General features: G+C 72.3%; 52 protein-coding genes (1 of these 52 running past the window's edge). 20 read left to right on the top strand and 32 right to left on the bottom strand.

What is annotated here, in order from left to right:
• Nucleotides 1-205 precede the first annotated feature (205 nt).
• The 3 genes from ACH4NX_RS35265 to ACH4NX_RS35275 all read right to left on the bottom strand — a co-directional run bounded on the left by ACH4NX_RS35265 (nt 206) and on the right by ACH4NX_RS35275 (nt 2,742).
• Nucleotides 206-1,222, bottom strand: coding sequence for a hypothetical protein (locus tag ACH4NX_RS35265; protein ID WP_398130068.1), 1,017 nt, complete (start codon nt 1,220-1,222; stop codon nt 206-208).
• Between the two features lie 178 nt (nt 1,223-1,400).
• A complete protein-coding gene (locus ACH4NX_RS35270) occupies nt 1,401-1,802 on the bottom strand; it encodes a hypothetical protein (RefSeq protein WP_398130069.1) in 402 nt (133 codons plus the stop codon).
• Between the two features lie 7 nt (nt 1,803-1,809).
• The gene (locus ACH4NX_RS35275) at nt 1,810-2,742 is read right to left on the bottom strand and encodes a hypothetical protein (RefSeq protein WP_398130070.1); all 933 of its coding nucleotides are present in this window, start codon (nt 2,740-2,742) and stop codon (nt 1,810-1,812) included.
• A gap of 145 nt (nt 2,743-2,887) precedes the next feature.
• On the opposite strand from ACH4NX_RS35275, the gene ACH4NX_RS35280 reads away from it, so the two are divergent.
• The gene (locus ACH4NX_RS35280) at nt 2,888-3,079 is read left to right on the top strand and encodes a hypothetical protein (RefSeq protein ID WP_279563139.1); all 192 of its coding nucleotides are present in this window, start codon (nt 2,888-2,890) and stop codon (nt 3,077-3,079) included.
• A 1,140-nt stretch (nt 3,080-4,219) separates the two neighbouring features.
• On the opposite strand, the gene ACH4NX_RS35285 is transcribed toward ACH4NX_RS35280, so the two are convergent.
• The 8 genes from ACH4NX_RS35285 to ACH4NX_RS35320 all read right to left on the bottom strand — a co-directional run bounded on the left by ACH4NX_RS35285 (nt 4,220) and on the right by ACH4NX_RS35320 (nt 13,681).
• A complete protein-coding gene (locus ACH4NX_RS35285) occupies nt 4,220-5,329 on the bottom strand; it encodes a 3-oxoacyl-[acyl-carrier-protein] synthase III C-terminal domain-containing protein (protein ID WP_351393077.1) in 1,110 nt (369 codons plus the stop codon).
• A 52-nt stretch (nt 5,330-5,381) separates the two neighbouring features.
• Entirely contained in the window at nt 5,382-5,888 is a 507-nt protein-coding gene (locus ACH4NX_RS35290) for a PaaI family thioesterase (RefSeq protein ID WP_351393080.1), read from the bottom strand.
• Nucleotides 5,889-5,931: 43 nt separating this feature from the next.
• Nucleotides 5,932-6,789: a 3-hydroxyacyl-CoA dehydrogenase family protein gene (locus ACH4NX_RS35295; RefSeq protein WP_398130071.1), complete on the bottom strand. Its 858-nt coding sequence runs from the start codon at nt 6,787-6,789 to the stop codon at nt 5,932-5,934.
• A gap of 264 nt (nt 6,790-7,053) precedes the next feature.
• Nucleotides 7,054-8,232, bottom strand: a complete 1,179-nt coding sequence (locus tag ACH4NX_RS35300) for a cytochrome P450 (RefSeq protein WP_398130072.1) — start codon at nt 8,230-8,232, stop codon at nt 7,054-7,056.
• A gap of 303 nt (nt 8,233-8,535) precedes the next feature.
• Nucleotides 8,536-10,437 (bottom strand): SMI1/KNR4 family protein, encoded by a 1,902-nt coding sequence (locus ACH4NX_RS35305; RefSeq protein WP_398130073.1) that lies wholly within the window; start codon nt 10,435-10,437, stop codon nt 8,536-8,538.
• Between the two features lie 196 nt (nt 10,438-10,633).
• Nucleotides 10,634-12,136 carry a tripartite tricarboxylate transporter permease gene (locus ACH4NX_RS35310; protein WP_351393091.1) on the bottom strand — a complete coding sequence of 501 codons (1,503 nt, stop codon included), beginning with the start codon at nt 12,134-12,136 and terminating at the stop codon, nt 10,634-10,636.
• A gap of 1 nt (nt 12,137) precedes the next feature.
• Entirely contained in the window at nt 12,138-12,698 is a 561-nt protein-coding gene (locus ACH4NX_RS35315) for a tripartite tricarboxylate transporter TctB family protein (protein WP_398130074.1), read from the bottom strand.
• The gene (locus ACH4NX_RS35320) at nt 12,695-13,681 is read right to left on the bottom strand and encodes a Bug family tripartite tricarboxylate transporter substrate binding protein (RefSeq protein WP_398130075.1); all 987 of its coding nucleotides are present in this window, start codon (nt 13,679-13,681) and stop codon (nt 12,695-12,697) included. The genes ACH4NX_RS35315 and ACH4NX_RS35320 overlap by 4 nt, the downstream gene beginning before the upstream one ends.
• Nucleotides 13,682-14,021: 340 nt before the next feature.
• Here ACH4NX_RS35320 and ACH4NX_RS35325 point away from each other — a divergent pair, with 340 nt between their 5' ends.
• Together ACH4NX_RS35325 and ACH4NX_RS35330 are read left to right on the top strand one after the other, a co-directional pair.
• Nucleotides 14,022-15,668, top strand: a complete 1,647-nt coding sequence (locus ACH4NX_RS35325) for an ATP-binding protein (RefSeq protein ID WP_351393100.1) — start codon at nt 14,022-14,024, stop codon at nt 15,666-15,668.
• Nucleotides 15,669-15,997: 329 nt separating this feature from the next.
• Nucleotides 15,998-16,711, top strand: a complete 714-nt coding sequence (locus ACH4NX_RS35330) for a response regulator (protein ID WP_351393622.1) — start codon at nt 15,998-16,000, stop codon at nt 16,709-16,711.
• On the opposite strand, the gene ACH4NX_RS35335 is transcribed toward ACH4NX_RS35330, so the two are convergent.
• The gene (locus ACH4NX_RS35335; RefSeq protein WP_351393103.1) at nt 16,674-17,264 is read right to left on the bottom strand and encodes a TetR/AcrR family transcriptional regulator; all 591 of its coding nucleotides are present in this window, start codon (nt 17,262-17,264) and stop codon (nt 16,674-16,676) included. The genes ACH4NX_RS35330 and ACH4NX_RS35335 overlap by 38 nt on opposite strands.
• 209 nt (nt 17,265-17,473) lie before the next feature.
• Here ACH4NX_RS35335 and ACH4NX_RS35340 point away from each other — a divergent pair, with 209 nt between their 5' ends.
• From ACH4NX_RS35340 to ACH4NX_RS35355, 4 genes are read left to right on the top strand one after another with little or no spacing between them, the layout of a single operon-like run.
• A complete protein-coding gene (locus ACH4NX_RS35340; protein ID WP_351393105.1) occupies nt 17,474-18,064 on the top strand; it encodes a 2Fe-2S iron-sulfur cluster-binding protein in 591 nt (196 codons plus the stop codon).
• Nucleotides 18,061-19,071, top strand: a complete 1,011-nt coding sequence (locus ACH4NX_RS35345) for a xanthine dehydrogenase family protein subunit M (RefSeq protein ID WP_351393108.1) — start codon at nt 18,061-18,063, stop codon at nt 19,069-19,071. The genes ACH4NX_RS35340 and ACH4NX_RS35345 overlap by 4 nt, the downstream gene beginning before the upstream one ends.
• A complete protein-coding gene (locus ACH4NX_RS35350) occupies nt 19,068-21,218 on the top strand; it encodes a xanthine dehydrogenase family protein molybdopterin-binding subunit (RefSeq protein ID WP_398130076.1) in 2,151 nt (716 codons plus the stop codon). Before ACH4NX_RS35345 ends, ACH4NX_RS35350 begins: the two co-directional genes overlap by 4 nt.
• A complete protein-coding gene (locus ACH4NX_RS35355) occupies nt 21,211-22,341 on the top strand; it encodes an XdhC family protein (protein ID WP_398130077.1) in 1,131 nt (376 codons plus the stop codon). The genes ACH4NX_RS35350 and ACH4NX_RS35355 overlap by 8 nt, the downstream gene beginning before the upstream one ends.
• A 50-nt stretch (nt 22,342-22,391) precedes the next feature.
• Here the strand turns inward: ACH4NX_RS35355 and ACH4NX_RS35360 are convergent, their stop codons facing one another.
• The 4 genes from ACH4NX_RS35360 to ACH4NX_RS35375 all read right to left on the bottom strand — a co-directional run bounded on the left by ACH4NX_RS35360 (nt 22,392) and on the right by ACH4NX_RS35375 (nt 27,011).
• Nucleotides 22,392-24,167, bottom strand: coding sequence for a glycoside hydrolase family 15 protein (locus tag ACH4NX_RS35360; protein ID WP_351393116.1), 1,776 nt, complete (start codon nt 24,165-24,167; stop codon nt 22,392-22,394).
• A gap of 4 nt (nt 24,168-24,171) precedes the next feature.
• Nucleotides 24,172-25,017, bottom strand: a complete 846-nt coding sequence (locus ACH4NX_RS35365; protein WP_398130078.1) for a polysaccharide deacetylase family protein — start codon at nt 25,015-25,017, stop codon at nt 24,172-24,174.
• 185 nt (nt 25,018-25,202) lie between these two features.
• A complete protein-coding gene (locus tag ACH4NX_RS35370) occupies nt 25,203-26,129 on the bottom strand; it encodes a DMT family transporter (protein ID WP_351393122.1) in 927 nt (308 codons plus the stop codon).
• A 27-nt stretch (nt 26,130-26,156) separates the two neighbouring features.
• Nucleotides 26,157-27,011, bottom strand: a complete 855-nt coding sequence (locus tag ACH4NX_RS35375) for an SDR family NAD(P)-dependent oxidoreductase (protein ID WP_351393125.1) — start codon at nt 27,009-27,011, stop codon at nt 26,157-26,159.
• A 251-nt stretch (nt 27,012-27,262) separates the two neighbouring features.
• Here ACH4NX_RS35375 and ACH4NX_RS35380 point away from each other — a divergent pair, with 251 nt between their 5' ends.
• From ACH4NX_RS35380 to ACH4NX_RS35390, 3 genes are all read left to right on the top strand, one after another.
• A complete protein-coding gene (locus ACH4NX_RS35380) occupies nt 27,263-28,333 on the top strand; it encodes a galactosyldiacylglycerol synthase (protein ID WP_398130101.1) in 1,071 nt (356 codons plus the stop codon).
• A gap of 74 nt (nt 28,334-28,407) precedes the next feature.
• Nucleotides 28,408-28,794 (top strand): DUF2267 domain-containing protein, encoded by a 387-nt coding sequence (locus ACH4NX_RS35385; protein ID WP_351393128.1) that lies wholly within the window; start codon nt 28,408-28,410, stop codon nt 28,792-28,794.
• Nucleotides 28,795-28,879: 85 nt separating this feature from the next.
• On the top strand, nt 28,880-29,398 hold the full coding sequence (locus ACH4NX_RS35390) for a DUF1360 domain-containing protein (protein ID WP_351393131.1): 519 nt from the start codon (nt 28,880-28,882) through the stop codon (nt 29,396-29,398).
• Between the two features lie 8 nt (nt 29,399-29,406).
• On the opposite strand, the gene ACH4NX_RS35395 is transcribed toward ACH4NX_RS35390, so the two are convergent.
• Nucleotides 29,407-29,814 carry a DUF5997 family protein gene (locus ACH4NX_RS35395; RefSeq protein ID WP_351393134.1) on the bottom strand — a complete coding sequence of 136 codons (408 nt, stop codon included), beginning with the start codon at nt 29,812-29,814 and terminating at the stop codon, nt 29,407-29,409.
• A 209-nt stretch (nt 29,815-30,023) separates the two neighbouring features.
• Here ACH4NX_RS35395 and ACH4NX_RS35400 point away from each other — a divergent pair, with 209 nt between their 5' ends.
• A complete protein-coding gene (locus tag ACH4NX_RS35400) occupies nt 30,024-30,857 on the top strand; it encodes a LysR family substrate-binding domain-containing protein (protein WP_398130079.1) in 834 nt (277 codons plus the stop codon).
• 25 nt (nt 30,858-30,882) lie between these two features.
• Here the strand turns inward: ACH4NX_RS35400 and ACH4NX_RS35405 are convergent, their stop codons facing one another.
• The 4 genes from ACH4NX_RS35405 to ACH4NX_RS35420 form a co-directional block, all read right to left on the bottom strand.
• Nucleotides 30,883-31,623 carry a DUF4142 domain-containing protein gene (locus tag ACH4NX_RS35405; protein ID WP_351393140.1) on the bottom strand — a complete coding sequence of 247 codons (741 nt, stop codon included), beginning with the start codon at nt 31,621-31,623 and terminating at the stop codon, nt 30,883-30,885.
• A 155-nt stretch (nt 31,624-31,778) separates the two neighbouring features.
• Nucleotides 31,779-34,610 (bottom strand): beta-L-arabinofuranosidase domain-containing protein, encoded by a 2,832-nt coding sequence (locus ACH4NX_RS35410; protein WP_398130080.1) that lies wholly within the window; start codon nt 34,608-34,610, stop codon nt 31,779-31,781.
• Nucleotides 34,611-34,719: 109 nt separating this feature from the next.
• Nucleotides 34,720-35,415 carry an HAD family phosphatase gene (locus ACH4NX_RS35415; RefSeq protein ID WP_351393144.1) on the bottom strand — a complete coding sequence of 232 codons (696 nt, stop codon included), beginning with the start codon at nt 35,413-35,415 and terminating at the stop codon, nt 34,720-34,722.
• Between the two features lie 28 nt (nt 35,416-35,443).
• Nucleotides 35,444-35,920, bottom strand: coding sequence for an Lrp/AsnC family transcriptional regulator (locus ACH4NX_RS35420; protein ID WP_351393147.1), 477 nt, complete (start codon nt 35,918-35,920; stop codon nt 35,444-35,446).
• A gap of 215 nt (nt 35,921-36,135) precedes the next feature.
• On the opposite strand from ACH4NX_RS35420, the gene ACH4NX_RS35425 reads away from it, so the two are divergent.
• On the top strand, nt 36,136-37,626 hold the full coding sequence (locus ACH4NX_RS35425) for an FUSC family protein (protein WP_351393150.1): 1,491 nt from the start codon (nt 36,136-36,138) through the stop codon (nt 37,624-37,626).
• Between the two features lie 157 nt (nt 37,627-37,783).
• Nucleotides 37,784-38,818 carry a lactonase family protein gene (locus ACH4NX_RS35430; RefSeq protein ID WP_398130081.1) on the top strand — a complete coding sequence of 345 codons (1,035 nt, stop codon included), beginning with the start codon at nt 37,784-37,786 and terminating at the stop codon, nt 38,816-38,818.
• 178 nt (nt 38,819-38,996) lie between these two features.
• Here the strand turns inward: ACH4NX_RS35430 and ACH4NX_RS35435 are convergent, their stop codons facing one another.
• Both ACH4NX_RS35435 and ACH4NX_RS35440 read right to left on the bottom strand, forming a co-directional pair.
• Complete coding sequence (locus ACH4NX_RS35435; protein ID WP_351393157.1) at nt 38,997-39,920, bottom strand: hypothetical protein; 924 nt, start codon at nt 39,918-39,920, stop codon at nt 38,997-38,999.
• A 134-nt stretch (nt 39,921-40,054) separates the two neighbouring features.
• Nucleotides 40,055-41,044 carry a BadF/BadG/BcrA/BcrD ATPase family protein gene (locus ACH4NX_RS35440; protein WP_351393160.1) on the bottom strand — a complete coding sequence of 330 codons (990 nt, stop codon included), beginning with the start codon at nt 41,042-41,044 and terminating at the stop codon, nt 40,055-40,057.
• Nucleotides 41,045-41,340: 296 nt separating this feature from the next.
• Here ACH4NX_RS35440 and ACH4NX_RS35445 point away from each other — a divergent pair, with 296 nt between their 5' ends.
• Nucleotides 41,341-42,018 carry a uracil-DNA glycosylase gene (locus ACH4NX_RS35445; protein ID WP_351393163.1) on the top strand — a complete coding sequence of 226 codons (678 nt, stop codon included), beginning with the start codon at nt 41,341-41,343 and terminating at the stop codon, nt 42,016-42,018.
• Nucleotides 42,019-42,139: 121 nt separating this feature from the next.
• Here ACH4NX_RS35445 and ACH4NX_RS35450 read toward each other — a convergent pair whose 3' ends face one another.
• From ACH4NX_RS35450 to ACH4NX_RS35460, 3 genes are all read right to left on the bottom strand, one after another.
• On the bottom strand, nt 42,140-42,724 hold the full coding sequence (locus ACH4NX_RS35450) for a TerD family protein (RefSeq protein ID WP_351393166.1): 585 nt from the start codon (nt 42,722-42,724) through the stop codon (nt 42,140-42,142).
• Nucleotides 42,725-42,883: 159 nt separating this feature from the next.
• Nucleotides 42,884-43,891, bottom strand: coding sequence for a sporulation protein (locus ACH4NX_RS35455; RefSeq protein ID WP_398130082.1), 1,008 nt, complete (start codon nt 43,889-43,891; stop codon nt 42,884-42,886).
• A gap of 43 nt (nt 43,892-43,934) precedes the next feature.
• A complete protein-coding gene (locus tag ACH4NX_RS35460) occupies nt 43,935-44,153 on the bottom strand; it encodes a hypothetical protein (protein ID WP_351393171.1) in 219 nt (72 codons plus the stop codon).
• 387 nt (nt 44,154-44,540) lie between these two features.
• Here ACH4NX_RS35460 and ACH4NX_RS35465 point away from each other — a divergent pair, with 387 nt between their 5' ends.
• Nucleotides 44,541-45,878 carry a hemolysin family protein gene (locus ACH4NX_RS35465; protein ID WP_351393173.1) on the top strand — a complete coding sequence of 446 codons (1,338 nt, stop codon included), beginning with the start codon at nt 44,541-44,543 and terminating at the stop codon, nt 45,876-45,878.
• Complete coding sequence (locus tag ACH4NX_RS35470) at nt 45,875-46,894, top strand: hemolysin family protein (RefSeq protein ID WP_351393176.1); 1,020 nt, start codon at nt 45,875-45,877, stop codon at nt 46,892-46,894. Before ACH4NX_RS35465 ends, ACH4NX_RS35470 begins: the two co-directional genes overlap by 4 nt.
• A gap of 202 nt (nt 46,895-47,096) precedes the next feature.
• Here the strand turns inward: ACH4NX_RS35470 and ACH4NX_RS35475 are convergent, their stop codons facing one another.
• Together ACH4NX_RS35475 and ACH4NX_RS35480 are read right to left on the bottom strand one after the other, a co-directional pair.
• Nucleotides 47,097-48,251: an exo-alpha-sialidase gene (locus ACH4NX_RS35475; RefSeq protein WP_351393178.1), complete on the bottom strand. Its 1,155-nt coding sequence runs from the start codon at nt 48,249-48,251 to the stop codon at nt 47,097-47,099.
• Between the two features lie 34 nt (nt 48,252-48,285).
• A complete protein-coding gene (locus ACH4NX_RS35480; RefSeq protein ID WP_398130083.1) occupies nt 48,286-48,426 on the bottom strand; it encodes a hypothetical protein in 141 nt (46 codons plus the stop codon).
• A 375-nt stretch (nt 48,427-48,801) separates the two neighbouring features.
• On the opposite strand from ACH4NX_RS35480, the gene ACH4NX_RS35485 reads away from it, so the two are divergent.
• Nucleotides 48,802-50,022, top strand: coding sequence for an RNA-guided endonuclease InsQ/TnpB family protein (locus ACH4NX_RS35485; protein ID WP_398130084.1), 1,221 nt, complete (start codon nt 48,802-48,804; stop codon nt 50,020-50,022).
• 34 nt (nt 50,023-50,056) lie between these two features.
• Here ACH4NX_RS35485 and ACH4NX_RS35490 read toward each other — a convergent pair whose 3' ends face one another.
• A complete protein-coding gene (locus ACH4NX_RS35490; RefSeq protein ID WP_398130085.1) occupies nt 50,057-51,136 on the bottom strand; it encodes an NADH:flavin oxidoreductase/NADH oxidase in 1,080 nt (359 codons plus the stop codon).
• 183 nt (nt 51,137-51,319) lie between these two features.
• On the opposite strand from ACH4NX_RS35490, the gene ACH4NX_RS35495 reads away from it, so the two are divergent.
• Nucleotides 51,320-51,679, top strand: a complete 360-nt coding sequence (locus tag ACH4NX_RS35495) for a helix-turn-helix domain-containing protein (protein WP_398130086.1) — start codon at nt 51,320-51,322, stop codon at nt 51,677-51,679.
• Nucleotides 51,680-51,712: 33 nt separating this feature from the next.
• Here the strand turns inward: ACH4NX_RS35495 and ACH4NX_RS35500 are convergent, their stop codons facing one another.
• Nucleotides 51,713-53,059, bottom strand: a complete 1,347-nt coding sequence (locus tag ACH4NX_RS35500; protein ID WP_398130087.1) for an FAD-dependent oxidoreductase — start codon at nt 53,057-53,059, stop codon at nt 51,713-51,715.
• 318 nt (nt 53,060-53,377) lie between these two features.
• On the opposite strand from ACH4NX_RS35500, the gene ACH4NX_RS35505 reads away from it, so the two are divergent.
• A complete protein-coding gene (locus ACH4NX_RS35505) occupies nt 53,378-53,833 on the top strand; it encodes a DUF6214 family protein (RefSeq protein WP_351393191.1) in 456 nt (151 codons plus the stop codon).
• A gap of 18 nt (nt 53,834-53,851) precedes the next feature.
• Here ACH4NX_RS35505 and ACH4NX_RS35510 read toward each other — a convergent pair whose 3' ends face one another.
• Nucleotides 53,852-54,508, bottom strand: coding sequence for a DUF305 domain-containing protein (locus ACH4NX_RS35510; protein WP_351393194.1), 657 nt, complete (start codon nt 54,506-54,508; stop codon nt 53,852-53,854).
• A 209-nt stretch (nt 54,509-54,717) separates the two neighbouring features.
• Between ACH4NX_RS35510 and ACH4NX_RS35515 the strand changes: the two genes are divergently transcribed.
• Nucleotides 54,718-56,220: an LVIVD repeat-containing protein gene (locus ACH4NX_RS35515; protein WP_398130088.1), complete on the top strand. Its 1,503-nt coding sequence runs from the start codon at nt 54,718-54,720 to the stop codon at nt 56,218-56,220.
• Here the strand turns inward: ACH4NX_RS35515 and ACH4NX_RS35520 are convergent.
• Nucleotides 56,208-56,288: the 3' end of a TetR/AcrR family transcriptional regulator gene (locus ACH4NX_RS35520; RefSeq protein ID WP_398130089.1), read on the bottom strand. It continues 675 nt past the right edge of the window; 81 of the gene's 756 nt are visible here — the last part of the coding sequence; its start codon lies beyond the right edge, outside the window; the stop codon is at nt 56,208-56,210. The genes ACH4NX_RS35515 and ACH4NX_RS35520 overlap by 13 nt on opposite strands.

A 56,288-nucleotide genomic window follows, 5' to 3' on the forward strand; every position in this document is an offset into this window, starting at 1 on the left:
CAACGTCGCCCGAGCACGGTTCACTTCATGTGCGTCCACACCCTCAACATGCCCCCAAACAGGACCACGAGACAGACCTAACGGAGCCCTACTAGCAACTTGGACAACTGCGGAGCATGCCTATAGCTGGAAAGCGGGTCCCTCCTCAGAGGCCGACCCGGGCCCAGGAGGGGGCCGAAATGCCGCTGCGCTGTCCAGTCGTGCGTCAGGGGCAGCCGGGGAATCGGGGTATGGGCAGCGGGTTCGGTAGCGGGTGGCGCGTCCAGCCGGTGTCGTGGGCCCAGTGCAAAACGTGGGTCTCGTCCAGCAGGCAGCCGACCCAGAGGCCGGTGATGCCGGCCGGTACGTTCGGAGACCGCTGGGGCAGCAGGCCTGGGGCGGCGAGACGGTGCCATGCGGAGGAACGCATCCAGGTGAGCCAGAAGAACACCTCTCGGCGCGGTCGGTCGGAAGCCGCGTTGAGCTTCAGGGCCAGGTCCTCGTGCAGCCCGAACTCGACTTCCAGCAAGTCCACCAGATCCGTTCCGCCGTCGGCGTCAGCGATGGGCGGCGGGTTCGCCGGGAGCGCGGTCCGCCAGGTCAGGGATCGTGCGAGGGTGATCCGTTCGCTCACGTCCCGGCGGGCCAGTTCGGCGAGTTCAGCATCGGTGTGGCGACCGGGGAAAAGGGCTCGCGTCGTCTCGGCCGACTTCCGTTCGTCCTCGGTCCGGCGCTTCTCCAGTGAAGCGAGGAAGTCCGGATCGAACGACCACAGCACCGGGCCCATCCGGAGTGGTTCCGGGAGGGGAGAGGGCGGTGGGGGCTTTCCCTGGCGGCGGTTCTTCTCGGCCTTCCCGGCCCAGTGGTCCGGGTTGAAAGCCGGCATCTGGTCGTACCCCGTGAGCAGGCCTGCGCTGATGTAGCCGGTACTCGTCTCGCTGGGCACTGAACAACCGAAGGCCACCCCAGCACTGCCCAGGACGCCGTACGGGCACGCCTCCTCATGGAATGGCCGCTCGATACAGGCCGTGCCGGGGCCGAAGCGGTTCACGCCACGCCGTTCCAGCTCGGCCAGGGCCGGGCTGATGACGGTCAGGGCATCCTTGAAACGAGGGTGCCCCTTGCGGCCCCCGTAGGTTGCCTTCGCCGTGCTCTCGAACACTACGTGCCAGCCTAGATTTAGCTCGGTCACCGCATGCTCCTTGAGGTACGGCTCCCAGGAGCGCCGGTTCTGCTCAGCCACGCTGCTGGTCACCTGTGTGACCTCAACCGCCCGATCACCGCCGCACATGAAGTCGAAGCGCCCGTTGGGGTCCGCGCGCACCTCATGGAAATCACCGCACCGGGGGCAGTGGTCATACGGTTCGACGGTCTCACCCGTGCAGTACCGCAGGACGCCTGCCGCCCTCAGCTCCACCGGATCACTTGCTCGGGGCATGAGCCTCGTCCGTCCCCGCAGGCGCGTCCCAAGGGAGTACCAGCTGTTCCAGCGGCAGACGAGACAAGGTCTTGAACAAGTCGTCCCGGTGGTACCCGAGCCCCGCGGCAAGCAGAATTCGCACGTGCTGATCCAGTTCCTCGATCATGGTCGAGGGCAGGCCGACGGCCTGCGGGATGACCCACGCATCCCGCAGGAGCAGCGCCAGATCGGTATCGCCAACCGGCAGATGGACATGCAGCTCCCACGGAGGGACGGTCCGCAGAGGGCCCCGTACCGCCCGGCTCCGCCGCGCGAGCAAGCGCCGACCGGCCACTTGGAGAGCACGCAGCACCGCCATTTCGGCCATGGCCGCCGCCACGGTCTCACGAGGGCTCTGGATCATGATTCTCCTACTGGATCTCGGAGGCGTGCCGCGGCTGGAGGAACGGGATCAGCGGGGCAGGCAGCACGGCGGGGGATCCGAGCAGCCACTCGCGGGTCGCCCCGCTCACCTCCCAGGCGTCCCGCAGGTCTTCCAGGGTGGCCGTCTCCGCCAGACTGAGCAGGGCGCCGCGGACGTCACCGTCGGGAACGGTGCTCATCCCGCCGTCCGGGAGGAACACCTCCTGGGCGGCATCAGGGACGTCATCGACCGTGTACTCGGCCAGTGACGCCCCCGGGTTGCCCCACCCCGTCGGCTGAGCGGCCCGCAGCACGTCACCGATCCCTTGCGGCGTGACGGCGGCACCTCCACGCAGCGCCGTGGTTACTGCGGCAGCCGTGACCTCCCCGCCGGACAGGCTCGGAGGTTCCGGGTTCGCGTCCAGGTCGGCCAGCTCGGGAGGGGGCCAAACCACCCCCCGGTCACGCATGTACCGGGCGATGCCCTCATCGATCCGACGCACCCGCGCGGGAATGAGCCGCACCCGCTGTCCCGAGGCGAGCACCTCGTCGGCGACGCGCTCCGCCCACTCCTCCTCGTTCTCTCCCTCTTCCGGACCTTCCTCGCCGAGTCCGGCGCCCAGGCCCCGGACCGCCTTGCCGAAGGCGTCCCGCACGGTCTCCTCCGGCACCGGGTGCCCTTCGCCGAACAGCGCCAGCGCCAGATGAGAGGGCCGGGCGCCCCTCCGCGCCAGCCGGGCGAGCGCCACGACCAGACCGAATGCCTCGTCGTCCGGAACCGACGTGCTCCCGCGCCCGCGGCCCAGCGCCCGCTTCGTGTGTGCCGGCAACAGCCCCGCCCGCCGCCACGACGCAAGCTGCTTCGCTGACACCACGAAACCGTGCTGACGCGCGTGCTCGACGAGCTGCTGATCAGCGGAGACCGGACCAGGAGAAGACATGCCGCGAACCTACCTACTTCCGTCGGAAGAGGACGCGCCTTCGGGAATTAGAGACCCACCACCTTTACCCGGGCCGGGCGCACCGGGCCTGGTGACCTGGGGGAACCGCCGCAGCGCACGGCCCGGCGACACATTAGGAGGAACCATGCTCACTGCACTGACCGCCCCACTCCCGACCACCGGGCCCCTGCTCTGGGGCCTGATCACCGTCCTGCACATCTGGATCACCGTGTACGTCGTCATCGTCAGAGTCGCCCTGCTGCACCCCCGCCGCTCCCGCCGGAGGGAAGCCCGTCAGATCCTCGACTGCCACCTCCTCGTCCTCAGGCCCCTGTGACCCTGCCGGAGAAATGACCGCGGGGTTGTGGCAAGGGCCGGCCCCGGCCCTTGCCATCTGGATAGGCTGGTGTTGCCTTAACGGAGTTTGGTGGACACCAACAGGGACAACGCCAACCGTCAGGTGCGGTTGTCGTTCCTCGGGTAGCTCTACGGCGCCCGTCACTGCATGAGTCCGTCGAGGTGCCGTCGACGGCGGACAGGCCGGGGAGAGTGGCCCGCCCGGCTGGGACGGCTGATGGACTGCCCGTGGCGGAGGACATCGTGGTGACGCGGGCAGTGCCGGGTCGGGCACGGCAGGTACGTCGATCTCCGGAGTGCTCTCGGAGCCCTGGAAGTCCTGAGGTGCTTGTGGAGGGCGGCGATCTGCTCCTCGATGAAGCCCTTGGTGCGATGGGCCGTCTTGTACTTGCCGCAGTCCTCCGGCGCCTCCGGTGTGCGCCCACCGCAGGTCGCGCAGGGCCGGGTCGTAGCAGGAGCCTCGGTCGTCTGCCCGTACGTGTCCTCGCCGGCGGAGGCGGCCGCGCGGGCCCGAGCGTGTACCGCTGTCCGTGCGTGTGCTGGTGGAGACCGATGTGCTGGTGGACACCGATGCCCTGCTCACCATGGCGTGTGAGCGGACCGGCCGGCTGCCGCAGTACTGCGCCGAGGACGCCCTCCGGCTTCTCTGCAAGAGGCTGCGCGTCCCAAGACGGCCGAGGTGTCCCGGCGAGCGGTTGCGGGCCGACGACGTCCATCCCGTGACACTTCCGCCCGGCCGGGCCCGGTGCCCGGGCCGACGCGGGCGTCGGCCACGCCGATCCCGCCGGGGGCAGGGCGGCACCTGAACGGCGGAGCGACAGGCGAAGGCTGGGAACCCGTCGCCGTCGACACCCATGAGGACCTGCCCGTTGCCCGCGTTTCCGCTGCCCGGCCCGGGCCGCTCCATCACGTCGACCGCTACGCTGCTGGGCGTCTCGTCAGGCACTCTCCGCGACTACGTTCCGGATCTGAAGGACTTCGGGAGGGCGCCGTACCGCGCCGGCGTGAGGCGCTTGCGAAGTGATCGAGGCGGCGTCGGCCAGATCCGCGGCCGCAGCGGTACATCCGGCGCTCGCGGGCGGAACCGCCCCCCTCGAGACCTCTCAGGGCCCTGCGAACTCTACAGACCCCTGAATCCAATATCGACCGAGGTGATGAAGGCGCCGCGTTCCGGTCCCGATCCGACCACGCTGAAGCATACCGAATCCCCTTTGGAAACAGATCCCTCCACGAGGTCTTCCTGGAGCAGCGCCAGCGTGGAAGGGGAAACCATGTTCCCGAACCGTGCCGCGTTGGACGGGGTCATCCCCTTACGCATGCCCACCGATTCGGCGAACGCTTCAACGAGGTGGGGACTTGCCTGATGCGTGTAGACGCGGGCGACCTGGTCAAGATATCCAGGCTTGCATCTCTCCAGGGTTTGATGGTTTTCCATCATGCCCCGCATGTAGTAGCCGATGATCTCCTTGCTGCTCATTCCGTACGCCATGAGGAGCCTGGAACATTCTTCTCCCGGCGGATTTTGGGCACCTCCACCCGGGTAGTGAATGAGCGGATCAGTAAGCCCCGGACCGCCCGCGAAGGAGCATGCGTCACGACTGTAGAACGAAACGCCGTCACTGTCCGCGGTCCGCGTCAGCACCATAGCGGCCAGGGCGTCGGAAAACAGTGCGGCGGAAGCCCACAACGCTGTACCGAAAGGGTGTGCCTCGTTGTCGATTCCGTACGAGTAAAGGACACCCTGGGAGTCAACGGAGTGGCGACTCGCTACGTTATAGGCGACGACCAGGGCTCGTTCACTGTTCATCTTGCGGGCGAGTTCCGCTGCGCGGGCCAGTCCGCCGCAGCCGGCTCCGAGCTGGAGGGGGGAGACCGCATCCGGCAGGCCGAGGTTGCGCGCCAGGCTGAGCGCGTCTTGGTCGAGCATCACCTGAAACGGCGTGCATGTCACGAGGATGAGGGCATCAACGTCCTCCACCGTAATCGCTGCCGAGTCGAGCGCCGTCCGGGCCACCTGCGTGAGGACGCTCACGTCCGTGAAGCGGTCGGGAGCCCAAGCTTTGCCCGTAACTCCCAGAATGTGTTGCAGAGCCTCCCCGGACAGGATTGAGCCAGGGCTTTTCTTGTCTGGAATTCTGACCTTCTCTGCCCAGGTTGAGATGTCGACCTGATCGCCCAACTCCGCGGCCAATCCTGTGATCTTGTACGGGAAGCTGTTCGGCGCGGACACTGGTGGCCCTCCTAGGTGGCGCCTCGATGAGCATGCGCGTCTCGGCGAGCGGCTACACGGACAGGACGCGTACGGTGGCCGTCGCCTTGGCCAGGACTTTTCCCTCCGGGTCAAGGAGTTCAGCGGTCGCTCGGGAACGCTCCTGCTCGGGCGCGGGGGCTGAGCCCACACAGCGCAGCACCTGCTGCCCTGGGCTTACCGGGCACAGGAAACTGACGCTCAGTTCCGCAGTGACGGCGTACGAACCGGCTGGCAGATGGGTCTGGACGGCATAGCCGCACACAGCGTCCGCGACGGACGCGATCAGTCCACCGTGGACATTCCCGCTGTGGGTCCCGTGCCACTCTCGGGGCTGTACACCGATGGTCACCGATCCCCGGTCGACCTCGACGACCCGGTAGTCCAGGGTGGATTCCAGCGGAGCTGCCGAGAGCGAGCCTTCCCGCAGCCCACGCATCAGCTGCAGCCCGTCCATGTCCAGAAGGGTCGGAATCTGAGTGAACGGGTCGTGGAAGGAGTACGTTCTCTGGTGCGGTGCCGTTCCGTCGCGCGTGCTCATACGGCTCCAAGCCTCCTCGGTACTGGGCCGACGTCCGGCTTGCCTATGTGTTCGGGTATTCATAGAAGCCCTTGCGGGACTTTCGCCCCAGCAGTCCTTCGGAAACCATACGGAACAGGCTTTCCGGCGGTTCGAAGACAGCGTCCCCTGTTCGCTCGTACGCGTACTCAAGACTCGCCAATGCCACATCCAGTCCCACGGCATCGAGCGATTTGAGCGGACCTGTCGTATGCCCGAAACCAAGCTCACAGATGGCGTCGATATCCTCTGCGCTCGCGGCTCCGGATTGGTGCAGGCGAATCGCCTCGACCGCGAGAACACCGAACAGACGGTTCACGATGGGGCCTGTTGCTTCGTCATGGACGATCAAGCAACGTTTCCCCCACTCCGTGAAGCGCGCACGAACGCGGGAAACGGTTTCCTCGCTGGTCTCGGTTCCGGTGAGAACTTCAACCAACGGACGGATCGGAGCCGGATAGATGAAGTGCGTTCCCAGAAATCTTTGCGGCCTCCGGGTCGCCGCCGCGAGCATGTCGATCGGGATGGACGAAGTATTGGTGGACAGGATCGTGTTTTCGTCGCAGATATGGTCGAGTTCCGCAAGGACCGCTTTCTTGATGGAGAGATCCTCGGCCACGCTCTCGATGACCAGGTCGGCCGCCGCCAGCTCACGCATATCAGTCACCGGTTGGATCAGCGAGACAGCCTCGTCCGCAGAACCCCTATCGACCCAGCCCTTTTTGACAGCTCGCCCCAAATCTTTTCTGTAATTATCGAAGCAGGCTTTGAGCGTCGCTTCTCTTCGGCTCCAGACGAGGACGGGAGACCCCGCCAGCGCTGCCGCCAAGGCAATCCCACCGCCCATCGCTCCGGCGCCCGCGACCCCAGTCACACTACCCACTCGCAGCCATCTCCCATATCCACACCGAGTAAGGGCAACATTTTACGACTTCGTGTTTGGTTATCACCGACGATCCGTGTCCGGCCAGTTTGCAGGGAGTGCGTGCCGTAATGCCTACCCGGATTTCCTCAGTCGTTGACCTGGGCAGGGCTGGAATGGCCCGAACGGCGCAGTACTGTATTTTCCGCGGGCACACTTTCCGCTCCTATGTCCCTGGTGGAGGACTCAGGGTTCTTGAGAGGTCTCTAGCCGGGCGGTTCGCGGTTACGCCAGGACAGGGAGCGACGCAAGTCCGCGGACGAGACGAGTGCGCCGCCAGTCCAGTCGATCAACCGGTACGGCCAGACGGACACCGGGGAATCGGGTCAGCAGTGCGCGAAGGGCGATTTCCAGCTCGGCCTTGGCCAGGGGCGCGCCGACGCAGCGGTGGATGCCGTGGCCGAAGGCAAGGTGGGCAGCCGCGTCGCGGTCCAGGTCGAGCTGGTCCGGCACCGGGAACCGCGCTGGGTCTCGGTTGGCTGCCCCGAGGGCGACCAGGACCGGGATGCCGGCTGGGATGTCGGTATCACCGAACGTGACGGCTTCCGTGGTGAACCGGAAGGTGGCCGTACTCACGGGGGAGTCGAAGCGGAGCAGTTCGTCCAGCGCGGCAGGGACCTCATCCGGATTCACTCGCAGACGATCCAGCGCAGCCGGGTGCAGGAGCAGCGCGAGGACGGCGTTTCCCAAGGCGTTGCTGGTGGTCTCGTGTCCGGCCACGAGCAGCAGCACGGCCAGGGAGACCAACTCCTCCTCGCTCAGGCGGTCGTCTCCATCACGAGCCGAGACGAGTCGGTCGAGAAGAGAGCTGCCGGGGTCCAGGCGCTTGGCGGCGAGAAGGTCCGTCATGTAGTCGGCCATCGCGTGCGAGGCCGCGTCGATGGCGTCGGGTGCCCCCGCCGCGAACAGCTCGGCGGACCAGCGCTGGACGTCGGATCGGTCGGCCTGCGGAACTCCGAGCAGCTCGCAGATCACGACGACCGGCAACGGCACCGCCAGGCCGGCCATGAAGTCGAACGGTTCGCCGGCGGGCCAGTGGTCCAGCAGGTCGTCGGTGAGCCGTGCAATGAACGGACGCAGTTCCGCGACGGTCCTGGTGGTGAAAGCCTTGGTCACCAGTTTGCGCAACCGGGTGTGCTGGGGCGGGTCGCCGGCCAGCATGGTGTGGGCGACCGCGGGATGCAGGCGGCGCCGGGACTCCTTGCCCGCGAAGAAGACGGCCGTGTCCTTCGAGAGCCTGACGTCGCCGAGGGCCTCTCTGGCTTCGGCGTAGCCGGTGACCAGATAGCTGGGACGCCCGGCGGAGCCGGTAGGTACGGGCTGTACCGGGCACGTCGACCGCATGGCCGCGTAGGCCGGACAGGGGTCCTGGAGGAAGCGGGGGTCCCGCGTCGGGTCGGTCATGATCTCAGGCTCCAATGGGCTCCGGCCGGCCGTCATCGGCGACACGCCCGACACGCCCGACACGGCCGGCGTAGGCGCGCCACCAAAAGGCGACGTGGACCAGGGCGAAGACGCAGCCCGCCGCCGCCGTCCGAAGACCTGCCCTGCCGCTGCCTCGATGTGCCGAGTGGGACTGACATACGGCTCGCACCTGTCCTGTCCTTCGATGCCCGGCCGTGAGTGGTGAGCGATTTCCGGTCAGGGGCCTGCGGGACGTACAGGGGTGCTCACGCCGGTGGGCGGCGGCGGCCTGCGGCCTTGCCGTCATCTCATCCGGATCTCGACAGTGGAGTAGGCGTACCCCTCGCTCTCGCGTGGCGCGCGGTTCCAGGAGCGGGTGGTCAGTCGCGGCAGCAGGCCCTCCATCAGGGCGAGCCGGGGCAGGGAGAGGCCGAACTCCTTCTGCACGGCAGCCAGCAGGCACCGCTCGTGGTCGTCCTCGGGGACGCCGTCGAGGACCCTTCCCGGATCGAGCGTGCCGGGGACCGGGCCCGAGCGTTCGGTTTCGGTGCCGCGCAAGGTGTACGCGTACAGCTCCTCACCCCGCCGTGCGACCGACAGGTGGAACTCCCTCAGGCCGCCACCGCGCCGGGCCCTGCGTACCCACAGCACCACCGCGCGGCCGTCGCGCGAGGCGGCGGCAGCGGGGGAGACGAAGAAGCTTCCGGCCACCGATGTCCTCGGGGCGGCGTCGAAGCCGAACGCCCACCCCGAGCCCGTGCGGCCCACCGACATGACGGCCCGGTCCTCCCACGGGGCGGCCTCGTTCCGCTGTTGGGCGCCGTACAGTTCCGACCAGTCCGGGCGGCCGGGCGGAGGGGCCGGACTCCCGCCCCCTTCCTCCCCGACCAGGGCGGGCAGCGCCTCGGGCTCCACTCCCTCCGCCCACAGGCACCGGTACGAGTCGTGCGGTGCGTTCCACCGGGGGGAGTCCGTCAGCCAGCACAGTCCCGGCGGGTTCAGGTCCAACACCGGGTCGGGCAGCGTGCCCGGCCGGCCGGCCCGCGGTGTGGCCAGCAGCTCCCGGCCGCGTTCCGGTGTCACCACCGGCCCCAGCACGGTGTCCCCGAGCAGTCCGAGCGGCGCCAGCAGATCCGGTCCCGGCGGTGACCACGACGGCAGCGCGGCGCGTATCGTCCGCCACGCCGAGTCCGTGTCGCCCCACCGTGCCGCCTCTCGCGCCTCGGCCACCGCCGCTCCGAAGACGCCGTCAGGGGCGTAGCGGTGGGAGCCTTCGCGCACCCGGGCGAGGATCGCCTCGGCGGCCGCCGCCACGGCCTCGTCGGTCTCGGCGCCCAGCGTGAACCGAGAATTGACGGGACTGTGGTGCCGCTCCCGTACGTGTGTGAGGGCCATGACCGGCACCAGCTCGTCCGTGTAGCGCGGATCGGCCACGAGGGCGCCGAACCCGTGGCACCCGCCGCGCCGTGACAGCGCCTCGAGCTGCCGCAGCATCCCCCGGGCGGGCGGCCGTCCGTAGCGCGACGCCCCGGCCAGCAGCTCCCGGGCAATCTCCCAACGCCCTGCCAGGGCTTCCTGCCGTGCGCGCTCGACGTCCGCGTCCAGGGCGCGGGTGGTGTCGTTCACGAAGGCGGGGCTGCCCGCCCGGTCCGCGTGGAAGTCCCGGTAGGACTCCTCCAGGTAGGCGCGGAAGGACGGGTACCTGTCCGGCGGTTCACCGCTCCATCCTCGGTACACGTACAGCGCCCACTCGCCGTCGTCGTCGGTGTCGCCCGGGTCCAGCAGGGCGTGCGACATGTCCGAGTCGGTCTCCAGTCGCAGCGCACGCTCCCACATGCCGGCGAGCAGCACCTCCCGCTCGGTCGAACGGTCGGTGAGCGTCCGCCGGCAGAGGGGCGTCATGCGGTACGGGTCCCCGAACCAGTCGATCTCCTGGACCGCGCCCAGCCGGTAGATGGACGCCCTGACGGCCATCTGCCAGCCGTTGCTGGCCTTGAGGAACTCCCGGTAGGACGGAGGGAGCCGGGTGCCCAGGCGTTCCTCGGCCGCGGTGACCTCCGCCTCTGTCGCGGGCGGGGCGGCGAGGGCCAGATCGGAGAGGGTCAGGCCGCCCTCCGCCAGGTCCTCCGCGTCACCCTCGTCCGGGATCCACTCGTCCTGCCAACGGCGGAGGAACTGCTGCCAGTTGAGCCGGTTCTCGATCACCTGACCGATTGTGGCACCGGCCACTGACAACAGGCAGGTGGGCGTTGCCCCTCACCTCCGTGGCGACCGCCGCTCGCGTCGCCGGTGAGCCTCCCCCGCCCAGGCAGTGGTGGCGGGGGGAGGCCGAGGACCGGGCGACCGGGCGACCGGACCCACCCGGGCCCGGCTCCCCGCCCTGGCGCCCGCCCGGGGGTGGTCAGGCCTCGGACCGGCTGCGGCGCAGGTGCACCACCAGCCGCTTCAGCAGCGGCCACGCCAGCAGCAGCACGATCACCGCGTACACCGTCACCGCGAACGGCGTGTTCACCAGGCCCGTGACGCTGCCGTCGCTGATCTGCAGGGCCCGGCGCAGCTGTTGTTCGGCGTTCGGCCCGAGGATGACGCCGATCACGGCGGGCAGGATGGGCAGGCCGTAGCGTCGCATGCCGAAGCCGATCAGACCGATGATCAGGAGGGTCACCAGGTCGACGACCTCGCCGCCGACCGCGTAGGCACCGACCGCAGCGAAGAACATGATGCCCGCGTAGAGGTACGGCCGCGGGATGCGCAGCAGCTTGGCCCACACCGGTGCCAGCGGCAGGTTGAGCGCGAGCAGCAGCACCATGCCGACGAAGAGGGAGGCGATCAGGCCCCAGACCAGCTCGGGTTCGCGCTCGAAGAGCAGCGGGCCGGGCTGGATGCCGTACTGCTGGAAGGCGGCCAGCATGACCGCCGCGACCGCCGTCGTCGGCAGGCCCAGGGTCAGCATGGACACCAGCGTGCCCGCCGCCGAGGCCGAAGCGGCCGACTCCGGGCCGGCCACGCCCTCGATGGCGCCCTTGCCCCACTCGTCCTTGTTCTTGGACAGGCGCTTCTCCGTGACGTACGACAGGAACGTGGGGATCTCCGCGCCGCCCGCCGGGATGGCGCCGAACGGGAAGCCGATGAACGGGCCGCGCAGCCAGGACTTCCAGGTCCGCCTCAGATCACTACGGCCGAGCCAGGGACGGCCCACCGGGATCGGCTCGGCCGCCCCGCGTCGCAGGTGGGCCGCCACCCACAGCGCCTCACCGATCGCGAACAGACCGACCGCGACGATCACCACGTCGACACCGTCCGCGAGTTGCAGCGAACCGAAGGTCAGGCGTTGCTGTCCCGTCATCTGGTCCAGGCCCACCAGGCCGATCGTCAGGCCGATCAGCAGGGAGGCCAGGCCTCTGACCCGCGAGGAGCCGAGCACCGACGTCACGGCGATGAACGCCAGCACCATGATGGCGAAGTAGTCCGGCGCACCGATGTCCACCGCCAGGTCGGCGACCGTCGGCGCCAGCGCCACGAGCAGGATCGTGCCGATCATGCCGCCCGCGAAGTGGCCGATGGCGGCGGCCGCCAGCGCCTGGGCACCGCGACCCGCCTTGGCCATGGGGTTGCCCTCCATGGCCGCCACCACGGCGGCGCTCTCGCCGGGGGTGTTGAGCAGGATGGAGGTGGTCGAACCGCCGAACATCGCACCGTAGTAGATGCCCGCGAACATGATGAACGCGGCGACCGGGTCGAGCCCGTACGTCACCGGCAGCAGCAGCGCCACCGCCATCGCCGGGCCGATGCCGGGCAGGACGCCGATGGCCGTGCCGAGCAGCACGCCGACGGCGGCCCACAGGAGGTTGAGCGGGGACAGGGCCGTCCCGAAGCCGTCCATGAGGGAGTTCAGGGCGTTCATGTCAGAGCACTCCCATCAGCGGACCGCCGGGCAGGGGCACGCCGAGCAACTTGTCGAAGACGACGTAGGCGAACAGGGACAGCACCGCGGCGATCAGCGGGTCGCGGTCCACGCGGCGGCTGCCGAGGGCGAAGGCGGCACCCCAGAACAGCAGCGCCCCGGCGACGGGGAAGCCGGCCGGCTCGATGAGTACGGCCGCGCCGAGGAAGATCCCGGACAGCAGCAGCACGGTGCGCCAGTCGGCCGGCTCGGACAGGTCGATGTCCTCGCCGCCCTCTGCTTCGCCCCGGCCGCCGCGCAGCACGTCGACGGCGAGCAGCGCGGCGATCACCAGCAGCCCGGCGCCGACCACGATCGGCACCGTCTTCGGGCCCACCGGCCCGCGCTGGGTGATGTCGACGTCCATGGTCAGCGCGTCGGTCAGGACGAGCACCCCGAGCGCCAGCAGCAGTACGCACACGCCCAGTTCGGAGTGGTCGCGCAGCCACGAGCGCCGCTCGGCCGCCGGGGCGGGGGGCGGGGGAGGGGTCGGCTCCGGGGAAGGACCGGTCCGTGTCGTCACAGTCCCAGCTCCTTCAGTACCGACACCACACGCTTGTCCTGGGCGTCCAGGAACGCTCCGAACTTCTCACCGGTCAGGAAGGCGTCGTCCCAGCCGTTCTGGTCCATGGACTTCTTCCATTCGGGGGAGTCGTGCAGCTCCTCGGCCAGGCGGGTCAGCTTGTTCCGTTCCGCTTCGGAGAGGCCGGGCGGGGCGACGATGCCGCGCCAGTTGGTGAAGTCCACGTCGTAGCCGGACTCCAGAAGCGTCGGCGCGTCCTTCAGGTCGTCGACCCGCTCCGGGCCGGTCACCGCGAGCACCCTCAGCTCGCCCGCCTTGATCTGGTCCAGGTACTCGCCGACGCCGGAGACCCCGAAGCCGACCTTGTTGCCGAGGATCGAGGCGAGCAGCTCGCCGCCGCCGTCGAAGGGGATGTAGTTGACCGACCGGGGGGAGATCCCGGCGGCCTGCGCCATCAGCATCGGCGCGAGGTGGTCGGGCCCGCCCGGCGACGAACCACCGCCGACGGGGAGCTTGCCCGGGTCCTTCTTCCAGGCGGTGATCAGCTCGTCGATCGTCTTGTACGGCGAGTCCTTGCCGACCACGACGACGTCCTGCTCCTCGGTGAGCCGCGCGATCGGCGTGGTGTCGGCCAGGGTCTTGGGCGCGTGGTTGGAGCGGACGGCGCCCACCACGCCGAGGCCCATGGACATGGCCAGCTTGCCGTTGCCGTGCTCGCTCGCCAGCCGGCTCAGGCCCACGGTGCCGCCCGCGCCGGGCAGGTTGAACACCTCGATGTTGTGTGTGAGCCCGGCGTCCTCGGCGTTCTTCGCGGCCGTGCGGGCGGTGATGTCGTATCCGCCGCCGGGCGTGTTGGGGACCATGAAGCGCAGGCCGGGGATCTGCGTGCCGGTCTCGGCGTCGCTGCCCGTGGAGAGCAACGGCGGTCCCGCGAGCACGAGCACGGCGGCCCCGAGCAGGGCAAGGGGGGTGCGCAGGCGCACGTATGACACCACCTGTCGGTTGGGTAGATCGGGTTGGGGGAAAGCCCTGTGGGGGAGGGTGACGTGGGCCACATGGTGCCCGTGGACCGGCGGCCTGTCTTCCTTGCGGAACCAAGGGAGGTTGTGGTCTTTGCGGTCGCCGGCGGATCGTCCGTGCCGTGCCGGTACATCCCCGATGCGTCCCCGATGCGTCGTCGGTACATCACCGGTACGTCGCCGGCGCATCGCCGGTTCATTGCGAAGACAACACTTCTCTTTCCTTCGCCGCAGGTGGGCGCCATGATGGCGACCCGGCACACCTGCCGCTCCCCCGCCCCCGTCAGCCGAGATCGAGTCCGCCGTGGCCCCCGCCTTCCGCCGTCAGACCCTCGCGGGCGAGATGCTGGTCCTCCAGCTCGCCATCGTCGTGGTGGTCCTGCTCGCGGTCGCCGCCGTCTCGCTGGCGCAGTCCAAGGCCACCTTCAACCGCGTCGAGGGCCGCCGGGTCGCCGCCCTGGCCGAACAGCTGGCCGCCACGCCGCTGCTCCGCAGCCAGCTCCTGAGCCCCCTGCCGCAGGAGGCCCTGGCCCCGCTGGTGAACTCCACGCAGACCCAGTCCGGAGTCACCTCGGTCACGGTGGCCGACGCCGACGGCCGGGTCGTCAGCTCCACCGACCCCACGATGATCGACGGCCGGCTGCCGCGCGGTGAGGGGGCCGCCCGGGGGCGCGGTTGGTCGGGCCCGCTCACGGTGCAGGGCAGTCGGGAGCTCGTCGCCCAGGTACCGGTGCTCGGCGACACCCGGCAGACCCTCGGCCGGCACCTCGGCACGGTGATGGTCGGTGAGGCCGATCCGACGGTGTGGCAGCGCCTCAGTGGTGCCTCCTCCTACCTCCTCGCCTACCTCGGCATCGCCAGCGGGCTGGGCGTGGCCGGCTCCTGGCTGCTCGCCCGGCGTGTCAAACGACAGACCCTCGGCCTGGAGCCGCGCGAGATCGCCGGCCTCGCCGAGCACCGGGAGGCGATGCTGTACGGCATCGCCGAGGGCGTGGTCGCGCTCGATCCGCAGCACCGGCTCACACTGGTCAACGAGATGGGCCGGCGCCTGCTCGACCTGCCCGCCGACTGCGTGGGCCAGAGCCTGGACGGCCTCGGCATCGACGGGAGGCTGCGCGACGTCCTGTCCGGTGCCGCGGCGTACGAGGCCGAGCCGCGTGACGAGGTCGTGGTCCGCCACGGACGGGTCCTGGTCATGAACCGTATGACCGTCACCAAGGACGGCCGCCCGCTCGGCTCGGTCACCACGCTGCGCGACCGCACCGAACTGGCCCGCCTGGAACGGGAGATCGGCTCCTTCCGCAGCACCTCCGAGCTGCTGCGCGCCCAGGCCCACGAGTTCGCCAACCAGCTGCACACCATCTCCGGGCTCATCCAGATCGGCGAGCAGGAAGAGGTGGTGCGTTACATCCGCGCGCTCAACCAGCGCCGCCAGTCCCTGGACGTCACCCTCAGCCGCCGGGTCCGCGACACCGCCGTCGCCGCGCTGCTGACGGCGAAGTCCTCCCTCGCGGCGGAGCGGAGGGTCGCCCTGCGGGTGTCGGACCGCACGGCGCTCGACCGGCTCGCTCCCCAGGACGCGGCGGACGTGGCGACCGTGGTCGGCAACCTCGTCGACAACGCCGTGGACGCCGCCGCGGCGCCCGGCGCGGGCCACGAGGCCTGGGTCGAGGTCGAGCTGCGGCAGGACGCCGCCAGCGTCGAGATCGTGGTCCGCGACTCCGGGCCCGGCGTGGCGCCCGGACTGGCCCGCGAGGTCTTCTCCCACGGCTTCACCACCAAGGCCGCCCGGCAGGGCGAGCGCGGCATCGGCCTGGCGCTGACCCGGCTGGTCTGCGAGCGTCACGGCGGTGAGATCTCGGTGACCAACACCCCCGAGGGGGCCATGTTCACCGCACGCATGACCGTCAGCCACCTCACCGACGCGGTGGCGGAAGGAGCAGCACGATGACGGGTACGAGCGGCACGGCCGACCCGAGCACCTGGGCCGGTGGGACCGACGGGCGCGCCCGGGCCGGTGGGGCCGAAGCAACCGCCCGGGCCGGAACGGACGACGGGACCGCCCGGGCCGGAACGGACGACGAAAGCGCCCGGGCCGCAACGGACGACGGGACCGCCCGGGCCAGGTGGACCGATGTGACCGCCCGGGTCGCTACGGCAGACCAGGCCGGTACGGCCCACGCGGCCACCTCGACGGGTACGGCGCACGCGCGTACCGCGACCGGTTCGGCCCGCGCGGCCGCTCCGGCGGGGTCGGCGCCCCATGCCGTCGGCGCCGGGATCGGTGTGCTCGTGGTCGACGACGACTTCATGGTCGCCCGCGTCCACCGCGCCTTCGTCGAGCGCGTCGAGCCCTTCCGGGTCGTCGGGGTCGCCGGCACCGGGGAGCAGGCGCTCGCCGCCGTCGGGGAACTGCGCCCCGACCTCGTCCTGCTCGACCTGTACCTGCCGGACGTGTTCGGCCTCGACGTCATCCCCCGGCTGCGCGCCGCAGGCCACGACTGTGACGTCATGGTCATCAGCGCGGCCAGGGAGGCGGACGCGGTGCGCGGCGCCGTCCGGCACGGCGTGGTCGACTACCTGCTCAAACCGTTCGAGTTCGAGGACCTCCGGGTCCGGCTGGAGCGCTACGCCGTCCAGCGGGGCCGGCTGCTCGGCACGGTGGTGCACAGTCAGGCCGACGTCGACCGCGTACTCGCGGGAGCGGCGGTGCCGGCCGTCGCGGTGCCGGCACTGCCCAAGGGTATGAGCGTGGAGACCGCCGAGCTGGTCGAACGCACCCTCCGTGAGGCCGACGGCACCCTGTCCGCCAGCGAGTGCGCGGCGCTGACCGGTGTCTCCCGGGTCAGCGCCCGCCGCTACCTGGAGTACTTCCACACCGTCGGCAGCGCGGACGTATCGCTGCGCTACGGCGTGGCGGGCCGCCCCGAACGCCGCTACGGGTTCCGGGGCGCGGTCACCGGCCGGGTGCTCCCGCCCGCAGTCCGTCCATGACGAAGTTCAGGAACCGGGTGGCCCGCGGCTGCCAGTCCTCACCCGGATCGATCAGCCAGAGACCGCCGATGACGAGGAAGAAGTCGTCCGCGGAGATCCCGGGCCGGATGGTGCCGGCCGCCTCGTTGGCGCGGAGCAGCAGCTGGGCCGCGTCCGTGACCGGGGTGGGGCGCGGTTTCTCCGGCCCTCCGGGCGCGCTGGTGACCAGCCGGATCGCGTCCGCCAGGCCGGCCTTGGTCATGGCGAACCCGGCGAGGCGGTCCATCCACTCGCGCAGGGCCTGTTCGGGCTCCCGGGTGGACAGCAGCTGGGGCGCGGCGTCGGCCACCTGCTGCATCTCGTAGCGGTAGACCTCCAGGACCAGTGCCTCGCGGTTCGGGAAGTTGCGGTAGAACGTGCCCTGTCCGACGCCCGCCTTCTTGGCGATGGTGCTCAGCGGGGCGTCCGCGCAGCGCGTCAGCTCCTCCGTGGCCACGTGCAGGATGCGCTCGCGGTTGCGCTGGGCGTCCGAGCGCAGGGGAGTGTCCGGCTTGTCCTTCTTCGGTTGCGGCACTCGTCCTCCTCGCGGGTTCGTGGCTGAATCCCGTTCTTGCTAAGCGGACAACTGTCCGTTACGTTTCCAGTGAGCGGACAGTTGTCCGGTTACCTGCCCACTCTAGCGGCGGATGCGACCGGCGGATGCGACCGGTGGCCTCCGTCCACACACGAACCCACTGCCTACAGCCCGTTTTCTCTGTCACCAGACACCACAGAAGGCTGATCATGGCCCCAGTGACCTCGTCGGCGTCCAGCGCCGTCACCCTGAACATCAACGGTGAGAAGCACCAGCTGACCGTCGACCACCGCACCACCCTGCTCGACGCCCTGCGCGAGCGCCTTGATCTCACCGGCACCAAGAAGGGCTGCGACCAGGGCCAGTGCGGCGCCTGCACCGTCCTGGTCGACGGACGCCGCGCCGTGTCCTGCCTGAGCCTCGCGGTCGCCTCCGACGGGCGCGAGATCACCACCATCGAAGGCATGGCCGAGGGCGACCGTCTGCACCCGGTGCAGCAGGCCTTCCTCGACCTCGACGGCTACCAGTGCGGCTACTGCACGCCCGGCCAGATCTGCTCGGCCGTCGCCGTCATCGAGGAGCACGCGGCAGGCTGGCCCAGCGCCGCCACCGACGACGTACGGCCCGAGGCCGGACCGCCACCCCTGACGCCGGACGAGATCCGCGAACGGATGAGCGGCAACCTGTGCCGTTGCGGCGCCTACGTCTCCATCGTCCAGGCGGTCGCCCGCGCGGCCGAGGCCCATGAGGCGAACCAGGGCGAGGCCCCGGCCGAGACCGCGAAGGGGGCGGCCGCATGAGGGAGTTCGGCTACCAGCGCGCCGACGACGTATCCGGCGCGGTGGCGCTGCTCGCCGCCGACCCGGACGCCCGCTTCCTCGGCGGCGGCACCAATCTCGTCGACCTGATGAAGGCCGGCGTCGAACGTCCCGCCCGGCTCGTCGACGTCCGCGAACTGCCCCTGGACGGCATCGAGCCGACCGCCGACGGCGGCCTGCGCGTCGGCGCGACCGTCACCAACAGCGACCTCGCCGCCCACGCCGAAGTGCGCCGCCGCTATCCGGCGCTGGCCCAGGCGGTGCTGGCCGGCGCCTCCGGGCAGCTGCGCAACATGGCCACCGTCGGCGGCAACCTGCTCCAGCGCACCCGCTGCGGCTACTTCACCGACGTGAGCAAGCCCTGCAACAAGCGCGTCCCCGGCAGCGGTTGCCCCGCGCGCACGGGCGAGCACCGCAACCACGCCATCCTGGGCGCCTCCGACCACTGTGTGGCCGTGCACCCCTCCGACATGGGTGTCGCCCTCGCGGCCTTCGACGCCGTCGTCACCTACGAGGCCCCCGACGGGCCTGGGGGCACCACCTCGGGGGGAGAGTCGCCGCTCGCCGACTTCTACCTCCCCGTCGGCGACACCCCGCACCGGGAGACCGCCCTCCCGCCCGGCGCGCTGATCACCGGCATCGTCCTGCCGCCCGCTCCGGTCGCCGCCCGCTCCCGCTACCGCAAGGTGCGCGAGCGTGCCTCGTACGCCTTCGCGATCGGCTCGGTCGCCGCCGCGCTCGACATCGAGGACGGTGTCGTCCGCGACGCACGGCTCGCCTTCGGCGCGGTCGCCTCCCGGCCCTGGCGGGCCCGCGCGGCCGAGCGCGCGCTGATCGGCGCACCGGCCGGCGGCGACACCTTCGCCGCCGCCGCGGACGCCGAACTCGCGGCCGCGAGGCCGCTGCCCGACAACGGATACAAGGTGACCCTCATGCGCAACCTCGCGGTGGCCGTCCTGACCGAACTCGCCGAGGAGGCCGCCCGATGACCACCGCCACGACCGGCCGTACGACGGTCGAGGGCGCCGTCGGCACCGCGCACACGCGCGTGGAGGGACGCGACAAGGTCACCGGAGCGGCCCGCTACGCCGGCGAGCTCCCCTTCGCCGACCTCGCGCACGGCTGGCTGGTGCTGTCCACCGTCGCCCGCGGCCGCATCCGCTCCGTCGACACCGATCCGGTCCTCGGCATGCCCGGCGTGCTCGCCGTCCTCCACCACGGCAACGCCCCGCGCGTCGACACCGACTACATCGGCATGCTGGGCATCCCGCCGGACCCGACCGCCGCCGTCTTCCAGGACGACCGGGTGCCGCACGCGGGATGGCCGGTCGCCCTCGTCGTCGCCGGGACGCCCGAGCAGGCGAGGGAGGCCGCCGAGGCCCTCGTCGTCGCGTACGACGAGGAACCGCACGACATCACGCTCTCCGCCGACCGCGCCGACGCCTACCCGGTCGACGGACACATGCCCGCGGAGACCGTGAAGGGGGACCTGGCGGCCGGTCTCGCGGCGTCAGCCGCCGTGGTGGACGAGGAGTACACCACCCCCGAAGAGCACCACAGCATGATGGAGCCGCACGCGGCCACCGCCCTGTGGGACGGCGGCCGGCTGGAGGTCGTCGACTCCAACCAGGGCGCCACCTGGGTCCAGGGCGAACTCGCGAAGATGTTCTCCCTCGACGAGTCCGCGGTGCGGGTGCGTTCCGAACACGTCGGCGGCGGCTTCGGCAGCAAGGGCCTGCGCGCCCACCAGGTCTCCGCCGTGATGGCCGCGACCGTGCTGCAACGGCCGGTCCGGGTGGTGATGACGAGGCGTCAGATGTTCTCGCTGGCCGGCTACCGCAGCCCCACCACCCAGCGCGTCCGGCTCGGCGCCGATCCCGACGGCCGGCTGCGCGCCCTGGAGCACCGCTCACTCAACCAGACCTCGACCTTCTACGAGTTCGTCGAGCCCGGTGCCGGTGTCGCCAGGATCATGTACGACGCCGACGCCCACCGCACGGCCAACCACGTCGTACGGCTCGACGTACCGTCCCCGACCTTCATGCGCGCGCCGGGCGAGGCGCCGGGCTCCTTCGCGATCGAGGCGGCGCTGGACGAACTCGCCGAGCGCTGCGGCGTCGACCCGATCGAACTGCGGCTGCGCAACGAGCCGGAGGCCGGCCCGGTCTCCGGACTGCCGTTCAGCAGCCGCAACCTGGCCGCCTGCTTCACCGAGGGAGCCCGCCGCTTCGGCTGGGCGCAGCGCGATCCGCGCCCCGGGGTGCGCCGCGACGGGCGCTGGCTGCTGGGCACCGGCACGGCGGCGGCCTCCTTCCAGGCGGGTGCCGCTCCGTCCACCGCCCTCGTGACCGCGGAGGCCGACGGCACCTTCACCGTGCGGATCGCCGCCGCCGACATCGGCACCGGCGCCCGCACCGCGCTCACCCTGGTCGCCGCCGACGCGCTGGAGGTCACGCCCGAGCGGATCCGGGTCCGCATCGGGGACAGCGACTTCGGACCGGCGATGATCGCGGGCGGCTCGATGGGCACCCGCTCCTGGGCCTGGGCGATCAGCATCGCGGCCGGCGAACTGCGGGAGCGGCTCGCGCCGGGCACGAGCATCCCGCCCGAGGGCATCACCGTACGCTCCGACACCACCGAGGCCCTGGGCGCCCTCGCGCAGAAGGAACGGCACTCCTTCGGGGCGCAGTTCGCCGAGGTCGCCGTGGACACCACCACCGGCGAGGTACGGGTGCGCCGCATGCTCGGCATCTTCGCCGCGGGCCGTATCGTCAACCCGCTCACCGCCCGCAACCAGCTCGTCGGCGGCATGGTCTGGGGCATCTCCATGGCCCTGCACGAGGAGGCGGTCCGGGACCGGGCGAGCGGCGGCCTCTACGGCCCCGACCTCGTCGGCTACCATGTCGCCACGCACGCCGACGTCCCGGACGTCGAGGCGGACTGGGTGGACGACCCGGACCCGGACGACCCCGTCGGTATCAAGGGCGTCGGCGAGATCGGCATCGTGGGCGCCGCGGCGGCCGTCGCCAACGCCGTCTGGCACGCCACCGGCGTACGCCACCGGAACCTGCCGATCCGGCCCGACCGCGTGCTGTCGGCGACGGCACCCACCGCCGGGGGCACGACGGATGCTTGACATCGCCGACGAGCTGGACCGCTGGCTCGATCAGGGCCGGGAGTTCGCCGTCGCCACCGTCGTCTCGGTCGGCGGCAGCGCACCGCGCGGGCCCGGCGCCGCCCTCGCCGTCGACAGCGGGGGCACGGTGATCGGCTCGGTCTCCGGTGGCTGTGTGGAGGGCGCGGTGTACGAGTTGTGCGCCGCGGCCCTCCGGGACGGCGAGACGGTGCGCGAACGGTTCGGCTACAGCGACGAGGACGCCTTCGCGGTCGGGCTGACCTGTGGCGGGGTCATCGACGTGATGGTCACGCCGGTCGGCGCGGCCGCGCCCTCGCGGGAGGTGTTCCGGGCGGCGCTGTCGGCCGCCGCCCGGGGCCGGGCCGCGGCCCTCGCCCGGGTCGTCCAGGGGCCGGCCGGCCTCCTCGGGCGGTCCCTGCTCGTCCACCCCGACGGTTCGTACGAGGGCGGCCTCGGCGGCCATCCGGACCTGGACCGCACGGCGGCGGCCGAGGCCGGGGCGCTGCTGGACGCCGGCCGCACCGGCACGGTCGGCCTCTCGGAGGACGGTTCGCACTGCCCCGGCGGGCTCACGCTGCTGGTCGAGTGCAGTGTGCCGCCGCCCCGCATGATCGTCTTCGGGGCGGTCGACTTCGCGGCGGCGCTGGTGCGGGTCGGCAAGTTCCTCGGCCACCACGTGACGGTCTGCGACGCCCGGTCCGTCTTCGCCACCCCGGCCCGCTTCCCGGAGGCGGACGAGGTCGTCGTCGACTGGCCGCACCGCTATCTGCGGAGTACGCCGACCGACGGACGCACGGTGCTGTGCGTGCTCACCCACGACGCCAGGTTCGACGTGCCGCTGCTGACGGAGGCCCTGCGGATGCCGGTCGCGTTCGTCGGGGCGATGGGCTCGCGCCGCACTCACGAGGACCGCGACCGGCGGTTGCGCGAGGCGGGCCTGACCGACTCCGAGCTGTCCCGGCTCCGTTCGCCGATCGGCCTGGACCTCGGCGCCCGGACGCCCGAGGAGACCGCGCTGTCCATCGCGGCGGAGATCGTCGCCGCCCGGCGCGGCGGCACGGGCCTGCCGTTGACGGGCGGGGCGGAGCCGATACACCGGGACCTGACCCGCGCGGCTGCCTGACGGGCCGGACGGGGGAGCACCCGCGGGGGGCGGTCGTCCGTCGGGTCGGGTCAGGGCAGCGCCGACTCTCCGGCCAGGCGGACGGCGCACTCCAGCATCAGGGCGTGCACGAAGGCCTGCGGGAGGTTGCCGCGCAGCTGCCGCTGGCGCACGTCGTACTCCTCGGCGAACAGCCCGGGCGGTCCGCAGGCCGCCCGGGTGCGCTCGAACCAGCGGAACGCGCCGGCCCGGTCACCGACCCGGTGCGTGGCGAGCGCCATCGTGAACCCGCAGAGCAGGAAGGCCCCCTCGGCGTCACCGAGCGGCTCCCCGGGGTGTTCGAAACGGTAGAGGTACCCGTCCTCGGCGAGGCGGGACTCGATGTACGCGCGGGTGGCGGCACCGTCGTCGTCCCCGAACGCGCAGCCGCGGGCCATCGGCACCAGCAGCGCGGCCTCGGGCCCGTCGTCGTCGGCGGCCCGCCGCCAGCGGCCGTCACAGTCCAGGCACCGGCGCCGGGTCTCCCGCAGCACGGTGCCGGCGAGCTCGGCGCAGCGGCGCCCCGCCCTCCCGGGCAGCGCTTCCCCCATCCGCCGCAGACCGCACACCACGCTCAGCCGGGAGTGGGTCCACCACCGGTCCTCCAGCTCCCACAGCCCGGCGTCGGGCGTGAGCCACCACCGTTCCACGACGTCCACCGCCACGGCGGCGGCCCGTTCCGCATCCTCGGTCAGCCGGTCGTGCGCGGCCGCCGCGGCGAACAGCTGCAACGCCTCGCCGAAGGTGTCCAGCTGGAACTGGGCACCCGCGTCGTTGCCGATGTGGTCCGTGCCGCCGGGATAGCCCGGCAACCGCAGGGAACGTTCCTCGCCGACCGGCCGCCCGTCGACCGTGTAGGCGGGGCGCACCCTGTCGCCGTCCTCCAGGATGCGCTCGGCGACGAAGCGCAGGGCGTCGTCGGCCAGCGGATGGGGGCCGTGTGCGGCGACCGCGAGACCGGCGTAGCACTGGTCGCGCAGCCACGCGAAGCGGTAGTCGTAGTTGCGTCCGCTGTTGGCCCGCTCCGGCAGGGATGTGGTCGCGGCGGCCACCATGCCGCCGGAGACGCTGGTCAGCCCGCGCAGCACGGCGTACGCGTGCCGGGCGTCGCGGGGTGCGACCAGCCGTGAGCAGTCCGGGACGGCCCGCCGCCACTCGCGCTCCGTGGCCCGCCACAGCGCGTCGGCGTCGAGCGGTCCGGTCTCCCGCCCCTCGGCCAGTTCCAGCACCAGGTCGTGTGTCTCGCCCTCACGCAGCCGGAACTCGCCGCACAGCCCGGCGCCGGCCCGCCACACCGCCTCCGGAGCGCCGGCGAGCCGCATCCGCAGCCCTTCCGCCTCGGCCGTCCAGACCCCGCGCTCCTGCCGGGCGCCGCGCATCCGGCCGTCTCCGAAACCGGGCCGCGGGTCCAGGTCCAGGCACAACCGCGCCTCGCCCCGCTCCACGCGCATCCGGCGCAGCAGGACGAGCCGGTCGGCGCGGGCGGGCAGGGCCAGCGCCTCCCGGCATTCGACCACGCAGCCGGCGGTCACCCACCGGCTCACCCGGATCAGCGTGCCCTCCTCGTAGGAGCCGCCCCAGACGCGCCAGGGGTCCGCCGGCTCCACGGCGAAGTGCCCTGTGCCACCGATGAGCGCGGAGAACACCGCGTCGTCGTGCCACCGAGGGGCGCACAGCCACACGATCCGGCCCTGCGGATCCAGGACCGCGCCCCGCTCACCGTCGGCGAGCACGGCGTACTCGCGCAGGACCCAGGGAGGAGACACCGGATCCGGCGCCGCCGCGCACTGATCGTCTCTGTCCGTCATGACGCTACGGCTGTCCCGGCGCCGCCGGCCGAAACGGCGACGCCCACCGAAACGGCGACGCCCATGACAGCGCAGGGGCGCCCGCCGCCGGCCCGGCTCCGGGACGCGGGGCCGTCCCGGCCACCCCGTGCTCCTCCAGCGGCCCGACCGTCAGTCCCGCCTCGCGGCAGTCGCGCACGAGGTCCGGCAGGGCGCCGAGGGTGGCCCGCCAGCTGCCCGGGGCGCAGGCGTGGTCGGTGTCGTGCAGGAGGACCGTGCCGCCCCCGCGCAGATCCGCCGCCACGGTCGCCCGTACCGAGGCGGGCGTGGCGTCCTGCCGCCAGTCCCTGCCCCACGCCGTCCACAGCACCGGCCGCAGACCGGCCCGGTGGGCGGCGGCCCAGCGTCCGGAGGTGAGGATGCCGTAGGGCGGTCGGTACCAGTGTGGGGAGCGTCCGGCGACCTCGGTCACCGCGCGGACGGCACGCCGCAATTCGCGCGCGTCCCGCGCCGGCGACGGCAGCCAGGGGCGGTCGTGCGCCCAGCCGTGGACGGCGAGTTCATGCCCCCGCCGGGCCAGCTCGCGGGCCGGCGCCGGGTGACGTACGACGTTCTCGCCCAGGACGAAGAACGTCGCCCGCACGCCGAGCCCGTCCAGCAGGTCCAGGAAGTGCGGCGTGGACGCCGGATCGGGGCCGTCGTCGAAGGTGAGGGCGATGTGGTCCGGGCGGCCCTGTCCGGCCAGGCCCGGGAACCGGCGCCGGCGCAGTCCGGGCAGCCAGGTCGCGGCCGGACCGATGTGGGCCAGCGCGGCGACGACGACCGGCGCGACGGCGTACACCGCAGCTCCGGCGTGCGACCTCTCACGCATCCGTGTGTCTCCTGTCCTCCGCCGTAGGGCTGTCGCGTCGTTGCGCGGTCGCACGGTCGCGCGGCTGCGCCGTTCCGGCGTTTCGCCGGACCGCCGTTCCGGCTCTGCGCCGTTCCGCCGTGTTCCGCTGTGTTGCTGTTCTCGCTGTCGCCTCCGCGGTGTCGCCGTTTCGCGCGGCGAGGTCGTCATGGCCCCCGCCGCTTCTGTGTCCGGCTGCCCGGCCCGGGGCCGTCCCGTGCCGCCGGCACCGTGTCCCACGCCCCGTGGACCGACGGCGCGCGGGACAGCCCGACGCTGCCGATCCCGATCAGGACCACGCCGATCAGTTCGGGCAGCACCCGCACCCCGAGGGCGATCTGTTCGCCGAACAGGGCCCAGCCCAGGGCTACGCTGGTCAGCGCGTCGCCGAGGGTCAGCGCCGGCTGTGACGCCGCGAGGGTCCCCGCCCGCAGCGCGCTCTGCAGCAGCAGGAAGCTGACCACCCCCACCACCGCCGTGGCGTACGGCGGCCACTGGGTCAGGACGGCGCCCACGCCCTGGGGAAGCCGCCCGGTGACCTCCTTCAGCAGGCCCGCCGTACCGCCGAACGCCACCGCGGACGCCGATCCGAACAGCGCGGCGCGGGGGGCGCCCTGTACCAGGCTGCCCCCCGAGGCGAGGGCCGTCACCACGACGAACAGCGCGAGCCCCGCCCAGCCCCACCGGCCCGGGGACGCGGTGTCATGGCCGGCCGACGGCGCGGCGGCGCCCAGGAACAACGCGAGCCCCACGGCCAGGGCCACGAACGCCAGCCAGGTCCGCGGGTCGGGCCGCCGGTGGAAGACCACGCTGCCGACCATCAGGGTGAACAGCAGCTCACTGGCCATCAGCGGCTGGACGACGGCCAGGCTGCCCACCGCCAGCGCGGCCGCCTGCAGCACCGTCGTCAGCGCCAGCAGCGCCGCGCCGGCCACCCAGTACCGGTCGCGCACCAGCCGAAGCAGCGAGCGCACCACCGTGTGGACGGCGCCCGCCCGGTTCTCGTCCTGCGCCGCGGCCCGGCGCTGCAATACCGACGCCGCCGCGTTGGACAGCGCCGCGAACAGGGCCAGGACGACGGTGAGGACACTCACCGCCGCGCGCTCCCGCTCATCCGGAGCTCATCCGAACCGCGCCGCCAGCCGCCGGTACAGCCCCGGAGCCGCGCCCCGTACCCGGCACGGCAGTCGCAGCCAGCCGGGCACGTAGACCTCGTCACGGCTCCGCGCGACCGCCGTCCGCACCGCGTCCGCCACCCGCTCGGCGGGCACCGGACGCGGCCAGGAACGCAGATAGGGAGCACCGCGGCGTTCGAAGAACGGTGTGTCGACGACACCGGGAACCACATGCGTGACTCCGACGCCGGTGCCCCGCAACTCGTAGCGCAGGGCGTCCGCGAAGGCGCCGACCGCGGCCTTGGCGGCGGAGTACACGGCCTCGTCGCGCACCGCCACACTGCCCGCCAGCGAGCCGACGAGCACCACCCGCCCCGACCCCGCCTCCACCATGCCCGGCAGCACCAGCCGCACCAGCCGCAGCGTGGCCAGCACGTTGATGTCGAGCACCTCGTCGATGGTGTGCGGGGGCATGTCCAGGAACTCCCCGGCCCAGCCGACCCCGGCGCCGGCCACCAGCAGGTCCACCGGCCCGACCGTGGCCCGTGTGAAGTCGGCGAGCTGCCGGTCGGCGCCGGGGAGGCTGAGGTCCGCGGCGAAGGCGGTGGCCGACGCGTTCTCGGCGACCTCGCGCAGCCGGGACGGGTCACGTCCGCTGAGCACCAGCCGCCAGCCGCCCTCGTCGCTCAGCCGGCGGGCGACGGCCGCGCCGATGCCGGAGGACGCCCCCGTCACGAGGGCCGTGCGCGTCCGCGTGCCCCGGACGCCGGCGGGCTCTCGCCGAGGCCTGGCGTGGGCCGCGTCGGGCGCGACGACCCCCGGGCCGGGGGCGGGCCGTGGGCGGGAGAACGCATGGACCATGGGACCACCTTGGCTCGGGGCGGACGCCGGGAAGCGACCGACCAGGCGGTCGGGTCCGGCGTCCGGCCGGACGGGCGGTCACGGAGTATCCCTGGCAAGGCGTCCGAAACACCCGCTTGTGTGGTGGTTTGGAACATGCCGGGCGGGCAACCTGGAGCGCCGTGCATCCTCGCAGCTCATCAGCGCCCCGTCGCCCGGCTGCCCCGCGCGCCCCGTGCGAGGGCAGACGGCTGCTGGTGGTCAGCGCGAGCATGGGCGCGGGGCACGACACGGTCGCCGCCGAACTGGTCCGCCGGGCTCGGGAACGCGGTGACGACGCCCTCGTCGTCGACGTCCTCGCGCTGCTGCCGTACGGCGTGGGCCGTGCGCTGCGGCGCTTCTACCGCGGGTCGGTACGCCACTTCCCCTGGGCGTACGCCGCCCTCTACCGCCTGTTCCTGCGCCCGGGCGCAGGCCGCCGTCCCGGCGGCACGCCGCTGGCCCGGCTCGCCGGCGGCCGGCTGCGCGAGCTGGCCGAGCGCACGGGCGCGGACGTGGTCGTCCCCGTCTTCCACCTCGGCGCCCAGCTGACCGGCCATCTCCGCGCCCGGGGCCGGCTGTCCGTGCCCAGTGTCGTCCTCGTGATCGACTTCGCCGTCCACCGGCAGTGGCTCCACCCGGGCAACGACCACTGCCTGTGTCTCACGGAGGACGTGGCGCGCGAGGTGCGGGAGAGTACCGGCACGCCCGCGTGGACGTGCGGCCCGGTCGTGGCCCCGGAGTTCTTCGCCGACGCCCCCGGAGCGGCCGGGTGGCGAGGGCTGTTCGACCGTCTCGGTCCCGGACGGCCCGCCGTGGTGGTGTCCGCCGGCGCCTGGGGAGTGGGCACGCGCCTGGGCCCCACCGTCCGGCTCCTGACGGACCACGGCATCCTGCCGGTCGTGCTCTGCGGGGACAACGAACGGCTGCGCCGCGAACTGTCCGGCACACCGGGCGTGGTCGCGCTGGGCTGGGTGACGGACATGTCCGGCCTGCTGCACGCCGCCCGCGCCCTGGTCGACAACGCCGCCGGCCAGACCGCCGTACAGGCCCTCGCCGCCGGACTGCCGGTCGTGGGATACCGGCCGATACCCGGCCATGGCGCGGACGGCGTGCGGCGGATGGCCGCGCTGGGCGTGTCGGACGTCGCCGAGGACGAGACCGCGCTGCTCGGCACGCTGCGGCGGCTCACCGCCCCGGGGCCGGCCCGGGCCGGCCGGATCGCCGCCGGACACGCGTTGTTCAGGGACGACGCCATGACCCGGGTGGCGGCCCTCGCCGACGCGGAGCGAGCACGCCGGTGAGACCGCGCCCGTTTCCCCGGCCCGGGTGGAGGGCACCCGGTGCGGAGCGAGAACCGGCGGAAGGAGGCGACGCCGTGCGGCTCGACGAATTCCTGACCCTGGTCCGCGACCGCGGCGAGTACCACAGCAAGGAGGAGGCCGAGCAGGTCAGTACGGCCGTCCTGTGGGTGATCGCTTCCCGCATCGCCCCGGAGGAGGCGGCCGGTCTGGCCTCCGACCTGCCCGCGCCCCTGGACGACGCGCTGCGCCTGGAACGGGGGCGTCCCGAGTCCTTCGGCCGCGACGAGTTCCTGCGGCGTGTGGCGCAGCAGACCGGCGCCCGGCCGCGCACCGCCGAATGGGACGCGGGTGCCGTGCTCTCCACCCTCACCGAAGCGGTGCCCGGCGAACGCGTCCACGACCTTCTGGCCCACCTGCCGGCGGACTGCGCCGACCTCTTCGGCGGGCCGGCACCGTACTGAGAGCGGTCCGCGGGCACGCGTTGGAGAGGGAAGGAAGCGGGCACCCGGTCCCGGCGAAGAGCTGGTCCCCGGACAGGAGGCACTCATGACGGACGGCGAGCAGAGCCACGACGCGTGGCGCTCCGGCGAACGCTACGACGAAGGGGACGACACTCCCCTCGGCGGATACATGGCGCTCGCGACGACCTTCGCGGCGGGGGTCGGAGCCTTCGCCGCGATCGCGTGGCGCCGTGGGCTGCGACTTCCGGACACCGTGCCGGCCTGGGACGTGGCCCTGCTGGGGACCGCGACGTTCAAGGCGTCCCGACTGCTGACCAAGGACAAGGTCACCGGCTTCCTGCGAGCGCCGTTCACCCACCGCGAGCGTGAGAGCAACGCCAACGAGGTGATGGACGCGCCCCGCGGCAGCGGTCTGCGCCGTGCCGTCGGGGACCTGGTGTCCTGCCCGTTCTGCACCTCCACCTGGGTGGCCGGCGGGCTCGTCGGCAGCTACGCCGTCGCACCCCGGGCCGCCCGGCTGCTGTGCGCGGGCCTGAGCGCCGTAGTGCTGTCGGACTGGCTGCAGTACGCGTGGAGCGTGACGGAGCAGAAGGCCGAGGAGTGAGCCGGACGTCAGTCGCGCTCGGCGCCTTCGGCCCGCTGCGCGCGCTCGGCGTGCAGCTCCTTCACACGAGCCGCCTCCTTGCGCACGTCGGCCTGGACGGCCTGCTCCCGCTCCAGCCACTCGGGGCGCTCCTGCTTCAGCGCCTCGATCTGCTCCGTGGTGAGCGGCTCCGCGACCCCGCCCCGGTGCAGACCGGCGATGGAGACACCGAGCTTGGCCGCGACCACCGGCCGCGGGTGCGGACCGTCGCGCCGCAGGTCCCGCAGCCACGCGGGCGGGTCCGTCTGGAGCGCGTTCAGCTCGGCGCGCGTGACGACGCCCTCCCGGAACTCGGCGGGTGTGGCCTCGAGGTACACACCCAGCTTCTTCGCCGCGGTCGCGGGCTTCATGGTCTGGGTGTTCTGGTGCGACGTCATGGTGTCAAGGGTATCGAGCGTCTGCGCGACCGCTGACCACCCCGGGAGCGCGACTCCCGGCCACGTCCGGAAGCGCGACTCCCGGCCACGTCCGGGAGCACGATCGACGGCCACGTCCGGGAGCGCGATCGCCCGGTACGCCCGGTGACCGCGGCTCCGGGCCGTGCCTGGTGACCGGCGCCTCCGGCCACGCCCGGTAACCTGGCCGGGTGACAGGCTCGGAAGAATCCCCCTCGTTCCGGCTCGCGTACGTCCCGGGGGTGACGCCCGACAAATGGGTGCGCATCTGGAACGAGCGGCTGCCCGACGTCCCGCTGTCCCTGACCCAGGCCGCCCCCGCGGACGCGGGCCGCCTGCTGCTGGGCGGCGACGCCGACGCCGGGCTGGTGCGGCTGCCCGTCGACCGGAGCGCCCTCAGCGCGATCCCGCTCTACACCGAGACCACGGTCGTGGTGATCCCCAGGGACCACCTCGTCACCGCGGCCGACGAGGTGACCGTCGAGAACCTGGCCGACGAGATCGTGCTGCACCCCCTGGACGACGTCCTAGGCTGGGAGCGGCTGCCGGGCCGGCCCGCGCTCGAGCGTCCGGCCACCACCCTGGACGCCGTCGAGCTGGTGGCGGCCGGGATCGGCGTGCTCCTCGTGCCCCTCTCGCTGGCGCGGCTGCACCACCGCAAGGACCTCACGTACCGGACGGTCACGGACGCCCCCGAGTCGGGCGTGGCCCTGGCCTGGCCCGAGGACGCGCACACGGACCGGGTGGAGGACTTCATCGGCATCGTCCGGGGCCGCACCGTCAACAGCACCCGGGGCCGACAGCCCGCCCCCGCCCCGGCGAAGGGCGAGCGCGCCGAATCGGCCGCGCGGGGCAGGCCGGGGGCCGGGAAACAGACCGGCGGCCCGCGGCGCGGCACCGGTGGCACCGGCAGGAGCGGCGCCAAGGGCGGAACCAGGAACGTGGCCAAGGGCGGCAGCAGGGGCAACGCCAAGGGCGGCGGCGGCAAGGGCGGCGGCGGGCGAGGCAAGCCCCGCCGCGGTTGACGCGGGCTCCGCCCCCTCGTGTCGGTCAGCGGACCGTGGGACTGGGCGTCGGCGCCGAGGTGTTGACCTCCAGCCCGGGCGGCGCGGTGAGCGAGAGCACCGGCTCACCCGGCTGCGGAGCCGGCGGCGTGAGCTGCGCCTCGGGCAGGTCCGGCGGGGCCGACTGCTGGAAGTTGACCTGGTCGAAGTTGACCAGGCCGGTCTTCTCCAGCACGGTGATGTGGTCCAGAACGGTGTCGTTGGCCTGGTCGGCCAGCTGCCGCACCAGGGAGTTCTTGGTGTTGGCGCGGACCTTGGCGATCACCGGGAAGATCTGGCCGTGCGTGATGCGCATGATGTTGACCGCGGTGGTGTCGAACTGCTTGCCGGTCGTCCCGTCCACGGTCGACACGAACCGCTGCTGCTGGGGAGAGGCCAGGTTGGGCAGGGTGACGCCCAGCTCGGGCGCGATCCTGCGGCAGGTCGCGTCCAGCCGGGCGTGCCCGACGACCAGGTGCTCGCCGGCCTCCTTCATCTCCGGTGTCGAGCCCCGCTCCATGGCCATCAGCCCCAGAGGGTGTTCCCACAGCCCGGCGGCACGGACCTTCACGACGAAGTCCCGGTCCGCCTCGGTGAGCGGCCCGAACACCGTGTTGGTGATGACACGGTCCTGGGTACTGACCGTGTTCCGCACTCCGAGCATGGCCGGGTAGGCGAGCGCGGTGAGGGTGAGTACCAGGGCACCGGCCACGAAGGCGGTCCCTGCCGTGGTGCGCGTGATGCGCATCGTGCCTCCTGGGGCGAGGACAGGCTCGGACACCAGGGGGTACGGATACGAACGGCGAACCGATCACCGCCGCGGGCAAAAACCGCCGCGGGCCAAAACCCCCGCGGATGAAAGCCACCGCGGGCAAACCTCCGCGGGCGGGAGACCTCCTCCCGTCAGTCCGCGTACGACGCCTTCCGCGCGGTTCCCACCACCCGTTCGCCCTCGCCGCCCCCGAGCAGCCCGGCCTCCACCCACGCGTCCACCGTGGAGCGCACGTGCGCCACCAGCGCGCCCTTGTCGCGGAACGGGGCCGCCGCCCAGATCTCGTCGAGCAGGGTGGTGCCGTCGTCCTTCGCGGGGTTGGCGACGCCCGAGTCGGTGCCGCCGAGGACCACCCGGCGTTCCGAGCGGCGGAAGTAGGCGTGCGTCGGGTCCTCGGTCCCCTCGGCGAACGGCGCCCACTCGCTGCCGTCCAGTCTGTAGTGGAGCGGCTTGCCCGGTACGGGCGTGAGCGTGGGCAGCAGGTCGCCGGAGAGACCCGCGTCGCGGTACAGCCCGATCTCCAGGAGGCCGGTGGACGGATCGCGGCCGACCAGGTTGACCGGACCGTAGAAGAGGGCTTGCAACGTCGGGTCGTCGGGTGCCTTCTCCACCCGCAGCCGAAAGGGCACCCGGATTCGCACGGTGTCGCCCCGGCGCCAGGTCCGGGACACGGTGAAGTAGCTGCCCGGCGTCACGGTCCCCGGCACGGCGCGCCCGTTGACGGTGACGCGGAACCCCGCCGTGGCCCACGACGGAACCCGCAGCCGCAGCGCGAAGGAGGCACCGCCGCCGCCGATGGTGAGGGTGCTCCCCTGCTCCCGGGGATAGTCCGTGGTCTGGGTGACGGTGACGCCCCGCTCGGCCCAGGTCAGGGTGGAGCGGCTGTAGAGGTTCACGTACAGGGCGCTGCCGTCGGCGGCGGCGAAGTACACCGAGTCCTGGTACTTGGTGGCGCTCTCCAGGCCGGTGCCCTCGCAGCAGGTCGTGCCCTGCTTGGGCGTGTAGTCGCGCACATGACCGGGCGTCAGCCCGATGAAGTAGGTGACGAGCGGCTTCTCCGTGTCCGGCCGGTCCTGCTTGGAGCCGAGCACCTGGTTGTACAGGGCCCGCTCGTAGTAGTCCATGTACGCCGGGTCCTGGTCGTGGAAGAACAGCGTCCGGCTCAGCTTGAGCAGGTTGTACGCGCAGCAGCTCTCGGCCGTGGTGGCACTGATCGTGCCCGCGACCACGTCCCGCGCCTTCCAGAACTCACCGGTGCTGGTGCCGCCGATGGCGTACATGCGGTGGGGCACGACCATGCCCCAGAAGTTCCTCGCCGCGGAGAGGTAGCGCTCCTCGCCCGTCTCGTCGTACAGCCGCACCAGGCCGGTGAAGACCGGTATGTGCTGGTTGGCGTGCAGGCCGTCGAGGACGTCGGTGTTCCCGGCGCAGGCGTCGATCAGCCGGTCGAGGTCGAACAGCCGGGCCAGCGCGAGGTGGTCCGCCTCGCCGGTGAGCGCGTGCAGGTCGCAGATCGCCTCGACGATGCCGCCGAACTCCCCGCTGGAGAAGAGGCCCCACATCCGCTGCAGCGTGGCCGCGGGCAGGGCGGACAGCCGCGCGTACATCCAGTCGCACATGCCGGACGCGAGGTTCAGCGCCCGGTCGTCGCCGGTGGCGAGGTGGGCGTCGAGCAGACCTCTGAGGATCTTGTGTGCCGTGTAGTACGGCGCCCAGACCTTGGTGTAGTCGCTGCCGGTCATCGACTCCAGCTCGATGAACTGCGTCTCCGGGTACGCCGCGAGGAACCCGGGGTGGCTGGGCCCGCCCCAGGTGCGGCGCAGCGTGGCCGTCAGGCCCCGGCCGGAGGCGTCCGCGAAGGTCGTCCCCCCGTCCGTCGCGTCGAAGGCGTACGAGGCCAGATCGCCCCGGCCGGCCGGTGTCCCGGCGGCGCGATGGTCGCGCAGGGCGCCGATCTCGGCGGCGCTCAGGGCGCGTGACCAGACGTCGAACTCCTCGAAGGCGCCCGCGAAGACGGGGTCGGCGGGGTAGTGCGAGCGGCCGAGCCAGTGGTGGGCGAGGGGGCCGAGGACCGCCGGGGTCAGGGTCATGGCCGTGTTCCGCGCCACCTCGGTGCCGTCGACGTAGAGAGTGCCGGTGCCGTCCGCGAGGGTCACGGCCAGGTGGCTCCACTCGCCCAGGGGCAGCGCGGCCGTGCCGTCGAGGCCCTGCTCGCCCCCGGCGCCGCTGTCGGTGATGGCGAAGCGCGGCACGCCGTCGGCGTTGCGGGCGGCGAGGTAGAGGTAGCGGTTCGTGTCGTCGCCGAAGTCGAGGACGCGGGCCCAGTCGCCGTCGTGGGTGGGCTTCACCCGGGCGGCCAGAGTGATCACCGGGGTGTCGCCGAGGACGCCCGCGGGGAGGTCGACGTACTGGTGTGAGCCGCGCACGTTCTCGGCGGCGGCGCCGAAGCGGCCTCGCGTACTCAGCACGGCCGGGTCGTTGCGCAGGGCCTCGCGCACCTCGGTCAGCGCGCCGACCATGGTGCCGATCCGCTCGGCGAAGACCCGTTCCCGGGTGCCGCGCCAGGCCTGGGAGAGCATGGTCAGGAAGTGGCCGGTGTAGTGACCGCGGAGGTTGCCGTTGGCCTCGCCGTCCAGTCCCTCCCAGCCGCCGGGGGCGACGGCACCGAGGGTGGAGAGACCGGCGTTGGCGCGGAAGACCTGGAGCAGCCGGTTCACGTCGTAGCCGCGGGCGTGGTCCAGCATCAGCCGTCGTCTGTCGGCGAAGACGCCCCGGCCGAGCGTCACGTCCTCCAGCCCGAACGGCCTGACGGACCAGGCGGCCGGTGCCGCGGGGCCCGCGAGCGCGGAGGGGGCCTGTGGCGCGGCGCCGGGCCCGCCGCTCGCCGCGTACGAGACCGCGGGCGTTCCCGCGGCGACCGCCGCGGCCAGCAGGAGGGTCCGCCGGGAGAGGGGCGCTGCCATGTGCTCCTCGTTTCATCCGAAATACCGAACGTTGTTCGGAAGGTCGCCCAGAAGATAGGCAGGAGGCAGGGGAGCGTCAACGCTACCGACGAGTACGGTCGGCGGCGCGTCAGACGGTCCGGACCGCTCGCACGAGCCAGTCGTACGCCGCCCGCGCGGTGAACTCCTCCTGGCCGCCGCGCACCAGCAGGCCGGCGGTGGCGAACTCGGGCGCGTCGGCCTGGGCCGCGACGTACGGGATCGCGATGCAGCGCATCCCGGCCGCGTGCGCGGCGGCCGCCCCCGGGGCGGCGTCCTCCAGGACCACGCAGCGGGCCGGGTCCGCGCCGAGCCGGTGCGCCGCCTCCAGGAAGACGTCGGGTGCGGGCTTGCCCTGCGCGACCTCGTCGGCCGAGACGACCGTGCGCAGCCACGCGTCCAGGCCGGTACGGGACAGGATCGTCTCGATGGCCTCGGGCGACGAACCCGACGCCACCGCCAGCGGCACGCCCTCGGCCGCCAGCAGTTCGACGAACGCGCGCATCTCCGGGTACGCGCGGGCAGAGGTGCGGGCCAGCTCCAGGTAGTGGCGGTTCTTGACGGCGAGCAGTTCCTCCACGGGGGCCCGCAGGCCGTACCGCCGCTTCCAGTCGGCGACCGTCTCCTGGGTGCTGATGCCCACGTATTCCTCGTGGTCCGCCCAGGTGAAGTCCGGTACGCCGTACTCGGCGAGAGTCCGACGGCCCGCCTCGTAGTAGTTCGGCTCGCTGTCCACGAGCGTTCCGTCGAGATCGAAGATGACCGAGATGCCGCCGAGAGTGCTCATGAGGTCCAGGATGCCAAGGAGTCGGGGGTCACTTCCGAGCCGTGCGCCCGATCGACTCCACCAGGGGCAGCAGCCGGTGCGGCACTCGCTCGCGCAGCGCCACCTCGCTCCGTGTGCGGACCACCCCGGGCAGACTGATCAGCTTCTGGACCACGTCCTCCAGGTGCGCGTTGTCGCGTGCCACGACCCGGGTCAGCAGGTCGCCGCCGCCCGTGATCGAGAAGGCCTCCACGATCTCCGGGACGGCCGCCAGCGCATCGCCCACCTCGTCCAGGTGGCCCTGGGTGACCTCGATGTGCACGAAGGCCAGTACCGGGTGGCCCAGCGCGGCGGGGGAGAGGGAAGGCGCGGTGCCGGTGATCACGCCGTCCCGCTCCAGGCGGTCGAGCCGGGCCTGGAGCGTGCCGCGGGCGATCCCGAGGAGGCGCGCGTACTCCCGCACGCTGGTGCGCGGCCGCTCCAGCAGCAGCCGCAGGATGCGGGTGTCGAGTTCGTCGACGGCCATGACGTCCGGGTCCCCTCGTCGGCCATTGGCTCTTCGGTGGCCGTGGAAGTGCCGCCAGAACCATACCAATGGCCCACTCCGGCGCGGGCCTGTTGAGCCACTGGTGGAAGAGATGCTCCTATGGAGGGGTCGATGGCGCTGCGGATCCCGCGGCGCCTTTTTCATGCCAGTGACTTCGGGCCCGTGGGCGCCCGTGTACGAGGGGGCGGTAATCAGTGCTGAAGAAGGTGTTCGTGAGCCCGGACCCGGGACGCTCCCGGCTGCGGTTCGCCGCGCGGGCCGTCCTCGGCATCGGGCTGGCCGTCGTGGTCTGCGGCCTGGCCGGTACCTCTCTGGTGGGCGCCGTCATCGGCGGGCTCGCCGCGCTGCTCGCGCTGTTCACCGTCACCGACGCCACCGTGCGCGGGCAGGCGGTCACCACCGTGCTGCTGCCGGTCGCGGGACTGCCCGTGCTCACCGCCGCGGCCGCCCTGCACGACCACCCCGTGGCCCGGGACCTCACCTTCCTGGCCGTCGTCGGCGCGGGCGTGTACGCCCGGCGCTGGGGCCCGCGCGGACACAGCCTCGGCGTGTTCGCCTTCATGACCTTCTTCATCGCCCAGTTCCTGCACGCGACCATGGACCGGCTGCCCGAGATGTACGCCGCCGTCCTGCTGTCCGTGGCCGCCGCCGCGGCGGTGCGCTTCGGTCTGTGGTGCTACGAGCGCCGCCTGCCCCCGCCCGCCGTCCTCGCGCCGCCCGCCGGCACCGGACTCGCCCGCATCACCACCCGCCAGGCCGTCCAGGCCACCGCGGGCGCCGGCTTCGCCCTGGTCGTGGGCCAACTGGTCTCCGACGAGCGCTGGTACTGGGCCGTCGGCGCCACCTGGTGGGTGTTCGTCAACACCACCTCGCGCGGCGACACCCTGGTCCGCGGCTTCCGCCGGGTCCTCGGCACCGTCGTCGGTATCGGCCTCGGCTTCCTGATCGCCGTCCCGCTCGCCGGATCCGCGGTGCCCACGGCCGTGATCGCCGCCGTCTGCGTCTTCGGCATCTTCTACACCGCCGCGGTCTCCTACACCTGGATGATGCTCTGCGTGACGGTGCTCGCCGAGCTGCTCTACGGCCTCCTGGACTTCCTCAGCCCCGGCCTGCTCGCCCTGCGGCTCGCCGAGACCGGCGTCGGAGCGCTCGGCGCCGCGCTCGCCGTGCTCTTCGTGCTGCCCGTCACCACGCACGCCGTCACCGACGCCTGGATCCAGCGCGCCCTGCGCTGCGTCCACGCCTGCACGGCCGAGGCCGCCGCCCGCCTCGCCGGCGACCGGGGCGCCGACCCCGCGCCGCGCGTGGCCGAACTGGAGCAGCTGCTCGGCCGGGTACGGCTGTCGGTCGCCCCGCTCGTCCACCCGCTGAACCCGATGCACGGCCGCAAACGGCGCGCCCGCCGCGTACTCGCCCTGCTCGACGACTGCGCCCGGGAGATCCGCGGCCTGGTCGCCGTCGCAGCCGACCCGGAGGCCTCGCACGACGCCCGGCTGGCCGCCGCCTGCTGGCGTGTCGAAACCGCGGTCGGGGCACTCACCGGCGGCAGGCCCCTGCCCGCCCGCGACGACGGCCCGCGCGCCGCCGAACCCGCGTTGGCCCACCTCCACGGCCTGGAACGCGCCCTGGCCGAACTCGCCGCCCCCCTGCGGAGCCCCTCCGGCTCACCGCTCGTCGGCGCCTGACCCGTCCGGCCCCGCGTCCCCCATTTGGTCTAGACCGCGCGTGATCGACTGCTACCGTCACCCCGGGGCGGACGATCAGTCGGCACTCGACGAGGCGCGGGACGGCGCAGGACCACCCGGGACGGCGCGGAACGGCGCAGGACGAGAGGGAGCAGCGGTGGCAGACGGCGGCAGGCGGCAGCGGCGGGCGTTCATCGGGTCGTTCACGGCGGCCGGCGGCCCCGGCATCGTGACGGCGGCCGTCGCGCCCGACAGCGGCGCGCTCACGGTCCTCAGCGGCACGGACCGCCTGCCCGACCCCTCCTACCTGGCCCTGACCCCCGGCGGGGACACGCTCTACGCCGTCAGTGAGACGGCCGAGGGCGCGGTGGCCGCCTTCCGCGTGAGCGGGGACAAACCCGAGCCCGCCGGGCGGCCGGTGTCCGTGGCGGGCGACGGGCCGACCCATCTCAGCCTGTACGCCGGGCACGTCCTGACCGCCAACTACGGCTCCGGCAGTGTCACCGCCGTGCCCGTCCGCCCCGACGGCACCCTCGCCCGGTCCGCCTCCGGCGTCCTGCGGCACACCGGCTCCGGCCCGCACGCCCAGCGCCAGCAGGGGCCGCACGCCCACCAGGTGCGGCCCGACCCGAGCGGGCGGTGGGCGGTCAGCGTGGACCTCGGCACCGACTCGGTGCGGATCTGCACCCTGAGGGACGGCGCCCCGGCCGTGCACCGGGAGGTCGCGCTGCGCCCCGGCTCGGGCCCGCGGCACCTGGCCTTCCACCCGGACGGCCTGCGCGCCTACGTGGTCAACGAACTGGCGCCCACCGTCACCGTCTGCCGCTGGCACGCCGCCGACGGCGTGCTGCAGCCCCTCAGCGAGGTTCCGGTGCTGCCCGGGGCCCCGGCCGGCGACGCCTTCCCCTCCGGCATCGTGGTCTCGCCCGACGGCCGTTTCGTGTGGACCGCGACCCGCGGCGAGGACGTCCTGTCCGTGTTCGTCGTGGAGCCGGACGGGCTGCGGCTGTCCGGGACCGTGCCGTGCGGCGGGCACTGGCCGCGGGAGATCGCCGAGTCGGACGGCTTCCTGTACGCGGCCAACGAACGGTCCGGAGACGTCACCTGGTTCGCGCTCGACCCGGAGACCGGCGTGCCCCGGCGCACCGGCTCACTCGCGCTGCCGGCGGCGTCCTGCGTGGTCTTCGGCTGACCGGGACGGCGGCCCGGCCCGCCGCCCACGGGTTGAGGCTCCTCGGCCGTGGGCGTGCCGGGCGGTCGTCCGCCGTCCCCCGGTGGCCGCGAACGCGCCGTACGGCATGACGAAGGGCCCGCTCCGGTATGTGAGCGGGCCCTTTCGGTCGTGCTCGGGGGCGCGGGGCGCCCCTGTGTCAGCGAACCGGCGTGCCCTGCGGCTGCTGCTGGGGCGAGATGCCGAGCGCGGTCGTGTACTTGGCCAGCGCCAGCTTGCCGATCGCCGGGTACGGGCCGAGCGGCTCGGCGGTGGAGCAGCCCACCTCCTTGGCCGCCTCCTCCAGCAGGGAGGCCTCGATCTCCGGGCCGATCAGGTACGGCGCGAGCGCCAGCTGCTGCGAGCCCGAGGAACGCAGCTGCTCGGCCACGGAGGCGATCGACCCCTCGTCGTCCAGGGCCGCCGCCATCACCGGCACCGCGAGGCGCGCGGCGAGCAGCATGCCGGTGATCCCGGCAGCCTGGACGGCCTCGTCACCGCCCACGGAGGCCAGGATGATGCCGTCCGCGGCGGTCGCCACGGTGAACAGGCGGGCGCGGTCGGCGCGGGCCAGGCCGGCCTCGGAGAGCCGCACGTGCAGCGCCTCGGCCAGCAGCGGGTGCGGACCGAGGACGTCGGTCAGCTCGGCCGCGATCCGGCTGTCCATGACGGCCTGCCGGACCCGGCGCAGCAGCGCGCCGTCCGGGCCGGCCAGCAGCGGTACGACGACGGCGACGGGGCCCTCGGGCTCCTTCACGTCCAGGCCGGCGGCGCGCGCCTGCTCGTAGCGGGCGGTGCGCTCCTCGGCGGCACGCACGAGGACGGTCGACAGAGAGAGGAACTCCCCGTCGTCCCCGTCGAGGTGACCGATCCGGGCGTCGAGGCCGGGCAGCTCGGAGCGGGCGATGCTGATGACCTCGTCGGCGAGGCCACGGGTGGCGCTGCTGGGCGTCCCCGGCACCGCGAGGACGAGCGCCGGCGCGCCCTCGGGAGCCACCAGGGGTTCGGGACGGCGGTGCCGTCCTGGCTGGCGGGGGCGCGGCATTCGTACTGGCAGGCCGGCGGGCCCAGTGGGGGAGCTCATGGCGCCGCATGTTACTGGTTTCCGGGGTTTCCCTGTTCGGGGAGGGTGCAGGTGAGCGGTATCCGTCCGGTTTTGTCTGATGAGTGATGTACGGATCGGCTGACATCGGCATGATTCACCTCGCCGCGGACCGGTTATCGGCCGTCCGGCACCGTCGTCACCCACAGCATCCTGTCATCACTCGGAAGGGTGAGTGAGCCGGTCGCCAGGTCGTTGGCGATCCGCACCGAACCGTGCAGGGGATCACCCTCGGCGGCCGTCCGCCGCGCGTGCGGCAGCCGCTTCGCCAGCTCCTCCTCCAGCGGTACGACGAGGGGGTCGCCCATCTTCAGCAGACCGCCGGTGACCGCGACGCGGGGCTCGCCGTCCGGCGGGCAGACCGCGGCGGCCGAGTCGGCCATGTGCCGGGCGGCGGCCCGCAGGACGTCCGCGGCGACGGGGTCGTCGGCCGCGCAGGCGGCCACCTCCGGCGCGAAGGAGGCGAGGACCGCGGGACGGTCCGTACGCGGATACAGCTGACCGGGCAGGTCCGCCACCGGGCCGAACCGCTCCTCGGCGCGGGCGAGCAGCGGGACGGAGCCGCCCCGGCGTCCGTCGTGGGCGCGCAGCGCCGCCTCCAGGCCGGCCCGCCCGATCCAGGCGCCGCCGCCGCAGTCGCCCAGCAGGTGACCCCAGCCGTCCGCCCGGTGCCAGCGGGTCAGGTCGGTGCCGGTCGCGATCAGGCCGGTGCCCGCGGCGACCACGGCTCCGGGCCGGGTGCCGAGGGCGCCGACGTAGGCGGTGACGGCGTCGGCGACCAGGGCGACCGTCCGCGCACCCAGCTCCCGGGCCAGCGCGTCCGGCAGCTCGGCCCGCAGGGCGTCACCCAGGGTGGCCAGTCCGGCGGCCCCGACGACGACGGTGCCGAGCCGGATCACACCGGTCTCGGCGGTCAACGCCCTGGCGATGGGCAGCAGCTGTGCCAGCAGATGCCCGGGATCGATGCCGCGCGCACCGGTGCGGACCGGTTCCCGCGTCGCGCGCCGCCCGAGCCCGTCCGGACCGCGTCCGTCGCCGCCGGCCGTACCGACGACGACGCGCAGTCCCGAACCGCCGGAGTCGACGGCCAGGAAGCCGCCGCTCACGGCAGGCGCCGGTCGGCACGGCCCCGCGGAACGGGGAGCGGCCCCACCGCCTGCGCGGGAGTTCCAAGGGCCGACGCTCGGCGTCGAGAGGCGGGCGGGATGTGCCGGCCACGGCGGAGTGGTGCGACCACTGGATGCAACAGGCTCCCCGCCTTCCCGGCGACCGGCCGCGCGATCGGTCGGACCGGCTCGATGACCTCGACGTGAGGAAGAGTAGCGCTGAGGGCGGCGTCCGCGCGCGAGGGGCTTCAGGGGGCTGTGCGGGGACCGGTCGTGTGCCAGTAGAGTGACGCGCCGTGGCACCACGACCCTTGCACGAACTTGTCGAAGCAGGCTGGGCGAAGGCTCTGGAACCTGCGGCCGGACGTATCGCCGTGATGGGAGACTTCCTGCGGGCGGAGATAGCGGCCGGCCGGACGTATCTGCCGTCCGGGGCGAACGTCCTGCGGGCCTTCCAGCAGCCGTTCGACGACGTCCGTGTCCTGATCGTCGGTCAGGACCCCTATCCCACGCCGGGGATGGCGATCGGACTGAGCTTCGCGGTGGCGCCCGAGGTGCGCTCCCTGCCGGGCAGTCTGGAGAACATCTTCCGGGAACTGCATACGGACCTGGGGCTGTCCCGGCCGTCCAACGGGGACCTGACACCGTGGACGGATCAGGGTGTGCTGCTGCTCAACAGGGCGTTGACGACCGCGCCGCGCAAGCCGGCCGCGCACCGGGGCAAGGGCTGGGAAGAGGTCACCGAGCAGGCGATCCGAGCGCTGGTCGCCCGTGGCAAGCCGCTGGTGTCCATTCTGTGGGGGCGTGACGCGCGTAATCTGCGGCCGCTGCTCGGGGACCTCCCGGCGGTCGAGTCCGCCCACCCGTCGCCGATGTCGGCGGACCGTGGCTTCTTCGGCTCCCGTCCCTTCAGCAAGGCCAATGACCTGCTGGTGCGGCAGGGTGCGCAGCCGGTGGACTGGCGACTGCCGTAGGCCCGCTGTCTTCCCGTGGCGTGCCGGTGGCGCCGACGGCGGCACGGCCGCCACCGGCGTCCTCCCCGGCCGACCGGGGACGACAGACCGACGGCAGACCGGCACGGTGCTGTCCGGTGCGCTACTTGCTCACGGCGAAGCGCATCAGGGCGTGCTCGTCGCCCTGCTTGACCTTCCCCGTCTCGTTGATCACCTCCAGCTTCCAGGTGCCGCCCACCCGGACGGCCTTGGCCACGGCGCAGCCGTTGTCCTGGCTGAGCAGGCTGGGCCAGATGTCGGCGACCTGCTGCGTGCTGCCCCCGGTCGCGTCGTAGACCTTGAAGCTGATGTTGCGGGCCTTCTGGAAGGAGCTGCCCTTCTTGTAGGCGGCCGCGACGAACACGATCGACGTGATGGCGGCCGGGAGCTGGGCGAACTCGACGGTCACCGTCTCGTCGTCCCCGTCACCGTGTCCGGTCTGGTTGTCGCCGCTGTGGAGCAGTGAGCCGTTGCCCATGGGGTCGAGGGAGTCGAGGCCGGCGAGGCGTACCGGGTCCCCGCCCTGCATGGCGACGGCGATCAGGTCGAGGTCGGTGCCGGTCTTGCGGCGCAGTTTGCCGAGCACACCGCCGCTGCTGCCGGCGGTGGGGTCCCAGGAGACTCCGATGGACAGGTGGGTCACTCCGTCCAGGTCCGCCGGTCCGTCTTCCTTGGTGAGCGTGATCATGTGCGGGTCTTTCTCTGTCGACAAAACTACATCAGGCAGAGTGTGCCTGGCGGCTCGGAAGTCCCACCCGCCGGGTCCCCGCCCGGCGTGCGCGCGCCGACCGGCGGGGGACCGCCGCGGACCAGGCGGGTGGCTTCCTCACTCAGCCCTCGCCGTCACTCAGCCCTCGTCCTCCTCGTCGCCCTCGAAGAAGTCCCCGACCTCGTCGACGACCTCCGCGGCGACCATGCCGCCGACGACGCCGACCGCCAGTCCGGCCGCGCCCGCCGCGACGACCGTGCCCATGCCGGGACCGGAACGGTGACGGTCCTCGTGAGCGTGGTCGGGCCCGTGGAACCCGCCGTGTCCGTGGTCGGCGTGCGGGGCGGCGTGGCCGTACGCGGCCTGGTGACCGTACGCCGTCCGGTGCTCGACGAGCTGCCGCACCCAGCCGTCCACTTCGGCCGTCCAGTCGCGCACGTCGTGGTGTCCGACGGCGAACCGGGTGACCGCGTCGTGGCCGGGGGAGAAGAGGCCGCCCCGCTTGTCGGCCTCCAGCACCACTTCGAGCCCGCCCGAGCCGGCCAGGAAGGTCAGCTCGATCTCGTTGACCTGGTGGGCGTACCGGGGGGCGGGAGTGAGCTCGATCTCCTGGTAGAAGGGCAGCTGCTGTCCGGTGCCGCCGATGTGCCCGTACTCGAGATCGGCGGAGCGGAAGCCGAAGCCGAGCTGTCCGAGCGCCTCCAGGATCGCCTCCTGGGCGGGCAGGGCCGAGACGCCGAGCTGGTCGAGGTCGCCCCTGTCCTTGGCGCCGGCGACCGCCAGCTCGGTGCGTACACCGAGCACGATGCCCAGCGGCTGCCCGTACAGCTCGGTGACGGGCGTCTCCCACGGCAGCATGACGCTGAAGGGCACGCTGCGTGGTTCTTCCGCGGCGAGCCGGAATCCGCCGCCGACGGTGAAGCGGTCGAAGACGACGACGCCCTCGCTCTCGCCGTCCTCGTGCTCCGCCTCGACCCGGGCGACGAGCTCGAGTGTGATGTGGTCGATGTCGAAGTCCGCCTGGCCGCCCTTGAGAAGCACCTGCCCGGTGAGTGTGCCGCCGGGCGGTACGGGGGCCGGGTCGAGAACCGTGTCGACCGTGGGGGCGCCCACGCCGAGCGAGCCGAGAAGTCGCTTGAACACCATGGTGGCGTCCACTCCTTTTGCGTGCGTGATGTTCCGTGAGGGGCTACTTGGCCGCTTCGAGAGCGGCGAGTGCCTGTGCCCAGCGGGCGTACTTCAGTTCGGCCAGGTCCGCGACGGTCCTGACCCCGAACGCCTCCTGGAGCAGCTCGCCGTCGCGGTCGGAGACACCCTTCAGTGCCGCCACCGGCGCGGCGAGTATCTCCGGCAGGCTCTTGTCGGCCCACGCCTTGTCCAGCACCGTGTCCAGATCGATCGAAGCCATGTGTCTCTCCAAAGGGGTACGGCCCGGACGGGGGCCGGGCCTGTTTCTACAAGCGAGTAGAAGCATAGAGTTGCGTCGGCGGGCAGGGAGCGCGCTCGGGGCAGGCCCGCCGGGAAAGGCCGAAATACGCTCCTGAGCTGGCCAGAGGAGACTGACGGCATGGACTCCTTCTTCGGCGTCCCGCTGACGGGGATTGGGCGATGTGCCCGTGCCGGTCCGGCGTGGGCGGCGATCGGGAACCTGTTTTCGGCCACAATCGTTTTCGTACCGACACGTCCAGACGAGGAGTCATCGCTTGTCCGCCAGATCGACGGACCCTTCGGGGCACGTCCCCCGGCCATCCCGCCCGGTACTTCCTGAGCACGGCTTTCGGCGGGGTGGTGCCGGATGAGCGCCGTGGAAGCCTGGCTGGGTGTGCTGGCGGTGTTCGTGCTGACCGCGGGCACCGGCTACTTCGTCGCCCAGGAGTTCGCGTACGTCTCCGCGGACCGGCTCGCCCTCGCGCGTGAGGCCGACGCCGGGGACCGGAAGGCCGCCCGTGCCCTGACGGTGCTGGAGCGGTTGTCGTTCATGCTCTCGGGCGCTCAGCTCGGCATCACCGTGACGGGTCTGGTCGTCGGTTTCATCGCCGAGCCGTCCGTCTCCGCGCTGCTGAGACCGGTCCTGTCCGGAATCGGGATCCCCGACGGCGCCGTCACCGGTATCTCCGTCGTGCTCGCCTTCGTCCTGGCCACCATCGTGCAGATGGTGCTGGGCGAGCTGGCCCCGAAGAACCTCGCCATCGCCGTCCCGGAACGGCTGGCGAAGTCACTGGCCGGCTCCACGCTGGCCTACCTGAAGGTCGTCGGCCCGGTGGTCCGGATCTTCGACGGCGCGGCGAACAGGCTGCTGCGCAAGGTCGGCATCGAGCCGGTCGAGGAACTGCACCACGGCGCCACGCTGGAGGAGCTGGGCCACCTGATCGGCGAGTCCCACGAGCAGGGACAGCTGCCGCGCGGCACCGCCGAGCTGATCGACCACGCGCTGGAGTTCTCCGAGCGGACGCTGCACCAGGTGATGGTGCCGCGCGTCGACGCGGTCTTCGTCCGCAAGGAGGCCACCGCGGCCGAGGCCATCGACCTCATCGGCAAGCACGGCCACTCCAACTACCCCGTGCTCGGCGACCATCCGGACGACGTCGCGGGCGTGCTGGGCGTACGGGAGCTGATGGGGCTGCCCGCCGGCCGGCTCACCTCCACCCCGGCCGGTGCGGTGGCCCGGGGGCCGCTGCTGCTGCCGGACACCCTGCCGCTGCCGGACGCCGTGGAGCGGATGCGGGAGCGGGACGACGAGTTCGCCGTGGTCCTCGACGAGCACGGCGGCGTGGCGGGCGTCGTCACCTACGAGGACGTCGCCGAGGAGCTCGTGGGCGACATCGCCGACGAGTCCGACACCGTCACCGAGGTCGCGGTCGCGGACGGCGACGGCTGGCTGGTGGACGCCGGGCGCCGCCTGGACGAGGTGGCCGAGGTCACCGGCGTCGAGCTGCCCGAGGACGAGGACTACGACACCGTGGCGGGCCTGATCGTCGACCGGCTCGGCCGCTTCCCGGCCATCGGCGACCACCTCACGGTGACACTGCCCGACGGCGGGGACGCGTCGATCGACGTACGCACCCTAGACCGGCACGTACCGGAACGGGTCCGGATCGAGCGGCTGCCCGAGAAGACCGAGGAGCAGGCATGAGTTTCCCGATGGCGCTCTTCGTCACCGTCCTGCTGCTCGTGGGCAGCGGCTTCTTCGTCGCGGCCGAGTTCGCGCTGGTCGCCGCCAAACGGCACCGCATGGAGAAGGCCGTGGCCGACGGACAGCGCGGCGCCAAGGCGGCCCTGGCCGGTATGCGCGAGCTCTCACTGATGCTGGCCGGCGCCCAGCTCGGCATCACCGTGTGCACCCTGGGCCTGGGCTCCGTGTCCAAGCCCGCGATCTCCCACGAACTGGACCCCCTGCTGCACAAGCTGGGGCTGCCCACCGCCCTCAGCTACGGCGTGGCCTTCGCCGTGGCGATGATCGTGGTCGTGTTCCTGCACATGGTGCTCGGTGAGATGGCACCCAAGTCCTGGGCCATCGCCCACCCCGAGCGCTCCGCGATGCTCCTCTCCGCGCCCTTCCGGGCGATCGTGAAGGCCGTACGCCCGCTCATCTGGGTCCTCAACCGGATCAGCAACGCCCTGGTCCGGCTGTGCCGCGTCGCCCCGCGCGACGAGCTGGCCTCCGTCCACAACCGGGAGCAGCTCACCCACCTCGTGGAGGAGTCCGAGCGGCTCGGCCTGATCAGCGAGACCGACTCCGACCTGCTCACCCGCTCACTGACCGAGCCGGAGACCCCGGTGCGCGACCTGCGGATCCCCGCAGCCGACATCACCGCGGTCGACGCCGACGCCCACGCGGAACAGATCCTCGCCCTGGCCGCCGGTACCGACCGCACCCGGCTCCTGGTCCGTACGGGCGGGGAGGTGCTCGGCTCTGTGCACGCCCGCGATGTCCTGGTCGCCCGCGCCCAGGGCCGGCCCACCACGGCGCGCGCCCTGGCGCGCCCCGTGCCGGAACTGGCCGAGGAGACCACGGTGGCCGAGGCGATCGAGCTGCTGCGCCGACGCCGGGCCTCCCTCGCGGTGGTCCGCGACGAGACCGGCGCTCTCACCGGCATGGTGAGCCTGGACGACCTGCTGGCCCGCTACCTCCAGCCCCAGGGGGTCTGAGCGCCCGTCTCGCACCGAGCGCCCCGGGTCGGAGCGGGCCGGGGGCGCTCACACACTCGCCCCCGGCGACATCCTCACCGGGGCCGTCCTCGCCCCCTCCCCCGACGAGGCCCGCGAGACGGGCCGGTACGGGCCGCGGACAGCGCCCCAGCGACCGAAGCCCCACCGGGAGGAGCGCCGGCCCCTGCTCCGGCCCGCCGGTTCATCCGACGACCGCGGCCCGCACGCACAGCACGTCCGGCAGGTGCGAGGCCAACTGCCGCCAGCTGTCCCCGTCGTCGGCCGACGCGAACACCTCGCCGTTGCGGTTGCCGAAGTACACGCCGGCCTGTTCCGCGTCGTCGGTCCACAGCGCGTCGCGCAGCACCGTGCCGTAGTGGTCCTCCTGGGGCAGCCCCGCCGTGAGCGGCTCCCAGGTCCTGCCCGCGTCCGCCGTGCGGTAGACCCGGCAGCGGCGGTCGGCGGGGACCCGGTCCGAGTCGGCGGTGATCGGGAACACGTACGCCGTGTCGCCGCGGTGCGGATGGGCCGCCACCGCGAATCCGAACGTGGACGGCAGGCCCTCGCCGATGTCCGTCCACCGGGCGCCGGCGTCGTCGCTGCGGTACACGCCCCAGTGGTTCTGCAGATACAGCCGGTCCGGTGTCACCGCGTCGCGTGCGACCTTGTGCACGCACTGGCCGAACTCCGGGTTCGGGTCCGGCAGGAACACCGCGGACACACCGGAGTTGGACGGCGCCCAGCTCGCGCCTCCGTCGCCCGTGCGGAACACGCCCGCGGTCGAGACGGCGACCGTCACCGACTTCGGGTCCCGCTGGTCGGTGAGGACGGTGTGCAGCCCCTCGCCGCCACCGCCCGGCACCCACTGGGACCGTGTGGGGTGCTCCCACAGGGGGCGGACCAGCTCGAAGCTCTCGCCGCGGTCCTCCGAGCGGTACAGCGCGGCCGGTTCCGTGCCCGCGTAGACCACGTCGGGTTCCGCGGCGGACGGGTGCAGCTGCCACACCCGCTCCAGCGAAGCACCCGTCTCCCTGGGGAACTTGACGGCCGGCCGCGCCGGTTCCGTCCAGGTGCGGCCCAGGTCGTCGGAGTGGAACACCGACGGCCCCCAGTGCGCGCTGTCGCCGCCGGCCAGCAGCCGCGGGGTGTCGCCGCGAGTGTCGAGGGCGACCGAGTAGACGGCCTGTGCGTTGAAGTAGGGACTCTCGTCGAACTCCCAGGTGCCACCCCGCCGGCGCCCGATGAACAGGCCCTTGCGGGTGCCCACGGCGAGCAGTACCTCGGTCATGCCGATCACCTCCGCGGCGTCGTCGTCGACGCCTTTGTCTCGGACACGGGCCAGTCTGCACCCAGGCACTGACAGTCACCTCCGGAAAGGGCGTCGCCGCAGGTCAGAGCGGTGGCGTCGGGTCCGGCGGGAGGTTTTCGCGCGAGCCGCTCAGGCCTCGCCGGGCGGACAGTTCCAGGATCGGGCCCTGGTCCTCGTCCCGACCGCCGGAGCCGGGATCACTCATGCCGTAGAAGCGCTTCATCCCGTACTTCTTGGTGCCCGGAGACCGGGATGGTGGAGGAGACTCCCTCGCTGCCCTCGCGGAGTCGGCCAGGTGGCGGCGTGCGCTGAGGAGGCTCCGGCGACGCCTTGCCTCACCTGTTTGTTGCGAGGAGGTCTCGGCGTTCACGCCGGGGAGGAATCGCATCCGGGTGTCGCGACGTGAAGCGTCGGCGTACCCGGGCTCAGGGAGCGGAGCGCCCGTACCGCTGCCGAGATGTGAACGTGCGTTCCTGTGGTCGCTGGTCGGGGTGGTGGTTGCTGGTTTGGCGGGTGTCTGTGCGGCTGTCGTACGTATGGTCTTTTGCGGGGTTCGGGACGGCACGGTGTCCTTGCCGGGGTTGTGAAGGGGGGCGGGATGGCGCGTGTGGGGGCGGGCGTGGGGGCCGGGCATGTCCGGTACATGTACCGGTTGCGGGTGTCGTCCGCTGCCCGCACCGCGCTGGGGGCGGAGTGGGGCCGGTGCCGCTGGGTGTGGAACGAGTGCGTCGCCAGGTCCAGGGCCGTGCACCTGCACAACAGGGCGACCGGTGAGAAGGCCACGTGCGGCCCGGCCCAGCTGGACCGGATGCTGACCGGGGCCCGTGCCCGTACGCCGTGGCTGCGGGAGGGCTCGTCGGTTCCCCAGCAGCAGGTCATCCGTGACTTCGGCCGCTCCCGCACCAAGGCACACAAGGACATCACCGAGCGTCTGCCCATGGCGCGCCGGGCGGGGATGCCGACGTGGAAGACCAGGCGTGAGGCGCTGCCGACCCTGAACTACACGAAGCGCGGGTTCCGGTTGCAGGATGGCCGGCTGTACCTGGCGGGCGGCATCGTCCTGTCGGTGGTGTGGTCGCGGGAGTTGCCGGGTGAGCCGTCCTCGGTGCGCGTGTACCAGGACAGTCTCGGGCACTGGTACTGCTCGTTCGTCGTCCCCGCTCAGCTCCAGCCGCTGCCGGAGACCGGCCGGGTCCTCGGTGTCGACTGGGGGGTGCGGGAGACGGCGACGACCACGTCCGACGCGCATGACCTGCCGCACCCCGGCCACGGCGGGAAGGCCCGGGTGAGGCTGGCCCGCTACGACCGGATGACGGCCCGCCGCAGACCCAAGAAGGGCAAGCCCGCATCGAAGGGCTACCGGACGGCGCGGAGACTGCGGGCGAAGGCCCACAAGAAGGTCGCGAGGCAGCGTGCGGACACCGGCCGCAAGTGGGCCAAGAAGGTGGTCCGTGACCACGACGTCATCGCGGTCGAGGACTTCCGCCCCAAGTTCCTGGCCAAGTCGACCATGGCCCGCAAGGCCGCTGACGCCGCCATCGGCGCCACCAAGGCCGCCCTGACCGAGATGGGCCGCAAACACGGGCGGGACATCCGCCTCGTCCACCCGGCGTACACCACGATGGACTGCGCGCAGTGCGGAGCGAGAGCCAAGCACGCCCTGCCGCTGGGTGAACGCACCTACACCTGCACCGCCTGCGGAACCACGTCCCCACGGGACAAGAACTCCGCACGCGTCATGCTCGTCCGGGCTGGTCTCAACCCGGCTGGCGTCGAGGGCGGAAGACCTCCTGGAGCGCTGCTCCAGGAGGCGGCCTGAGCCAGGAATCCCCTCCCACCAGGGAGGGGAGGATTCAAATGCCCCAGCCGTACTGGTCCGGCATCCGGACGTCCTCGCCCAGCTCCCGCGCCGCGTGCTGGGCCCAGGACGGGTCGCGCAGCAGCTCCCGGCCCAGCAGTACCGCGTCGGCCTCGCCGTTGGCCAGGATCTTCTCGGCCTGCCCGGCCTCGGTGATCAGGCCGACGGCGGCGACCGGAAGGGTGGTCTCCGCCTTCACGCGCGCGGCGAACGGGACCTGGTAGCCGGGGCCGGTCGGGATCCGGACGCGCGCGACGTTGCCGCCGGTGGAGACGTCGAGGAGGTCGATGCCGTGGGCCTGGAGGTCGCGGGCGAAGCGGACGGTGTCGTCGGCCGTCCAGCCGCCCTCCTCCAGCCAGTCGGTGGCGGAGACGCGGAAGAACAGCGGCTTCTCGTCGGGCCACACCTCCCGTACGGCGTCGACGACCTCCAGCGCGAACCGGGTGCGGTTCTCGTACGAGCCGCCGTAGGCGTCGGTGCGGTGGTTCGAGTGCGGCGAGAGGAACTCGTGGATCAGGTAGCCGTGGGCACCGTGGATCTCGACGATCTCGAAACCGGCGGCGAGGGCCCGGCGCGCGGCGTCCGCGAACTGGCCGACCACCTCCTGGATCCGCGCGACCGTCAGCTCGGTCGGCACCGGATGCCGCTCGTCGAACGCCAGACCGCTCGGGGCCAGCGGCTGCCAGCCGTACGCGTCCGGGCCCACGGGCGCCCCGCCCTTCCAGGGCTGCGCGGTCGACGCCTTGCGGCCGGCGTGGGCCAGCTGGATCGCCGGGACCGTGCCCTGGGACCGCAGGAAGTCCGTGATCCGGCGGAACGCATCGACCTGGGCGTCGTTCCACAGGCCGAGGTCCTGCGGGGAGATGCGGCCCTCCGGTGACACGCCGGTGGCCTCGACGACGATCAGGCCGGTGCCGCCCGTTGCGCGTGCGCCGTAGTGCGCGAAGTGCCAGTCGCCGGGAACGCCCGCCGACGGGCCCTGTGGTGCGGCGGAGTACTGGCACATCGGCGGCATCCAGACCCGGTTCGGGATCGTGGTGTCGCGCAGTCGCAGGGGCTGGAAGAGGGCGGTCATGAGGGCTGCTCCCTTGGTCGCGGCAGGACGGGACGGCTCGTACGATAGCTCTCGTAGTACGGCGGGTGTCAAACTACGATGCCTTTCGTACAATGCCCTCGTACAATGAAGACCCGCTGAACGCCCGGCCAAGGCCCCTCCCGATCCTGAACGGTGGGCCTTCCCCGACGAACTGGAGCCGCCGTGACCCCCGTCGCTGCCGCCGGCACCCGCGACCTGCCGCACCCGGCGCGCGAGGAGATCCGGATGGAGGAGGTGCTGCACGCGCTCTCGGACCCGGTGCGGCTGCGGATCGTGCGGGATCTCGCCGCCGACAGCGACGAGCTCTTCTCCTGCTCGTACTTCGACCTGCCGGTCACCAAGTCCACCACCACGCACCACTTCCGGGTACTGCGGGAGAGCGGGGTGATCCGGCAGACCTATCGGGGCACGGCCAAGCTGAACGGTCTGCGCAGGGGCGACCTGGACGCCCTCTTCCCGGGCCTGCTCGACGCCCTTCTGGCCGCCGCGGCCCGTCAGGCCTCCCGCCTCGGTACCGGCTGACGGCGAGCGGGGCGGGCGTACCGGCCGGCGTGCTCAGGCAGTCGCCGCCCGTGCCGCCGTCAGCAGCGCCTCCCAGTCGGGCAGCTTCACCACGCGCCGTCCCAGTGCGGCGCCGAGTTCCGCCTCGGCCCGCTCGATGGCCCGCCACCCGGCCCACTCGACCGGCTCGGCGCCTTCGGCACGCAGGAGGCGGAGGGGGTCCGCGGGGAGGTCCCGGCGTAGGAGCGAGGCGGCGTCCGCCAGCAGGGACGTCACCGTCTCCTTGGCGCACGGGCGGTTGGTGCCGATGACGCCGGTGGGGCCCCGCTTGATCCAGCCGGCCACGTACTCGCCGGGGGCGACGGCGCCCGCGCGCAGGACGCGCCCCGCCCGGTGCGGCACCGTCCCGCTCGCGGCGTCGAACGGCAGCCCCTCCAGCGGCACCCCGCGGTAGCCCACCGACCGCAGCACCAGCTGGGCCCCGATCTCCGTGTACCGTCCGGTGCCCGTCACGCCGCCGCGCCCGTCCGGCACCGTCCGTTCGAAGCGCACGGTGCCCACGTGGCCGTCGTCGTCCGCCGTCAGTTCCACCGGGCGCAGGAAGAAGCGCGGCCGGATCCGGCGGGTGGTGTCCGGCGCGGGCCGCTCGGCCCAGCCGCGCAGCACCTCCACGTTGCGGCGCTGCGCACCGGGCAGCCCGGAGGGATCCCCGTACGCCGGATCCAGTGCCAGCTCCGCGGGGTCCACCAGGACCGCCGTGTCCGGCAGGGAGCCCAGCTCGCGCAGCTCCTTGGTGGTGAAGCGGGCCTGCGAAGGACCCCGCCTGCCCACCATGTGCACGTCGGCCACCCGGCCGGCGGCGAGTGTGTCGAGCGCGGCCTGCGGCATGTCGGTTCCGCTCAGCTCGGCCACGCCGCGGACCAGCATCCGTGCCACGTCCACGGCGACGTTGCCCACCCCGATCACGACCGCCGACCGCGCCCCGCGCAGGAAGCCGTCGTCCACGGCGTCCGGATGGGCGCTGTACCAGGACACGAACTCGGTGGCCGACCAGCTGCCCGGCAGATCCTCGCCGGGGACGCCCAGCCGCCGGTCGGTGGCGGCGCCCACGCAGTACACCACCGCGTGGTACAGCTCCCGCAGCCGGGCGGAGGGCACGCCCCCAGGGCCGATCGGGACGCCGCCGAGGAACCGCACCCGCTCGTCCTCCAGGACCGTGCGCAGGGTGTTCTGGAGCGACTTGATCTTCTCGTGGTCCGGCGCCACGCCGTATCTCACCAGTCCGTACGGGCACGGCAGACGGTCCAGGACGTCCACGAGCACTTCACGGTCGAGCTGGACGAGGCTCTGGGCGGTGTAGCACCCGCTCGGTCCCGAGCCGACGACGGCGACACGCAGCACGGCACAACTCCTTGTCCGGGAGCCGGAGGGTCCGGGAGCCGGACGGCGCGGGAGCCGGACGGCACGAGGGCCGGGGCGGCACGGGAGCCGGACGGCGCGGGAGTCGGACGGTCCGGAAAGTCGGAGGGGGTACTGACGTCTCCAGCATCCCACCGCTTGGGCTCCGCTGACAGGGTGCTGCGCCCGCCGAACGGTGCGTGTTTGCGCGTGTTCTGTTCTTATGGAATGTGATCATGCGGTTACGTATGGTGTGTGCTCGAAGCATTCTTCGTTGATCGTTCTCTTCAGCTTTCCGACCGCTGTCCGGACGACGGTGAGATGTCCGTGCGGCACACCTGGGTGGTGAGCGAGGGCGGCACCACCACCTCGTGGTTCGACGTGCGGCTGACGTTCACCGACGGCGCCCGGGTGGACGCGCTCGCCGTGCTGTCCGGTCAGGACGTGCGGGTGGAGGACGTACGCGCCGAACCGCCGCTGTCCCTCGACGACCTGGCCGTACTCGCCGAGTGGCTGGAGAATCCGCTTTTCGAGGCCTGCGTGCCGGCCTCCGACCGTGCCGTACCGGCCGCAACGCGGCGCGCGCGCCCCGCGTGGCCGGGCGGCAGAGAAGGGCGCCGGCTGGTCGCGCGGGAGTACCGGGCGGCCCGGGAGGAGGGCGGCGACCCGGTTCTCGCGGTGATGCGCGCGACCGGGCACGGTCGGCGGAAGTCGCTCAGGCTGATCGGCCAGGCGCGCGACGACGGCTTTCTGGCCCCGCGTCGCGCACGGCGCTGAAGCCCTTCCGGCGGGCCGTCACAGCATCTTGCGCATCCGCGAGATCTCGCTCGTCTGCTGGGCGACCACGTCGTCGGCCATCTCCTCGACCTGCACGTTGTTGCCCTGCGCCTTCACATCCGTGGCCATGGTGATCGCGCCCTCGTGGTGGGTGATCATCAGCGTGAGGAAGAGCTGGTCGAAGGCCTTGCCCCGTGCCGCGCGCAACTTCTCCAACTGGGCCTCGGTCGCCATTCCCGGCATCGCGGCGTGGTCGTGGCCGCCGCCCTTCTCCTTCTCGTCGTGGTTCTTCAGCCAGCCCCTCATCGCCGTGATCTCCGGGCCCTGGGCGGCGTTGATCCGTTCGGCGAGTGCTTTGACCTGGCCGGACTCGGCGTGCTCCGGGACGAGGCCGGTCATCTCCAGCGCCTGTGCGTGGTGCTGGATCATCATCCGCGCGTAGGAGACGTCCGCCGAGTTGGGGGAGTCGTCGTCGGCGCGCTGCTCCTCGGCGTCCTTGGCGGAAAGTGTCCGGTTGCCCTCGCCCGGTTTGCCCGGAGCGATCACCGAGGGCCCGGCCGCGGCCGCCGACCCGGTGTCCGAACCGGAGTCGCAGGCCCCGAGCGCGAGCACGGCCAGTGCGGTCAGTGAGGCCGCGACGAGCGAGGCACGGGACAGCGCGGGGCGAAGGGACACAACGACCTCCTGTGGCTGGGGGTGCCCCCGAGGGGGGAGGGGTGCGCACCACCTTGTGGGCGTGGTGACCGTCCTAGCACGCTTCCGCGCGTCAGTGATCGAAAAACTTCATTGCGTGTTTGTTGCCCCCTGTTGATATGTGCATGGTCAAGACGATACTGCGGAGGTGCGTGAACCGTTCCGACGGGAACGGACGTAGGGAGGAAACAGTGACCCTGTTCAACGACCCGCGAACGCGGCGCAGACGCCTGGGAGTCGCGGCTGCCGCCGCCGGGCTCCTGTCCGCGCTGCTCACCGCCGGCCCGGCCGTGGCGACCCCCGACCCCGGGGACAGCCCGGACGCGTCGAAGGAGGTGTCCAAGAGCGCGCGCGCCGAGGTGCGCGACGCCATCGAGAGCGGCGAGATACCCGGCCAGGACGAGATAGTCCACTCGGACAACATCGAGCACCTGGCCAACATCCCCAAGGACGCGCTGTCGGGCACCAATTCGGACCTGGCCTTCCAGGGCCGGTACGCCTTCGCCGGCAACTACGACGGCTTCCGCATCTTCGACATCAAGAACCCGAAGAAGCCGAAGACCGTGGCCCAGGTGCTGTGTCCCGGCTCGCAGAACGACATCTCCGTCTCCGGCGACCTGCTGTTCCTGTCGACCGACTCCTCGCGCAGCGACAGCAGTTGCGACAGCACCACGCAGCCCGCGACCGAGAAGTCCTCCTGGGAGGGCATGAAGGTCTTCGACATCAGCGACAAGCGGAACCCGAAGTACGTCGCCGCCGTCGAGACCGCCTGCGGCTCGCACACCCACACGCTGGTGCCCGAGCGCAGGAACGTCTACGTCTACGTCTCCTCGTACTCGCCGAACGCCGCCTACCCCGACTGCCGGCCGCCGCACGACGGCATCTCCGTCATCAAGGTGCCGCGCAAGGCTCCCGAGCGGGCGGCCGTGGTGGACTTCCCGGTGCTGTTCCCCGGTGAGGGCCCCGACGGCGGCGGCAACCCGGGCGGGCCCACCAACCCGGGTGTCTCCAAGACCACCGGCTGCCACGACATCACCGTCCTGCCCTCGAAGGACCTGGCGGCGGGCGCCTGCATGGGCGACGGCATCCTGTTCTCCATCGAGGACCCCGAGCGCCCGAAGGTCATCGACCGGGTCCAGGACAACGTCAACTTCGCCTTCTGGCACTCGGCGACCTTCAACCAGAAGGCGAACAAGGTCGTCTTCACCGACGAGCTGGGCGGCGGCGGCGCCGCCACCTGCAACGCGGAGATCGGCCCGAACCGCGGCGCCGACGGCATCTACGACATCGTCGGCAGGGGCGACCACCGCGAGCTGGTCTTCCGCAGCTACTTCAAGATCCCCCGACACCAGGCGGACACCGAGAACTGCGTGGCCCACAACGGCTCGCTGATCCCGGTCAAGGGCCGCGACATCATGGTCCAGGCCTGGTACCAGGGCGGCGTCTCCGTCTGGGAGTTCACCGACTCCAAGCGCCCGAAGGAGATCGCCTACTTCGAGCGTGGCCCGCTGACCACGGACAACGTCACCACCGGCGGTTCCTGGTCCGCGTACTACTACAACGGCTACATCTACTCGAACGACATCGCCAAGGGCTTCGACGTCCTCAAGCTCAGCGACCGGCGCACCGACCCGGCCAAGAGGGTCCACCTGCGGGAGCTCAACACGCAGACGCAGCCGGACTACTTCGACTGAGCGGTCCGGGCGGTCCGGTCGGTCCGACCGGGCTGATCGGGCTGATCGGACTCACGGGCCGGTCCGGC

This window comes from Streptomyces sp. NPDC017225 (assembly GCF_044331465.1).
Lineage (GTDB): Bacteria > Actinomycetota > Actinomycetes > Streptomycetales > Streptomycetaceae > Streptomyces.

Excerpts from the sequence above, each read along its gene's own strand:
- ACH4NX_RS35270 (WP_398130069.1), bottom strand. The coding sequence starts at position 1,802 with ATGATCCAGAGCCCTCGTGAGACCGTGGCGGCGGCCATGGCCGAAATG.
- ACH4NX_RS35275 (WP_398130070.1), bottom strand. The coding sequence starts at position 2,742 with ATGTCTTCTCCTGGTCCGGTCTCCGCTGATCAGCAGCTCGTCGAGCAC.
- ACH4NX_RS35280 (WP_279563139.1), top strand. The coding sequence starts at position 2,888 with ATGCTCACTGCACTGACCGCCCCACTCCCGACCACCGGGCCCCTGCTC.
- ACH4NX_RS35290 (WP_351393080.1), bottom strand. The coding sequence starts at position 5,888 with ATGAGCACGCGCGACGGAACGGCACCGCACCAGAGAACGTACTCCTTC.
- ACH4NX_RS35300 (WP_398130072.1), bottom strand. The coding sequence starts at position 8,232 with ATGACCGACCCGACGCGGGACCCCCGCTTCCTCCAGGACCCCTGTCCG.
- ACH4NX_RS35310 (WP_351393091.1), bottom strand. The coding sequence starts at position 12,136 with ATGAACGCCCTGAACTCCCTCATGGACGGCTTCGGGACGGCCCTGTCC.
- ACH4NX_RS35340 (WP_351393105.1), top strand. The coding sequence starts at position 17,474 with ATGGCCCCAGTGACCTCGTCGGCGTCCAGCGCCGTCACCCTGAACATC.
- ACH4NX_RS35345 (WP_351393108.1), top strand. The coding sequence starts at position 18,061 with ATGAGGGAGTTCGGCTACCAGCGCGCCGACGACGTATCCGGCGCGGTG.
- ACH4NX_RS35350 (WP_398130076.1), top strand. The coding sequence starts at position 19,068 with ATGACCACCGCCACGACCGGCCGTACGACGGTCGAGGGCGCCGTCGGC.
- ACH4NX_RS35355 (WP_398130077.1), top strand. The coding sequence starts at position 21,211 with ATGCTTGACATCGCCGACGAGCTGGACCGCTGGCTCGATCAGGGCCGG.
- ACH4NX_RS35360 (WP_351393116.1), bottom strand. The coding sequence starts at position 24,167 with ATGACGGACAGAGACGATCAGTGCGCGGCGGCGCCGGATCCGGTGTCT.
- ACH4NX_RS35365 (WP_398130078.1), bottom strand. The coding sequence starts at position 25,017 with ATGCGTGAGAGGTCGCACGCCGGAGCTGCGGTGTACGCCGTCGCGCCG.
- ACH4NX_RS35375 (WP_351393125.1), bottom strand. The coding sequence starts at position 27,011 with ATGGTCCATGCGTTCTCCCGCCCACGGCCCGCCCCCGGCCCGGGGGTC.
- ACH4NX_RS35380 (WP_398130101.1), top strand. The coding sequence starts at position 27,263 with ATGGGCGCGGGGCACGACACGGTCGCCGCCGAACTGGTCCGCCGGGCT.
- ACH4NX_RS35390 (WP_351393131.1), top strand. The coding sequence starts at position 28,880 with ATGACGGACGGCGAGCAGAGCCACGACGCGTGGCGCTCCGGCGAACGC.
- ACH4NX_RS35395 (WP_351393134.1), bottom strand. The coding sequence starts at position 29,814 with ATGACGTCGCACCAGAACACCCAGACCATGAAGCCCGCGACCGCGGCG.
- ACH4NX_RS35405 (WP_351393140.1), bottom strand. The coding sequence starts at position 31,623 with ATGCGCATCACGCGCACCACGGCAGGGACCGCCTTCGTGGCCGGTGCC.
- ACH4NX_RS35410 (WP_398130080.1), bottom strand. The coding sequence starts at position 34,610 with ATGGCAGCGCCCCTCTCCCGGCGGACCCTCCTGCTGGCCGCGGCGGTC.
- ACH4NX_RS35415 (WP_351393144.1), bottom strand. The coding sequence starts at position 35,415 with ATGAGCACTCTCGGCGGCATCTCGGTCATCTTCGATCTCGACGGAACG.
- ACH4NX_RS35420 (WP_351393147.1), bottom strand. The coding sequence starts at position 35,920 with ATGGCCGTCGACGAACTCGACACCCGCATCCTGCGGCTGCTGCTGGAG.
- ACH4NX_RS35435 (WP_351393157.1), bottom strand. The coding sequence starts at position 39,920 with ATGAGCTCCCCCACTGGGCCCGCCGGCCTGCCAGTACGAATGCCGCGC.
- ACH4NX_RS35450 (WP_351393166.1), bottom strand. The coding sequence starts at position 42,724 with ATGATCACGCTCACCAAGGAAGACGGACCGGCGGACCTGGACGGAGTG.
- ACH4NX_RS35455 (WP_398130082.1), bottom strand. The coding sequence starts at position 43,891 with ATGGTGTTCAAGCGACTTCTCGGCTCGCTCGGCGTGGGCGCCCCCACG.
- ACH4NX_RS35460 (WP_351393171.1), bottom strand. The coding sequence starts at position 44,153 with ATGGCTTCGATCGATCTGGACACGGTGCTGGACAAGGCGTGGGCCGAC.
- ACH4NX_RS35465 (WP_351393173.1), top strand. The coding sequence starts at position 44,541 with ATGAGCGCCGTGGAAGCCTGGCTGGGTGTGCTGGCGGTGTTCGTGCTG.
- ACH4NX_RS35470 (WP_351393176.1), top strand. The coding sequence starts at position 45,875 with ATGAGTTTCCCGATGGCGCTCTTCGTCACCGTCCTGCTGCTCGTGGGC.
- ACH4NX_RS35480 (WP_398130083.1), bottom strand. The coding sequence starts at position 48,426 with ATGAAGCGCTTCTACGGCATGAGTGATCCCGGCTCCGGCGGTCGGGAC.
- ACH4NX_RS35485 (WP_398130084.1), top strand. The coding sequence starts at position 48,802 with ATGGCGCGTGTGGGGGCGGGCGTGGGGGCCGGGCATGTCCGGTACATG.
- ACH4NX_RS35490 (WP_398130085.1), bottom strand. The coding sequence starts at position 51,136 with ATGACCGCCCTCTTCCAGCCCCTGCGACTGCGCGACACCACGATCCCG.
- ACH4NX_RS35505 (WP_351393191.1), top strand. The coding sequence starts at position 53,378 with ATGTCCGTGCGGCACACCTGGGTGGTGAGCGAGGGCGGCACCACCACC.